This is a genomic window from Kribbella soli (genome assembly GCF_004331345.1).
Classification (GTDB): Bacteria; Actinomycetota; Actinomycetes; order Propionibacteriales; family Kribbellaceae; genus Kribbella; species Kribbella soli.
In genome coordinates, this window is the sequence record NZ_SJJZ01000001.1 from 1,233,273 (window position 1) to 1,289,737 (window position 56,465).

The 56,465-nt window shown below is 66.8% G+C and carries 57 protein-coding genes, 1 tRNA gene and 1 pseudogene (2 of these 59 cut by a window edge); 25 read left to right on the top strand and 34 right to left on the bottom strand.

Annotated elements, in window-relative coordinates:
* The 9 genes from E0H45_RS06210 to E0H45_RS06250 all read right to left on the bottom strand — a co-directional run.
* A protein-coding gene (locus tag E0H45_RS06210) for a potassium channel family protein (RefSeq protein WP_202872208.1) crosses the window boundary here: on the bottom strand, positions 1–351 show its 5' end (the start). It extends 435 nt beyond the left edge of the window; the window shows 351 of its 786 coding nt (coding positions 1–351); its start codon is at positions 349–351; its stop codon lies beyond the left edge, outside the window.
* Positions 352–1,404: 1,053 nt separating this feature from the next.
* Positions 1,405–2,613, bottom strand: a complete 1,209-nt coding sequence (locus E0H45_RS06215) for a DUF5677 domain-containing protein (protein ID WP_131335283.1) — start codon at positions 2,611–2,613, stop codon at positions 1,405–1,407.
* Between the two features lie 175 nt (positions 2,614–2,788).
* On the bottom strand, positions 2,789–4,027 hold the full coding sequence (locus tag E0H45_RS06220) for a ScoMcrA-related endonuclease (protein ID WP_131335284.1): 1,239 nt from the start codon (positions 4,025–4,027) through the stop codon (positions 2,789–2,791).
* A gap of 130 nt (positions 4,028–4,157) precedes the next feature.
* Positions 4,158–5,036 (bottom strand): HNH endonuclease, encoded by an 879-nt coding sequence (locus tag E0H45_RS06225; protein WP_165546359.1) that lies wholly within the window; start codon positions 5,034–5,036, stop codon positions 4,158–4,160.
* A 123-nt stretch (positions 5,037–5,159) separates the two neighbouring features.
* A complete protein-coding gene (locus E0H45_RS06230; RefSeq protein WP_131335286.1) occupies positions 5,160–6,380 on the bottom strand; it encodes a PP_RS20740 family protein in 1,221 nt (406 codons plus the stop codon).
* The gene (locus tag E0H45_RS06235) at positions 6,377–8,362 is read right to left on the bottom strand and encodes an ATP-binding protein (protein ID WP_165546360.1); all 1,986 of its coding nucleotides are present in this window, start codon (positions 8,360–8,362) and stop codon (positions 6,377–6,379) included. The genes E0H45_RS06230 and E0H45_RS06235 overlap by 4 nt, the downstream gene beginning before the upstream one ends.
* Before the next feature lie 141 nt (positions 8,363–8,503).
* Positions 8,504–9,517: a protein NO VEIN domain-containing protein gene (locus E0H45_RS06240; protein WP_131335288.1), complete on the bottom strand. Its 1,014-nt coding sequence runs from the start codon at positions 9,515–9,517 to the stop codon at positions 8,504–8,506.
* Between the two features lie 279 nt (positions 9,518–9,796).
* The gene (locus tag E0H45_RS06245) at positions 9,797–10,471 is read right to left on the bottom strand and encodes an HAD family hydrolase (protein WP_165546361.1); all 675 of its coding nucleotides are present in this window, start codon (positions 10,469–10,471) and stop codon (positions 9,797–9,799) included.
* Positions 10,471–11,325, bottom strand: coding sequence for a GntR family transcriptional regulator (locus E0H45_RS06250; RefSeq protein WP_131335290.1), 855 nt, complete (start codon positions 11,323–11,325; stop codon positions 10,471–10,473). The genes E0H45_RS06245 and E0H45_RS06250 overlap by 1 nt, the downstream gene beginning before the upstream one ends.
* A gap of 196 nt (positions 11,326–11,521) precedes the next feature.
* Here E0H45_RS06250 and E0H45_RS06255 point away from each other — a divergent pair, with 196 nt between their 5' ends.
* The 12 genes from E0H45_RS06255 (at position 11,522) to E0H45_RS43150 (ending at position 21,633) form a co-directional block, all read left to right on the top strand.
* Positions 11,522–11,770, top strand: a complete 249-nt coding sequence (locus E0H45_RS06255) for a DUF6284 family protein (protein WP_131335291.1) — start codon at positions 11,522–11,524, stop codon at positions 11,768–11,770.
* Positions 11,767–12,408 (top strand): Pycsar system effector family protein, encoded by a 642-nt coding sequence (locus tag E0H45_RS06260; RefSeq protein WP_131335292.1) that lies wholly within the window; start codon positions 11,767–11,769, stop codon positions 12,406–12,408. Before E0H45_RS06255 ends, E0H45_RS06260 begins: the two co-directional genes overlap by 4 nt.
* Complete coding sequence (locus E0H45_RS06265; RefSeq protein WP_131335293.1) at positions 12,405–12,641, top strand: hypothetical protein; 237 nt, start codon at positions 12,405–12,407, stop codon at positions 12,639–12,641. Before E0H45_RS06260 ends, E0H45_RS06265 begins: the two co-directional genes overlap by 4 nt.
* Positions 12,638–13,585, top strand: coding sequence for a hypothetical protein (locus E0H45_RS06270; protein WP_131335294.1), 948 nt, complete (start codon positions 12,638–12,640; stop codon positions 13,583–13,585). Before E0H45_RS06265 ends, E0H45_RS06270 begins: the two co-directional genes overlap by 4 nt.
* A gap of 20 nt (positions 13,586–13,605) precedes the next feature.
* A complete protein-coding gene (locus E0H45_RS06275; RefSeq protein ID WP_131335295.1) occupies positions 13,606–15,876 on the top strand; it encodes a cell division protein FtsK in 2,271 nt (756 codons plus the stop codon).
* Positions 15,877–16,122: 246 nt separating this feature from the next.
* Entirely contained in the window at positions 16,123–16,452 is a 330-nt protein-coding gene (locus tag E0H45_RS06280) for a hypothetical protein (protein ID WP_202872209.1), read from the top strand.
* Positions 16,453–16,467: 15 nt separating this feature from the next.
* The gene (locus E0H45_RS06285; RefSeq protein WP_131335296.1) at positions 16,468–17,484 is read left to right on the top strand and encodes a DNA cytosine methyltransferase; all 1,017 of its coding nucleotides are present in this window, start codon (positions 16,468–16,470) and stop codon (positions 17,482–17,484) included.
* The gene (locus E0H45_RS06290) at positions 17,481–17,903 is read left to right on the top strand and encodes an RRQRL motif-containing zinc-binding protein (RefSeq protein ID WP_131335297.1); all 423 of its coding nucleotides are present in this window, start codon (positions 17,481–17,483) and stop codon (positions 17,901–17,903) included. The genes E0H45_RS06285 and E0H45_RS06290 overlap by 4 nt, the downstream gene beginning before the upstream one ends.
* 34 nt (positions 17,904–17,937) lie before the next feature.
* On the top strand, positions 17,938–18,816 hold the full coding sequence (locus E0H45_RS06295; RefSeq protein WP_131335298.1) for a bifunctional DNA primase/polymerase: 879 nt from the start codon (positions 17,938–17,940) through the stop codon (positions 18,814–18,816).
* Positions 18,816–19,904 (top strand): AAA family ATPase, encoded by a 1,089-nt coding sequence (locus E0H45_RS06300; RefSeq protein ID WP_131335299.1) that lies wholly within the window; start codon positions 18,816–18,818, stop codon positions 19,902–19,904. Before E0H45_RS06295 ends, E0H45_RS06300 begins: the two co-directional genes overlap by 1 nt.
* Before the next feature lie 95 nt (positions 19,905–19,999).
* Positions 20,000–20,200, top strand: a complete 201-nt coding sequence (locus E0H45_RS06305; protein ID WP_165546362.1) for a helix-turn-helix transcriptional regulator — start codon at positions 20,000–20,002, stop codon at positions 20,198–20,200.
* Positions 20,197–21,633, top strand: a complete 1,437-nt coding sequence (locus tag E0H45_RS43150; protein WP_238154825.1) for a site-specific integrase — start codon at positions 20,197–20,199, stop codon at positions 21,631–21,633. Before E0H45_RS06305 ends, E0H45_RS43150 begins: the two co-directional genes overlap by 4 nt.
* Before the next feature lie 141 nt (positions 21,634–21,774).
* On the opposite strand, the gene E0H45_RS06315 is transcribed toward E0H45_RS43150, so the two are convergent.
* Positions 21,775–21,860: transfer RNA gene (locus tag E0H45_RS06315), tRNA-Tyr, on the bottom strand.
* An 82-nt stretch (positions 21,861–21,942) separates the two neighbouring features.
* Here E0H45_RS06315 and E0H45_RS06320 point away from each other — a divergent pair.
* On the top strand, positions 21,943–22,434 hold the full coding sequence (locus tag E0H45_RS06320) for a YajQ family cyclic di-GMP-binding protein (RefSeq protein WP_131335301.1): 492 nt from the start codon (positions 21,943–21,945) through the stop codon (positions 22,432–22,434).
* Between the two features lie 29 nt (positions 22,435–22,463).
* Here E0H45_RS06320 and E0H45_RS06325 read toward each other — a convergent pair whose 3' ends face one another.
* Positions 22,464–22,916 carry a DUF6882 domain-containing protein gene (locus tag E0H45_RS06325; protein WP_202872210.1) on the bottom strand — a complete coding sequence of 151 codons (453 nt, stop codon included), beginning with the start codon at positions 22,914–22,916 and terminating at the stop codon, positions 22,464–22,466.
* 79 nt (positions 22,917–22,995) lie between these two features.
* Between E0H45_RS06325 and E0H45_RS06330 the strand changes: the two genes are divergently transcribed.
* Positions 22,996–23,946: a phosphotransferase enzyme family protein gene (locus tag E0H45_RS06330; protein ID WP_165546363.1), complete on the top strand. Its 951-nt coding sequence runs from the start codon at positions 22,996–22,998 to the stop codon at positions 23,944–23,946.
* A 66-nt stretch (positions 23,947–24,012) separates the two neighbouring features.
* Here E0H45_RS06330 and E0H45_RS06335 read toward each other — a convergent pair whose 3' ends face one another.
* Together E0H45_RS06335 and E0H45_RS06340 are read right to left on the bottom strand one after the other, a co-directional pair.
* Entirely contained in the window at positions 24,013–24,744 is a 732-nt protein-coding gene (locus E0H45_RS06335; protein ID WP_131335303.1) for a hypothetical protein, read from the bottom strand.
* Between the two features lie 10 nt (positions 24,745–24,754).
* A complete protein-coding gene (locus E0H45_RS06340) occupies positions 24,755–25,570 on the bottom strand; it encodes an AraC family transcriptional regulator (protein WP_131335304.1) in 816 nt (271 codons plus the stop codon).
* Between the two features lie 101 nt (positions 25,571–25,671).
* Between E0H45_RS06340 and E0H45_RS06345 the strand changes: the two genes are divergently transcribed.
* Together E0H45_RS06345 and E0H45_RS06350 are read left to right on the top strand one after the other, a co-directional pair.
* Positions 25,672–26,538: a phytanoyl-CoA dioxygenase family protein gene (locus E0H45_RS06345; protein ID WP_202872211.1), complete on the top strand. Its 867-nt coding sequence runs from the start codon at positions 25,672–25,674 to the stop codon at positions 26,536–26,538.
* The gene (locus E0H45_RS06350; protein ID WP_131335305.1) at positions 26,535–26,831 is read left to right on the top strand and encodes a hypothetical protein; all 297 of its coding nucleotides are present in this window, start codon (positions 26,535–26,537) and stop codon (positions 26,829–26,831) included. The genes E0H45_RS06345 and E0H45_RS06350 overlap by 4 nt, the downstream gene beginning before the upstream one ends.
* On the opposite strand, the gene E0H45_RS06355 is transcribed toward E0H45_RS06350, so the two are convergent.
* Positions 26,828–27,841: a lactonase family protein gene (locus E0H45_RS06355; protein WP_131335306.1), complete on the bottom strand. Its 1,014-nt coding sequence runs from the start codon at positions 27,839–27,841 to the stop codon at positions 26,828–26,830. The genes E0H45_RS06350 and E0H45_RS06355 overlap by 4 nt on opposite strands.
* A 165-nt stretch (positions 27,842–28,006) precedes the next feature.
* Between E0H45_RS06355 and E0H45_RS06360 the strand changes: the two genes are divergently transcribed.
* A complete protein-coding gene (locus E0H45_RS06360) occupies positions 28,007–28,858 on the top strand; it encodes an arylamine N-acetyltransferase family protein (RefSeq protein WP_131335307.1) in 852 nt (283 codons plus the stop codon).
* On the opposite strand, the gene E0H45_RS06365 is transcribed toward E0H45_RS06360, so the two are convergent.
* From E0H45_RS06365 to E0H45_RS06435, 15 genes and pseudogenes are all read right to left on the bottom strand, one after another.
* On the bottom strand, positions 28,845–29,294 hold the full coding sequence (locus E0H45_RS06365) for a hypothetical protein (protein ID WP_131335308.1): 450 nt from the start codon (positions 29,292–29,294) through the stop codon (positions 28,845–28,847). The two genes, E0H45_RS06360 and E0H45_RS06365, sit on opposite strands and share 14 nt — an antisense overlap.
* 54 nt (positions 29,295–29,348) lie before the next feature.
* Positions 29,349–30,806: an NADH-quinone oxidoreductase subunit N gene (locus E0H45_RS06370; protein ID WP_238154826.1), complete on the bottom strand. Its 1,458-nt coding sequence runs from the start codon at positions 30,804–30,806 to the stop codon at positions 29,349–29,351.
* Complete coding sequence (locus tag E0H45_RS06375; RefSeq protein WP_131335309.1) at positions 30,803–32,305, bottom strand: complex I subunit 4 family protein; 1,503 nt, start codon at positions 32,303–32,305, stop codon at positions 30,803–30,805. Before E0H45_RS06375 ends, E0H45_RS06370 begins: the two co-directional genes overlap by 4 nt.
* A complete protein-coding gene (locus tag E0H45_RS06380; protein ID WP_131335310.1) occupies positions 32,302–34,065 on the bottom strand; it encodes an NADH-quinone oxidoreductase subunit 5 family protein in 1,764 nt (587 codons plus the stop codon). The genes E0H45_RS06375 and E0H45_RS06380 overlap by 4 nt, the downstream gene beginning before the upstream one ends.
* Positions 34,062–34,379 (bottom strand): NADH-quinone oxidoreductase subunit NuoK, encoded by a 318-nt coding sequence (gene nuoK, locus E0H45_RS06385; protein WP_131335311.1) that lies wholly within the window; start codon positions 34,377–34,379, stop codon positions 34,062–34,064. Before nuoK ends, E0H45_RS06380 begins: the two co-directional genes overlap by 4 nt.
* A gap of 2 nt (positions 34,380–34,381) precedes the next feature.
* Entirely contained in the window at positions 34,382–34,894 is a 513-nt protein-coding gene (locus E0H45_RS06390; protein ID WP_131335312.1) for an NADH-quinone oxidoreductase subunit J family protein, read from the bottom strand.
* Positions 34,895–35,058: 164 nt separating this feature from the next.
* Positions 35,059–35,274: pseudogene (locus tag E0H45_RS43155) on the bottom strand (4Fe-4S binding protein); the annotation flags it as partial.
* A gap of 180 nt (positions 35,275–35,454) precedes the next feature.
* The gene (locus E0H45_RS06400) at positions 35,455–36,207 is read right to left on the bottom strand and encodes a methylenetetrahydrofolate reductase (protein WP_131335314.1); all 753 of its coding nucleotides are present in this window, start codon (positions 36,205–36,207) and stop codon (positions 35,455–35,457) included.
* 38 nt (positions 36,208–36,245) lie between these two features.
* On the bottom strand, positions 36,246–37,442 hold the full coding sequence (locus E0H45_RS06405; protein WP_131335315.1) for an RNA polymerase sigma factor: 1,197 nt from the start codon (positions 37,440–37,442) through the stop codon (positions 36,246–36,248).
* Positions 37,439–37,783, bottom strand: coding sequence for a YciI family protein (locus E0H45_RS06410; protein WP_131335316.1), 345 nt, complete (start codon positions 37,781–37,783; stop codon positions 37,439–37,441). The genes E0H45_RS06405 and E0H45_RS06410 overlap by 4 nt, the downstream gene beginning before the upstream one ends.
* A gap of 35 nt (positions 37,784–37,818) precedes the next feature.
* Positions 37,819–38,772, bottom strand: a complete 954-nt coding sequence (locus E0H45_RS06415) for a prenyltransferase/squalene oxidase repeat-containing protein (RefSeq protein WP_131335317.1) — start codon at positions 38,770–38,772, stop codon at positions 37,819–37,821.
* Positions 38,769–43,490, bottom strand: coding sequence for an excinuclease ABC subunit UvrA (locus E0H45_RS06420; RefSeq protein ID WP_165546364.1), 4,722 nt, complete (start codon positions 43,488–43,490; stop codon positions 38,769–38,771). The genes E0H45_RS06415 and E0H45_RS06420 overlap by 4 nt, the downstream gene beginning before the upstream one ends.
* Positions 43,415–44,494 carry a phosphotransferase enzyme family protein gene (locus E0H45_RS06425; protein ID WP_165546365.1) on the bottom strand — a complete coding sequence of 360 codons (1,080 nt, stop codon included), beginning with the start codon at positions 44,492–44,494 and terminating at the stop codon, positions 43,415–43,417. Before E0H45_RS06425 ends, E0H45_RS06420 begins: the two co-directional genes overlap by 76 nt.
* Positions 44,495–44,673: 179 nt before the next feature.
* Entirely contained in the window at positions 44,674–45,882 is a 1,209-nt protein-coding gene (locus E0H45_RS06430; protein WP_238154827.1) for a sensor histidine kinase, read from the bottom strand.
* Positions 45,879–46,535 carry a response regulator transcription factor gene (locus E0H45_RS06435; protein ID WP_130384769.1) on the bottom strand — a complete coding sequence of 219 codons (657 nt, stop codon included), beginning with the start codon at positions 46,533–46,535 and terminating at the stop codon, positions 45,879–45,881. Before E0H45_RS06435 ends, E0H45_RS06430 begins: the two co-directional genes overlap by 4 nt.
* A 105-nt stretch (positions 46,536–46,640) precedes the next feature.
* Here E0H45_RS06435 and E0H45_RS06440 point away from each other — a divergent pair, with 105 nt between their 5' ends.
* From E0H45_RS06440 to E0H45_RS06455, 4 genes are read left to right on the top strand one after another with little or no spacing between them, the layout of a single operon-like run.
* Entirely contained in the window at positions 46,641–47,150 is a 510-nt protein-coding gene (locus E0H45_RS06440; protein ID WP_131335320.1) for a hypothetical protein, read from the top strand.
* Entirely contained in the window at positions 47,150–48,202 is a 1,053-nt protein-coding gene (locus E0H45_RS06445) for a peptidoglycan-binding protein (RefSeq protein ID WP_131335321.1), read from the top strand. The genes E0H45_RS06440 and E0H45_RS06445 overlap by 1 nt, the downstream gene beginning before the upstream one ends.
* The gene (locus E0H45_RS06450; RefSeq protein ID WP_131335322.1) at positions 48,199–48,864 is read left to right on the top strand and encodes an ABC transporter ATP-binding protein; all 666 of its coding nucleotides are present in this window, start codon (positions 48,199–48,201) and stop codon (positions 48,862–48,864) included. The genes E0H45_RS06445 and E0H45_RS06450 overlap by 4 nt, the downstream gene beginning before the upstream one ends.
* The gene (locus tag E0H45_RS06455; RefSeq protein ID WP_131335323.1) at positions 48,861–50,126 is read left to right on the top strand and encodes an ABC transporter permease; all 1,266 of its coding nucleotides are present in this window, start codon (positions 48,861–48,863) and stop codon (positions 50,124–50,126) included. The genes E0H45_RS06450 and E0H45_RS06455 overlap by 4 nt, the downstream gene beginning before the upstream one ends.
* On the opposite strand, the gene E0H45_RS06460 is transcribed toward E0H45_RS06455, so the two are convergent.
* Complete coding sequence (locus E0H45_RS06460; RefSeq protein WP_238154828.1) at positions 50,123–51,070, bottom strand: complex I subunit 1/NuoH family protein; 948 nt, start codon at positions 51,068–51,070, stop codon at positions 50,123–50,125. The two genes, E0H45_RS06455 and E0H45_RS06460, sit on opposite strands and share 4 nt — an antisense overlap.
* Positions 51,071–51,132: 62 nt before the next feature.
* Between E0H45_RS06460 and E0H45_RS06465 the strand changes: the two genes are divergently transcribed.
* The 3 genes from E0H45_RS06465 to E0H45_RS06475 are packed head-to-tail and all read left to right on the top strand — an operon-like array spanning position 51,133 to position 52,998.
* Positions 51,133–52,323, top strand: a complete 1,191-nt coding sequence (locus E0H45_RS06465; protein WP_131335325.1) for an NAD(P)H-binding protein — start codon at positions 51,133–51,135, stop codon at positions 52,321–52,323.
* A gap of 31 nt (positions 52,324–52,354) precedes the next feature.
* Positions 52,355–52,576: a type II toxin-antitoxin system VapB family antitoxin gene (gene vapB, locus E0H45_RS06470; protein ID WP_131335326.1), complete on the top strand. Its 222-nt coding sequence runs from the start codon at positions 52,355–52,357 to the stop codon at positions 52,574–52,576.
* Complete coding sequence (locus tag E0H45_RS06475; RefSeq protein ID WP_131335327.1) at positions 52,573–52,998, top strand: PIN domain nuclease; 426 nt, start codon at positions 52,573–52,575, stop codon at positions 52,996–52,998. The genes vapB and E0H45_RS06475 overlap by 4 nt, the downstream gene beginning before the upstream one ends.
* Here the strand turns inward: E0H45_RS06475 and E0H45_RS06480 are convergent.
* From E0H45_RS06480 to E0H45_RS06495, 4 genes are read right to left on the bottom strand one after another with little or no spacing between them, the layout of a single operon-like run.
* Positions 52,995–53,921 (bottom strand): GNAT family N-acetyltransferase, encoded by a 927-nt coding sequence (locus E0H45_RS06480; protein WP_238154829.1) that lies wholly within the window; start codon positions 53,919–53,921, stop codon positions 52,995–52,997. The genes E0H45_RS06475 and E0H45_RS06480 overlap by 4 nt on opposite strands.
* Positions 53,918–54,706, bottom strand: a complete 789-nt coding sequence (locus E0H45_RS06485) for an NADH-quinone oxidoreductase subunit C (RefSeq protein ID WP_131335328.1) — start codon at positions 54,704–54,706, stop codon at positions 53,918–53,920. Before E0H45_RS06485 ends, E0H45_RS06480 begins: the two co-directional genes overlap by 4 nt.
* Positions 54,703–55,254, bottom strand: coding sequence for an NADH-quinone oxidoreductase subunit B (locus tag E0H45_RS06490; protein ID WP_131335329.1), 552 nt, complete (start codon positions 55,252–55,254; stop codon positions 54,703–54,705). Before E0H45_RS06490 ends, E0H45_RS06485 begins: the two co-directional genes overlap by 4 nt.
* A 4-nt stretch (positions 55,255–55,258) precedes the next feature.
* Positions 55,259–56,104, bottom strand: coding sequence for an alpha/beta fold hydrolase (locus E0H45_RS06495; protein ID WP_131335330.1), 846 nt, complete (start codon positions 56,102–56,104; stop codon positions 55,259–55,261).
* Positions 56,105–56,180: 76 nt separating this feature from the next.
* On the opposite strand from E0H45_RS06495, the gene E0H45_RS06500 reads away from it, so the two are divergent.
* Positions 56,181–56,465, top strand: the beginning of a protein-coding gene (locus tag E0H45_RS06500; protein ID WP_131335331.1) for a purine-cytosine permease family protein. It continues 1,167 nt past the right edge of the window; the window shows 285 of its 1,452 coding nt (coding positions 1–285); the start codon lies at positions 56,181–56,183; its stop codon lies off the right edge, out of view.

Sequence of the window (56,465 nt, forward strand, 5' to 3'; positions counted from 1 at the left end):
CTGGCCGAACGCAGTCACAACCCGCAGCGCCCGCAACGGCCGAAGCAGCGGCAGCGCCAGCACCACCAGATCAACCACATGCTCCCGAAGAAACCGCATCCGCCGCCGAGCAAGCCCCAGCCGAAGAAGAAAGTCGCCGGCAAACACCACCCAGATCACAACCGTCGCGACCGAACAGACCCGCCGCACGGACCCCGCCATCCCAGGCTCGAGAACCGGCCACGAGTAGGCGACCAGAAACAAGACGGCCACTCCCGTCAACGGCCACTCAACGGCCCTCTGGTACCTCTCAGCGAACGCGTCCCTCCCCATCAATCCCCCCACCACCACGAAACACCCCCTGAGCTGCATGTTCGCAGATCAGGAGCTGGTTCGGTGCTGCTGGCGGACAGCCGGACACAACGAAGCAGCCCCTGACTTGCGTTTCCGCAGGTCAGGGGCTGGTTTGCAGCCTGTGGCGGGTGCAGGGTTCGAACCTGCGTAGGCATAAGCCGACAGATTTACAGACACCGTGCACCGCCTCGCTGACCTGCGGAAAGACCAGAGAGCTGACCTAGTTTGGCACAGGGGTGGCACAGGGCACCCGGATACGCCCCGCCCCGCGTGTTTCAGCGGAGTCGACCGCAGCTGAAACACGCGGGCGGTCGGCACCCTGTGGATAACGCCGACGCCGCGTCCCCGACTTTGGTCATGCTGACTTGGGCGACCTCGGGCACGGTCACAAGTCAGGACCCGTCATGTGCGACCTCGGAACAGGCTCCGGGGACCCCGCTTGCAGACCACCCGACGTCGCCTTTTCGTATCCGTGCCCGCCGGCCGACACCCTCTCGAAGGTCCGGACCTCCCCCGGACTCATGGGCAGTAGCTTCGAGCTGTGCGCCCACCGACCTGGGTCCAGTGGGTGCCGCTCAAGGTAGGTGACAAAGCCATGCCAGCCCTGATCACCTTCCCGGGCCCACATGTGCAGGTGAGCTACCTCGGTACGCCCCGGACCGACCGTCAGCTCTACGTAACGCGGCGGATCCACCCACCTGGCCTGACCGGCGGAACGCTCCCCAGTCACGCAGTACCTGAGACTGAGGCACGCCGCGTGCATGCCCGCGTCCGGACCTCGAAGCCCTCGGGCAACCCACTGTTTCGACGTCTGGTCCCACACGCCGTAGTGGAAGGGCGCACTGCCCTCCGGCGCATCTGGGTCCCACCGGTCTAGGTAGCGAAACGGTGAAGACCAACCGCTCATACGTTCGAATCTAGCTTCAGGGTCGCCACGGCAGCAAGGCGACCTCATGCGGGAAACCTGGGACACTCAACGATCCGACCTGTCCCAGGCGTTTGCCCTGATCAGTGCACCCCTGGGACAGCGGGACACCTGGGACAGTTCACCCGCCCCACCCACTCACGTGCTCACCAGAGCCTTGGCCGTGGCAGACCAGAAGCAATCCGCTCCACCCGGGCCCTCGCCTTACCGGCAACGCGGAGCGCTGGCCCAGAGAATCGACCTGAGCCCCTGGCATCCCTGCGCTCTATCCACTCCGCCACCTCAGTTTCCGCCGCTAAGAACGCCTCGTCACACCGCTCAGCCAAGAGCTTGACTGCCGTGCACCCAACGAGATCTCTGGGTGAAAGCGCTTCATCGTTTCCTGACGTCAGGAGAAAGGTCATCGTCTGCACAAGCGAGGTGATGGCCATCGTGCCAGGTTCAGTGAAGCCCTCAATGGTCCGGCCGGTAAGGCGATATAGAGAGCCATCGACCCGTTCAAAAGTATTCAGCGACCAACCCCGGCTACCAGAATGAACCTCATGACTGGCCCACCGGTAGTACCCGCGGAGATGATCCAGACCAGCACGCTCCTCCAGCTGGCGAAAGTTCGGCGCAAAGCCAAATAGGGGTATTGCCCAACCGTAATCTTTCTTGAAATCTGTGCCATACTGCGAAATCAGAGCCTCTCGCTCCGATCTCCAGGCATTCATTTGCTCCTCGGAGAATGGATCCTCGCCGAGCGCAGCCGCATTCGTCTGGTAAACCTCCGCGTCGGCAACCCGCGCAATGACGCGATGGCTAATGAAGCGCTGCGCAAGGTCTGGATACTCCGGCATGCGCCCGAATTCGGCAATGACCACAGCCGTCACAGCAAGTTCGTGCAGTGTCCGGCACCTTGCTAGAGCACCTAATGGAAATCCTTGCGTTAGCAAGGCATACACCTCGCCTGCCGTCCGGATCGCCCGTGCGTGGAGACCGGTCAGAACCTCGAATACGTCATCCCCCGCTTCTCTTGTAGCGGGACTGTTACGTTCATCGAACTCTCTACCGGCCTCTTCTGCACACACGAGGATGCTGTAAAACAAATCGAGCGCCTTACCCCAGTACCGCTGCAGGTGTCGCTCAAATCTGCCGGCGCGGATTCGATGCTCACGCAACATCCGCGGTGAGGTGCGAATCAGTGTCGCTGCGACGGATGGACCCATGCCGTTCAGGACCTCGCCCGAGACCTCTGCTGCAGCATCGATTGCTTCTTCAGGGCTCATGCCCTTTGCAATGAGACGCTCGACCGCGTCCCGCATCGACTCGTAGTAGGACTCATCGAAGTCCAGCGGCTTGGAGCTTTGGCGCATGTAACGAGGCTGGATCACCAGCCGCCGGACGGCAAGGCCTTTAGCTCTGGGGCTGGCATCTGCATCTGCCCCGGTAAGGTGCCTGGGAAGCTGGGACAAGTGGGGCAGTTAGCCCACGTCCTCTCGCCGACCACGGGGGAGAGTCGGCCGGCGATGGGCGGCTCCTCGTCCGGCCTCAGACGCAAGTCCGCTGTTTCGAGGCTAGGCGGAATCTATTGGCTCGGTGCCAGGCGAAGTATGGTTCGCGCCCGCGGTTCCAGGCCGGCGCGATCCGGCCATGGAAGCGGTGAAGATCGACGGACGCGGTGTGATCCGTGAGGAGCTGACCGCCCTCCTGCACGGTCAGGTATCCATACTCGTACAAGGCATCACAGCCAAGCGTGCATGCAGCCATTGCGATGTTCGACATATCCCGACGTTCTTCGTCTGTGCAGTCGCGGCGAGGCTTGATGTGGGCGGCCGCAAGCAGCCGTTCAGGAACAGATAGTCCGCAGATTCCGCATTGATGAACACGGTCAGGATCGCCCGTCCCGATGCCCAGGGCTCCGCGCAGGATCCGTTGTTCACGGCGGTAGGACCGCAAGGTCATACCGTCAGTTTCGCCGGAAAAGGATCCTGTCCACGCGACATAGGGCGACGGGTCTGGCCCTAGCGGCCCTTCCAAATCAGATTCTGGGTCGTCCACTACGAACCCCATGCTGCGCAGTGGGTCAGCGACGGCTCGCCGGTCTCCGCGAAACGGACCGCTCGTATCAAGACCTCTTAAGGCGCGGGCGCCTCGGAGGACAGCCATTGCATCGAACTCATCGGAGCCCACCAGAATGAGGTACTTCTGCGCCTGCCGGCCGCCATACCGCTCGAAGAACGCGTCACGGCCGACCCGCTGCCATTCGGCGAGCGCCGAATTGATGTCCGCCGCCGTTAGACCAGCGGTGATATCCGAGCGCCTGGGAGCATCCGCCTCAACGGCCTGAAGAACCTGCTTGACCTGACCCAGATCTGCTCGGCTTAGGACCGCAAAGGTCATCCGTATCCTCTTCCTCTCGTTACCACCCCTCCCCGTGGATCCGATGTTGCCTTGTGGGCGCGTGAGCGCCTTGCGGAGCACTTCGAAGTCTTCGACCTGCTGCAGCGGAATCGGATACTCCCAAGGTTTCGGCTGAATCCGTCGGTCGCTCCGGGGCAGCGTGCGAGTCCTCTGCGAGTCCACGACGGCATCCTCCAGAAGGGCATCAACCAGCCGCAGCCGCTCCAGCAACGTCTTCAGGACCAGCGGGTAGTCACGATTCCTCGAGCTGGCAGAGCCGCCCGTGCCTCCAGCGCTCTGCAGGACGACGTCCAACCGTTCACCTTCGGCTCCTTCAAGCAAAAATTCGGCTTCGAGCAGCTTGCCGCTATTGCCAATTAGCTTCATCGATGACCTACTCTCTCGGCAAATGGCACAGTCATCTGATATTTCAGCGGCCCGTTAAGGAATCAGCACCGAGGGCTCACCGTTGCAAAAGTGCCTCCACTAGCGAAGGCCGACAGCGCGGCGTGAAACGTCATACCAACCTCAGAGGGTCGTCTCTCGGGAGGCGATCAATTGGATACCAGCGTTCATACACGTCGCCGACTGGGACAGTTCGACCGCCTTTCTGGTTGTTGCAATCCTTGCACAACAACTGCAGATTTGACACGTCGTTCAGTCCGCCCAGAGCGAGGGGGACAATATGATCAAACTGGCTACGGTTGAGCGGACTCTGATCCCCATTTAGATCCCGATTGCAGCTGCAACAGTATCCCCGGTCCCGGAAAAAGACAGCCCGCTTTACCCATTCCGGCGGCCCGACCCTCCTGAGAACATACTGGCCGCCGGCATCCTTGCGAAAGAGTTCTCCGGACGCCAGGTGAGCGTTGTTCAGGCGCATCCAGTCGGCGAGTCGGTCGTGGAACTTCGCAAGGAAGCTACGATTTCCAAACAGAAGGTAGAACAGCTCTTCAGCGATCTGCTCCACAAATAGCCAGTATTGGCGGTCCTCCACCCACTCCTCCCACATATCCTCGATCGGTGGGCACGTCGCCTCATCGACTGGAGGACAGCAGCCTTCTCGTGGTTCAACCCAGTCGGCCAGCTCATGCTGCAATGGTGAGTCGAATCCATGAGCAGCAAACAGATCCACGGCCAATAGATGGGCAGGCCGCGCTTGACACCAAGGCTTGGCGCATTCGCCGCGTCTAGCGTACTTGATACGCAGCGCGCGACTCAGATCCTCAGCAAATGTCACATCCACAAAATGTGAGCTGAAAATATGCAAGGACGTCCATTTCTGGAACGGCATGGCGTAGTAAGCCACTCTACTAGCGAAATATTCGGATAGCTCGCGATTGTTGATCTCCTTTTGAGACATCAGCGCGTCGAGCTGCGCCGCGAAGTAGTACACGCCAGCGAACCGGAGCGAAATTCTCTCACGCGGCAGGGACACAACGAATCGCGAATTGCGTCCAGCCATTAGCAGCTCCTGCTCGCGTTGCGTCTACGGATCAGACCAACTTGCCCGCGCCGACTATAAAGAGGGATAGCCGTGCTTAATCCATTCCTCATAATCATCGCCGTCATATCGCGCCTCCTGCATAAGGAGGGACGCACGTTCAATGCATACCTGCTGCACTTGCGCATCTTCAGCCAGTAGTTTATCAACGTCCACCGTCGCGGCCACGGCCTGCGGGAAATGCGCAGCCTGCTCACACTCACTGACACCGATTCTGCCGATCCCAGACATTCCGCTGCTGTCAGGCTGCGGGTGGGCGATGGGAACGAAACGCAGGACGACTGAGAGCATGTCGACGCAAGGCGCGCTTCCCTCGACCTTGTAAGCAGCCGCACTCGAGACACTTACCACACAGCGCGAAGATCGTCCGACCATTTCGAGAAGCCACTTAAGGATTCCGAGCGTCGCTGTGTCGAAGAACTGTTGGCATCCCCATTGATCAATCGGATCAGCAAGATGCCTCATGCCATCCAGGTAGTCATCGGCAGCTACCCGAAATTCGGCGCAGTCAGATAGGTTTCTATCGACAAACTCGATCAGCTTAGCGAGCGCAGATTCCGAGAACAGGTCCGCTTTGACGCGCGTGGTCAAGAATATCGCCCATGGCTCATCATTTCGAAGTTGCATGTGGGCTAGATTATGCAGCGCCGAATAGATCGAGGAATCAATAGTCACCTCCTCCTCGCCCACACTGCCACACAGGTCAACATTTATGATGTCGTACGGCCCCAATTGACGCGCCTGTCGCCAGGCCACCGAGTCGTAGGTTGCCAGCGTTTGGAAGCGGTCTCCACGAACGTCGGACAGCGGATCCACTAAACGGCCGGAGCCAACCATTTCGTCAAGAGAGACGTTTAACGCGTCGCCTTCCGCTGACCGGCTATGCGCGGCGGTGTCGAATCCCAAGAATCGAAGCTCGCGACCATCAGGATATCTTTCCGACTTTCGGCAGAACGTGTTGTAAAAATGGCGAAGGTCTAAGAGATCCGTGCCTGGCAGTCCAAGGTACCGAAGAGGCTTATCCGGCGATCGATTGCGCAGAAGCCAAGCTATCTCTCGATTCCATTGCAGGTCGCGAATATATTGCTTACGTGGCTTATGCCAAGGCTTGAAACGCCGCTTCTTCGTCCTGGCCGGAAGCTTGTAGTCGGGCAGCGCGAAGATATCTCCGGGATTGAGCTCACCTCGCGCAGCGGTCACGTCACGGACGCTGTCATCGCTATTCTCGTCGGTCACTGGTCGTAAACCTGCAGAATCTGGCGTATCGAACCGAGGAGCCGTTCGATGTCCTGGTTGGGCAGTTGATCAAGCAGTCCGTAGGCGGCAAGCACTTGAGCTATCTGTTCCAGTTCTCGTTCGAGCGCGGCTTGTCGATCTCTCGCAAGTGGACCGGAGAACTCGCCAATCACAGCCTTGCGGTTGAATAGGTACTGATTGTCGTTCGTCTGAGCGGATTCATCATCCGAGAAGACAATGGTGGGCGGGTCCGTTCCACTGTCGTCTGTCCGAGCGTTCCAGACTGCATTCACGATACGTTCCGCAGCATCTTGTGTTCTCGCTGCGGAATCTGCGCGGCGGTCTCGCAAGGCAGCGCTGGCGCGCCGCTTTTGTTCGGCGATTACTCGCTTTAGAGCACCGTGCAGCCATTTCGTGAGGAGCACGACGTGGGGATGAGAGAAATTGAACGACTCTCGGTCAATATTGAGTGCGCCATCAAATCCTTCAACTATGAAGATCTCGCAGCTAATCTGCTGCAACCGCCGCGTCTCTCGAACAGGGAAACGCATGAAGGTTTCATCAAACAATGTGCCGCTAGCATCGTGCACGCGAACAAGCACGCCCTGATGTTCCGTAGGCACGATCTTTGGAGCCCACAGAATGTAGGCTTGGAAGGCAAGCGGACCACCACTTATCTCACGTTGATAGCTTTCGAAGTTCTCACGGAATTCAGCTCCGAATAGAAGCGGCGTCGACATCGCTCCATACGTATGGCCGCGCTGTGTCACGTCGATCGGCCGACGCAACTCGAGATCGTCAATGACCACGACAAAGTCGGAAGGTGACTCGACGGTGTTTCCGAGTTTTCCCTCTATGCGAAGATTCGATCCCTCAATTAGCTCCGTCGGCTGCCCAGTGAGATTGGTGATCTTGAGGACAGTCACATCTCTGCCACAGGTTACATCGAACGGATGGCTCTCGACGTACGGCAAAGGCACCCACAAGCTGAGCTGCCACACCATGTTGAGGTAGTAATCAAAGAGGCTACTTACGCGAGGATTGGGATTTCCTTCCCGCTGAGATTGCCAGACAGCGTCGACAAGTTTCCTGAACGCTGTCAGGGGCTTGTCCTCAGCAGTCCAGGGCAATCGATCGTATGTTTCCTCTGAACCTCTTAATTTATCGCTTGAATCCGCCTGAACGACGCCGACATTGAAGCGAGGTGCCGGAATTCTTGCCACTATGCCGGCTTCTTCTTCATCGTTGTTGTCGGGCGGGTAGACGGCCTCCCATAGAGCCTTACTCCGGAGAGTATCAACGGTCTGCGGCCTAACCGCATCCAGGATTATGGTCGTCCCTTGCGCAGATTCGTCCATCGCTGGCTCACGCCAGAGCCTGACTTGTCCGGCCTCGTATTCCTGCTCTTCATCCTCTTCGGACAAGGGAACATCTGAATACTGCTTCAGCACCACCCTTGCGATCGTTCGATACGGATCGCCCTCGACTTTTGTGATGATCTGGAATGACTGAGTGAGCTGAGCGACCGAGAAGAGCCCGATACCGATCTTGCCGATCAGCGGCCGACCACCAGGGCTGCTATTTGGGTCAGAGCTGCTGGTGATACCGAGCTCAGCCCCCGACGCGGTGCGTTTCGCGCTGCCGCCGATATGATGCAAGAGGTGAGCGAGAGCCTTCGGGCTCATACCCACCCCATCATCTTCGATGCTCATCCGCGCGAACCGGGGCCTGTCGGTCCGGATCATGACCCGGCTGGCGTCGGCGTCGTAAGCGTTAGAGATCAATTCTCGTAGGGCAGATCCCGGCTGACGGTAGATCCCGTCGGTGACCCGGGCTATTACTCGTGCGTCTGTTTTCAGCGTGGTCTCGAGAGGCTCGTCGTCCTCTCCGTAGTCTTCTAGCCGTTCGACCAGCTCGTGCTCATCAAGGGATGCCGGCCCTTTAGCGGCAGGACGGCCGTTCGGACTGCCTGCTGTAGTCACGTGGGCAACGTACCGCGGATACGATTGGACCGTAAAGCCCATCACCCGGCGGTGCTCTCCCAAGGTGACTGAATGCTGATGTCAGCGACAAGGCTTCTGCGGTGAGGCGACTCGCGCTGTCCGACGAACTAGCCCTGTCCCTCAGCTCGGGAGGGAGTAGGCAAACTTCCGCGCTGAAAGACTGTCGTCCCTAGGAGCCCAGTCGCGCCACAAGCGAAGCCGACCACCGGAAGTTTTGATCGATCCGTCCCTCATGCGCTTCCAAGAAATGCCGTCGACGACAGCTAGATCGGTAGGCTGAAAGTCTTCAGCATGCAATACCTCCTTGAGCGTCAGCTCAACCGTATCGATTTCTAAGGAGCTGCCTTTGACCTCAATGTGCCGCTCTACACCATCGAGTGTCAGGGCGAGGTCATATGGCTTGCCGATCTCATCGACATCAACTGCTCCTAGGCTGACGTAATGAGCCTTTGTGACGTCAAGGGACCGTCGCTCAATCGCGGCCCTCAGGACAGGGTCCTGTGCGCGCGCCGCCGCCCCACGTGGCGCTCGTGTTCCGGGCCGTTCTTCGTCCTCGACTAAGTTTGCCTCGCTGACGGCTGCTGACGACGCGGACGCAAGGTTCGGCAGGAGGCCGAACAGTTCTAGCGGAAACTTCACTAGGTAGCCTTGCTGAGCGCGGATCTCGCCGGGCCGATACCTGAAAAACGGAAAATAGACTGGCCTGCCGTACGACTGCTCAAGCCGATCACGAACCGCGAAGAGCTGGTGATCGATTGCTGCCAGATCACGCCCGCGAACCCAAGCATCGAGCTCGTTGAATCCTCCCAGTGCAACGAACCAGCTGGGACCAGTGATCGCGGTTGCTCTTGCACGGCCGCGCGTGCCTCGCGCCTGCCAGGTGATGGTTCCTGTTGAAGGTGGCGTGACGGCCTCGGACCAGCCAATCACGGCGCCGCCGCCGGCCAGATTCGTCTTGTAATGCAGAACACGGTCCCCCGGCTGCACGTGCGAGACCAGGGTGTAGGACCACTGCGGAAGTCCACCACCGTCCAGCTTTGGAGCAAGGAGGTCATACCCAGGCGCTGCGCGAGTCGTGATCTCCATCCAGTACCGCTGTGAGGGATCGTCCGCCCACCAATTGTTGATCGCCACCGCGGCAGTCTCCCGAACCCGGACACGCGGGGCAAGAGCCCCAGTCGTATCGCCAAGTGACGAGACCGTGCGCCGCCATCGCCGCTCACCGTTCTCGGCAAAGTCCCACGCGCATGCGCGCCTGTGGATCGAGCGGCCCGGTTGGTCCGGACGCCGACAACGGCCGGCACCTGGCCCCACTTGCCGTACCAACACTTCGCCAGACCTGCTCACGGCCGGGCGCCCGGCCGCCCCTTACATCCGCTGGATGGCCAGCAAGGCCCATACGGTCGCGTTCGTTCAGTCAATCGCGGCAGCGACTTCGGCCATCGTCGCTATCAAGATCTCGGCGCCGGCGATCGCTAGTGCGTCCGCCTTCCCCGGCTTGTTGGCGTACCCGATCGTCCGCGCTCCAGCCGTGCGACCAGCCTCCATGTCGCTAGTCTGGTCGCCAACGAACACACACACCGACGGAGGGACGCCAAGCGCCCTTGCCGCATTGTCGATCAGGTGTGGGCTCGGCTTCATCAACGTCGGGTCGGTGGGGTCGCGACCCTCCACGTGATCTACGCGGGTCGCCAGGCCAGTGTTGGCGAGGTAATGCGCCACGGCATCGGCGTAGTTGTTGCTCACAATCGCGACCAACTTTCCACTGCTCTGGCATGCGGTGAGCGACTCCGCTGCGCCAGGCGTCGGACGTGCCGTGTCAACCGCTCTCAGCTCCGCGATTTGCAGAGCCCTCTCGAGTACTGCGGCGAGCTGCGGGTCGGCGGCGGCGGCAAGTAATAGGTCGTGAGGACTGTTCGCTTTATGTAAAGCGTCGTCAAGGTCGTGCCGAACCGTTCCCGCCAGCTCACGGAGCTCCCTTGTGATCTGCCGAGCCGGGTAACCGTCGAAGACGGAGCAGATCGGTCCGTCGAAATCGAATAGAACCGCTTCTGCGGAGGCGAGCATTTGCTCGAGTTGGTCAATCATCACAGTTCGCGAACCTGGCCTAGCGTGCCCCAAAGACTCTCGAACCATCGCCGTGCCTGGTCGACGTATTGCGAGCCCGTCGCTTGGTCGTTGTCGCCGGTTGAGTGATGAAAAAGAACTGTATCTTTGCCGACGGCATCGAATATTGGGACAGCTTCACCTCCGATTTCGACCTCGCGCTCCCTGACGGGATAGAAGCCGAAGAAGATCTCTTCGCCGTTCAACGCGTAGAGCTTGAACATCATGGGGAGACCAGCGATGACACGAGCCTCCACCTCAACCTTCGGGACGAGACCCAGCTCGCCCAGCTCACGGATGGATCGAGTGATCTCTCCTGCTGACCGATGGGCAATCGCCGCGACTCGCGCTCGAACGCGCGGGTCGTCCCCAGGCCTATTGCCGGCCCGCGATGGGACTACGATTGGTTGATCGAGGTCGGGCAGAAGCATACGGATACTGATCGACTGGGGAGTCAGTCGACCGCGCCTAATGCGGTCAATAGGTTCCTCAAGCGCACCAAGCAGCGTTTCGCCGGTTAGACCAGCGAAGTCGACGCGTACGGCGTCCTGCTCGAATGCCTTTTCAATGTGCGGACGCAGACCGACCGCCTGGTCTGCCTGCTCGCGGACGTAAACCCCACTCCCAATGCGCGAGACGATCAAGCCCTCATCGCGCAAGATCCGTAGAGCCTGCTGAATTGTCATCCGCGCAACGCCGTACTGCGTCGCCAGCTCGTTCTGAGACGGAAGCTTCTCCCCCGCCTTCACCTTCTTCGTGAGGATCGCCGCCCGGAGTGCGTTGGCAACCTGCTTGAACGGGGGGCGCGGGTCAGACGGATCTAGCTGCGGCTCCATACCGACAAGCCTACTAGCTGACTAGGCAGGCTAGGGCAGTTGCGTCCCAGATACTTGACCTGGCTAGCCAGCCTATGTAGCTTGCTGTCTACACGACCTGGCTAGGCAGGCTAGTCGACTAGCCAGGTGGCGTCTCGGCGGTGGCACCCGCCGAGACGCCTGGGTCGTACTAGTCATCTGAAGAGGAGCACAACCCATGAGCATCATCCACCTGTCGGCCGTCAGCAGCGAGGAGCCGACCGCTGCGGATCTGGCCGGTATCGAGGCGGAATGGCCGCTGATCGCGGCCGAGCTGGACCTGTTGGATGCGCAGATCGCGTTCATCAACGCCGGGCCGCACGCGTCGGAACTGGAGACGCGCCGGATCCGGCGTGCGGAGCGTCGGGTGTTGGAGGTTGGCCGGGAGCTGGCCGCCCGCGGCCCGGAGTCGGAGGGCGCGGCATGACCGGCGCGGCGGGTCTGAAGGTCAACCAGTACGACGCGGCGCTGGATAGCTTGGACGCCGCCGAGCGAGCTTCGTCGGACGCGAGCGACACAGCGCGCCTGCGCCGCGCGCTGGTCGAGGCGACCCTGGCGCAGATCGAGCGCCACGACACTGACTCCGACGATGCCGGACGTCTTGAGTCGTCGTGGCGGGTGCTCCGAGAAATCGCCGAGTCGATTGGAAAGGCCGACGCTAAAGCCGTGTTCGTCGCGGGCCTGAACACCGCCGTCCTGGCCGGTGTGCTCACCCTGGACCGGCTCGGCCCGGCCGCCCGTGTATTCGTCACGATCGGCGCGATTCTCCTGGTGCTAGCGCTCATGTTCGCCGTCGCCGTGGTGCTGCCGATCCTGCGGGCCCGGAAGTCTAAGCACACGAGCGCCGGCTTCCTGGACTTCGGAACCGTCCGGCACCTCACCGCGGCCGCGCTGCTGGTCCGGATCGTCGGCGAGGACACAGCCCACGCGGTCTGTGCACAGGCGGTGCTGTTGGTCCGGTTGAGCTGGCTGAAGCACCGGCTGTTGCAGGTTTCGATGTGGGCCACGCTCGCCGGAACCAACCTGATCGGCTGGGCCCTGCTCCTCGCTTGGGGCGCCCGATGACCGCGCACCTTGTTCCCGAAACGGCCCGTGCGACCGTGCCGGACCTCGTCCAGGTCGATCTGGGTTGGTGGAAGGTCGCGGGCTACGACCTGGTTCAGGTCGTCTCACCTCGCACCGCGCTGGGGACGGCGTGGATCGTCTGGCATGGCGACCACGTCCTGCACACCACCGACACCCTGCCGCACGCCGGCGGCTGGGTCGTCACCCATCTCAGCGGAGGTGAGACGCGATGACCACGACTGAGATGGTTGCAGCTGGCAACGGCAAGGCGACTGGGGTGGACAAGCTTCGGGCGTCCGCGGTCGAGGCTTCGCAGGTGCGCGCCCTGTCCACGCACCCGGATGTGGTGGCGCTGCGGGTGGAGTCGGTACGTACGCAGGTTGACGTGTTGATGTGGGTCGGGATCGTGCTTGGTCTGGCGTTCACGATGGTCAACGTTCAGGACTTCGCTGCGCGCAACGCGGCGGCCTGGTCGCTGCCGTGGGTGGCGGCCTGGCTGCTGGACCCGATGGTGTCGCTGGTGCTGATCGCGGTTCTGCGTGCTGAGCAGATCACTGCTCGGTATCAAGTCCCCAAGATCAGTTGGTGGATCGACGGCACGAAACTGTTCGCGTTCGCAGCCACCTTCGCTATGAACACCTGGCAGTCATGGGCGCATCTGGACGCGGCGGGGATCGTGTTGCACTCGGTCCCGCCGGTGCTGGTGTTCTGCGCGGCCGAAACGGCGCCGGTACTGCGGGATCGGCTGACCGAAGCCGTGCTGGGGGCCGAGCGAGCGGCAGCGCTGGCGGACCCGCAGAAGGCCGCCGAACGGCTCGACGGCCCTGCGGAGACCACGGCAACAGAAAGCCCTGAGGACGCTGGAAAGCCGGATGAGCAGCCGGGCGCTGCCGAGAACGGCTCGGACCGCAAAGAACCGCGGAAGCCACGCAAGAAGGCCGCGGAGAAGACCGGCCGAAAGCTGCTGGCCGACTACGTCACCGATGCTCTGGCGGCGCTCGAGCCGGCGACCGCGGCCGACGAGATCACGCCGGCGTGGGCGCGGCACACGACCGGTTGCTCTACCGGCCTGTCGGCGAAGGTCGCGGCGGCTGTCCGCCATGAGCTGACCACCACCCCTCAGACGAGCACAAACGACACGGACGCGCCGGGCGAGACCGCCGCGCTCGCGGCCTGAATCGATAGGAGCGCTAAGGCATGGACAACGTGCACAAGCTTCACCCCGACAACGACCACGGCGACCGCCCGCAGGACGCGGTACAAGAGGGCGTGCAGAACGATGCGCAGGGCATCGTTCACGAGTCGGCCGAACGGGTCGACACCTCTGTTGACGCAGTTGAGGGCGAGGTTATCGAGGGCGAGATCCTGACCGATGAGCAGTCGGCCGAGCTGGATCAGCGGCTGGCGAATCGTGGCGCACTGGTACGCCGTGCGGTGACGACTACACAGGTCGTGGCGCGGGCGTCGAAGACGGTCGCGACGCACGACAAGACTAAGACCGCCGGCAAGGTGCTGCTGCGGGAGTCGTTCACCGTCGTACAGGGCCTGGAGTCGTGGGCGAAGCGGGCGTGGGACGCGTCCACGATGGGTGTCTACCGGCGCCAGATCAAGGCCGCAGAAGCGGTCGGCGACCGCGAGGAATTGAAGCAGTGGACCGACCGCAAGGAGGCAGCCACCGAACGGCGCCACAAGCGGCTCCTGGACATTCCGAAGCTGCTGTGGGCGCTCCTGCTGATCGTCATCGTCGCCACGGTCGGCGTACCGCTGCTGGTTCTGATCGTCGCGGTCCTGACCAAGATGACCGGGCACGGCTCATTCACCGGCGTGTGGCTGGGGTTCTTCGCACTGATCGGGTTTCTGATCGCGGCCGGCGCCGTCGTCTGGTCCGGCGTATCGATCGCGGCACCGTTCCTGATCGTGCTCGCCGCGTGGCGCGAGGGCAAGCGGCGTGCCGAGCCGCCGGCGTGGCTGGTCACGACTGCCGACACCGAGTGGGACGCGACGATCGATGAAACCACGATCGCGCGGGCGCTGGAGGCGCTGCGCATCCCGGCGATCACGCAGTACCTGAAAGCCGGTCTGAAGCTCCAGTTCATCACCCCGGCCCGCGTGGACGGGCGCGGCACGCATGCCGTGGTGAGGCTGCCTGCCGGTGTCACGGCGGACAAGATCGCCCGGCGCCGTGGCGACCTCGCCACGGGTCTGCACCGGGCGGCGAAGGAGGTGTGGCCGACCACCGGTGCTGAGGCCGGGATCATGGATCTGTGGATCGCTGACAAGGGCGCGCTGGCTGAGGGCGCTGGCGAGTACCCGCTGATCGGCGGCGGTCTGGTGGACGTGTTCAAGGGCGTCCCGGCCGGGAAGACGCTGCGCGGTGACGCGCTGGTCGCCCCGGTGATGGAGCGGAACACGATCACGGGCGGGATGCCGGGTCAGGGCAAGTCGAGCGCGGCGCGGGCGATCATGGTCGGCTGCGCGCTGGACCCGACCGCGGAACTGCGGATCTGGGTGCCGGACGTGAACTACGACTTCGAGGTGTTCAAGCCGCGCTGTTCGAGCTACATCATGGGCGCCGACGACGATTCCATGAAAGCTATCCGCGACCAGCTCGTGAACGTTCATGAAGAGGTCCAGCGGCGCGGCGAACTCCTGCTGCGGTACGAGGTGCCCTCGGTCACTCGTGAACTCGCCAGCGCGAGTGTCGGGCTGCATCCGCTGGTGTGTCTGCTGGAGGAGGCGCACGTGGCGATCCAGCACGGCACCTACGGCAAGGAGATCGCGCAACTGCTCGTGGACATTGTGAAGCTCGGTCGCAAGCGCGGCATTCACATGATCGTGTCCACGCAGGCGCCGACGAAGGACTCCATGCCGCGTGACGTGACCCGCAACTGCTCGAACGGGATCGCGTTCGCGGTCGGAGACCACGTCGCCAACGACGCCTTGTTGGGTCAGGGTGCCTACAGCGCCGGCCACCGGGCGACCGAGCTGATCCCCGGCACCGACAAGGGAACCGCCGTCGTAAAGGGCTTCACCGGGGAGCGGTCGGAGATGCTCCAGTGGTACTACCTCGACGTCGCGAAGGGCCACGACCAGGTCACGCCGCTGATCAAGCGGTCGCTGGACGCGATCGCCAAGCTCGGCAAGACCGTCCCGGACTCCCGCCCAGTGCAGATCGAGACCCGCGATCTGCTCGCCGACCTAGACGAAGTCCTCGGCGACGACCCTCGCCCGATCGCGGACGTGCCCGCGCTGCTCAAGCGGCACGCGCCGACCTGGACGCCGTACCAGGGCCTGACCGGCAAGGCGCTGCGCGAGCTGTTGGAGCGCGAGCACGGCATCAAGGTCCCATCGACCGGGAACCGCTATCCGCTCGACCCGGTCACCATACGTGACGCGATCGTGCGGCGCGAGCAGGCCGCCGACGACGCGGAGGAGAGCGGACACGACGCCGGCGACCTGGCGAGTTAGCCCACTCTCGGGGCCGGAAACTGCCTAGAACCGGCTGTGACCAGCGGTCTCCGGCCCCCGGTTAACTCGGCTCATTCGCTAACTTTCCGCAGGTCACGCCCACATTAGCCCTGCCGGACGGTCGGAGTTAGGAACCTAACCCGATCACCGGCACCTAACCACCCAACCTCACCGAACCAGGCAGACCGGATCACGGCCACTGCCTCGGCTCGCCATACTCTCAACCGACTACAGAAAGTGACGGCAATGTCTGATCCTGTCCACGCGGTACTCATCGGTGGGCCCGGGCTGATCCTCACCCCGACCGCCGCGATCGCCGACGCAGCCGGCAAGGCCGACGCCCTCAGCCGCCCCGAACGGATCGCCGTCCTGGTCGTCGCCGGGCTACTGCTGACCGGGCTGTACCTGCTCGCCTGCGCGGTCTGGCCGTACGCCAACTGCGACCGCTGCGACGGGTCCGGCAAGTCCCGGTCGCCGTCCGGCAAGAAGTTCCGCAACTGCCCCCGCTGCAAGGGTGCCGGACGCCGCGAGCGCCTCGGGCGGCGCCTGCTCAATCACACCAACAAGACCCGCTGACGAGAGGAGGGCACTGTGCCTGCATCCATCGAGCACCCTACCGACGGTCTGCATGTCGTGTCACTTTGCGCCGGGATCGGCGGCATTGACCTCGCGTTCCACCGTGCCGGCATCCCGGCCCGGGCTGCTGTCGAGATCGATCCGTTTGCCCGCGGTGTGCTGGCTGACCGTTTCCCCGAGACCGTGCTGTTTGACGACCTGACGAAGGTGACTGCTGATGACCTCACCGCAGCTGGAGTTGTTCCAAACCGCACCGTCCTCACTGCCGGCTGGCCCTGCAAGGGCAACTCTGTGGCAGGTCGTCGTGGCGGCCTGGGTGATGCACAGTCGGGCCTGTGGGTGCACGTCGCGCGACTGCTGGCTGAGCTACGTCCCCGTTGGTTTGTTGGCGAAAACGTCCCTGGCCTTCTCTCCGTCAACCACGGCCGCGACTTCGCCGTCATCGCCGGGGACCTGGCCGAGCTCGGGATGGAGTTCTGCTGGCGGGTACTGGACGCTTCGTACTTCGGAGTCCCCCAGCGGCGCCGCCGCCTCGTCCTTGCTGGACATCTTGGAGAGCTGCGGGGAGCACCTGCACAAGTACTCCTTGAGCCCGCAAGCAGCCTCAGGGATCCTGCGCCGAGCCGCCCGCCGGCGCCGGACCCTGCCCGGACCGTTAGCGGCAGCGCTGGAACATCTCGCAGCGAGCACGACACAGGACTGAGCTACGTCGCCGAGCAGGCCTCGACGCTGCAGGCTGCCGGTGACGGGCGCGGTGACCGGCTGGACGCCGAAATGGCCGCGGGCGGGCAGCTCATCGTCTACAGCGACGGCACCGTACGCCGTCTGACCCCGATGGAGTGCGAACGGCTGCAAGGGCTGCCGGACGGCTGGACCGCCATCAGCAATGACCGCCGCCAGGCCGACTCGCACCGGTTCCGGCAGCTCGGCAACAGCGTCGCTGTCCCGGTCTTCGAATGGCTCGCCAACCGCATCGCCGCCACCGACACCGCCGGTACCGCGGTCACGTTGACGATGGGAGCGGCGGCATGAGCACGGCACTGGACCGCGTCACGCTGCACCCGGCCGCGGCCCGGTGGATCGAGCTGTGGAACGGGCAGCAGGCGCTCGGCTGGGACTGCCACGGCACGCCGGTGTTCCGCTTCCGGTGGGCTCCCGCGGGGCTCGCCACCCGCCGTCAGTTGCGGGCGATGCAGATGTGTCCGGGCGGGCAGGAGCCGTACGCGCTGTTGGTTTGGCGCAACGGGATGCGGTGGGCGTGGCTGTACCGGCTCGATCTCGCTAGGCAGTCCCGCGTGGCGTCGCCGGCGCAGCTGAACGCGCTGGACAAGGCGATGCGGGCACGCCGGACATGCGGACTCTGCAAGGCCGTCACGAGCTACTGCATCCCGACCTCTGACGGTCGGTGCGTGGACTGCATCGACGCGGCCAACTACCCGCACGCCGCCTGACCCCCGAACGCCTGCACTCGAGAGGAGATCTCCGATGAACGCCCTGCTGACCGCCGCGCTCGCGGCGAGCGAGCGTGGCTGGCACGTGTTTCCGCTCCAACCCAATGGCAAGCACCCCGCGGTCAAGGACTGGGAGAACCGTGCCACCACCAACGCAGGCCGGATACAACGGTGCTGGTCGGCAGGTCCATACGGCGTAGGCATCGCCTGCGGGCCATCCGGCCTTGTGGTGGTCGACCTCGACAAGGCCAAGCCGGGACAAGTAACGCCCGAGGCATGGCGTCAGCCGGGCATTACATCTGGTGCGGATGTGCTCGCATCCCTTGCAGACAAGGCCGGACAGCCCTACCCCTGCACCACCCACACCGTCCGGACCGGCCGCGCGGGCGAACACCTGTACTTCACCGCGCCGGTCGGGACCGAGCTGCGCAACACTCAAGGCCGGTTGGGATGGCTCGTCGACACCAGAGCACACGGCGGGTACGTCGTCGGTGCGGGCTCTCTGGTCGATGGACGCCTCTACACCACCGTCCATAACGCACAAGCCCTAGACCTTCCCCGATGGCTTCTGGCGGCACTGACGCCCGCGCCGCCGCCCCAGCAGCAGGAGTTACCGGTGCAGCTGCACGCTGGCCGCCAGTCCGGCTACCTCGCGGCAGCGATTCGTGCGGAGACGGAGCGGGTGACGACGGCTGTTGAGGGTCAGCGCAACCACGTTCTCTACACAGCAGCCGTCGCGTTGGGTCAGTTGGTTGCAGGTGGCGCGCTGTCGGAGGCCGACGTCCGTGCGGCACTGACCGATGCGGCCGCAAGCCAGATCGCGGCCGGCGCCTACACCCTGTTGGAGGCCGACAAAACCATCAGCTCTGGACTCCGGGGCGGGGCCAAGCGACCGAGGAAGGTGGCTGCCTGATGACCGCGGCCAGCAGCGGCCACCTCGACCGTTTCGGACAGGTGATCTACCCCGAATGGCCACCACCTCTCGAACCCCCGGACGACCCGCGGGCCGAACCGTCGCGGCCGACCCACGTCGACCCGTTCGCGAACGCGTGGACCGCGGATCGGCTCATGGCCGAAGAGTTCGCCCCGCCGCGATGGGCCGTGCCCGGGCTTATCCCTGAAGGGCTCTCACTGCTGGCCGGTGCACCCAAGGCGGGCAAGTCGTGGCTGTCGCTCAACCTCGCCCTGGGCATCGCGGCCGGGACACCTGTTCTCGGGGAGGTGTCGGTTGATCCCGGAGAGGTGCTGTACCTCGCTCTCGAAGACACTCCGCGGCGGCTCCAGAGCCGAATGGGCAAGATCCTGGGCGATCGTCCCGCCCCGGCCGGGCTGACCTTGCTGACCGAGTTCCCCACCCTGCCCGCGGGCGGTGCGAACGCGATTCGCGGTTGGCTCAGTGGCCGGCGCAACGCGCGCATGGTCGTGATCGACGTGTTCGCCAAGATCCGCGGCGCCAGCCCGACAGGGGTCAATCCCTATGACGCCGACTATGCCGCGATGGGCCGGGCCAAGCGGATCGCCGACGACTACGGCATCGCCGTCGTGCTGGTGCACCACCTGCGCAAGATGGGCGCCGACGACTTCACCGCAGAACTGTCCGGCACCAACGGCATCGTGGGCGCGGCCGACACGATCATGGCGCTCAAGCGGCCCCGCGGTGAGGCAGACGGCGTCTTGCACATCACCGGACGCGATGTGGACGAAGCCGAACGCGCGATGCGGTTCGACCCCGACACCGGCACCTGGTCGCTGCTTGCCGGTGCAGCAGTCGACCACACCTTGCACCACAGCCGCGCGGCCATCCTCGCGTACGTCCGGCAGGCTCCCGGAGCCACACCGAAGGCCATCTCCGACGCGCTCGGAGGCGACCGCGAGTCCGTCCGCAAGACGTGCGGGCGTATGGCCGACGACGGCCAACTCAGACGCCGCGACGGCGGCCGGTACTACCCACCCGACACCGCGACTGTCCCAGCTGTCCCAGAGTCCCAGAACCCCGCGTGACCTGCGCATACACCTGGGACAGGCATACGGAGGTCCTGTCCCAGGTGTCCCAGCAATCCGACCAGATCCGCAGTTCCACCGAAGGAGTCGCACCCGTGGCAACGGTCACCCCGATCAAGCGGACGCACCTCACCATCCCCGAGCTGTGCGCCGAGCTGGGCATCGCTCGATCGACCTTCTACGACTGGCGCGCGGCGAAGAAGGCGCCCCGCTGCATCAAGCTCCCCAACGGCGATATTCGCATCCGCCGTACCGACTTCGACAACTGGCTTCAGAGTCTGGAGGACGCCGCGTGACAAGCAGCATCGAAATGAAGCTCTCCTACGACGTCAGGACCTTCAAAACCGAGGTCTACAAGGGCAAGCGGACCACCAGCTACCGAGTGCGCTGGTCGGTGGCAGGAGTCCGTTTCAAGGAGACGTTCGCCACCAAGAAGCTCGCTGAATCGTTCCTGGCCAAGCTGACTACCGCGGCACGGGAGGGAACCGCGTTCGACGTAGCGTCCGGCCTGCCGTTGCCGATGGCCAAGGATCTGCACCGGCGCAGTTGGTACCGGCATGCCTGTGAGTACGTGGACCTGAAGTGGCCGCGCATCTCACCGGGGCATCGGCGGGGGATCTCCGAGACGCTGACTCAGGCCACGTTCGCGCTACTTACCACCGACCGCGGCAGGCCAGCCGACGCCGCGATCCGGGTAGCTCTTCACAGCTGGGCGTTCAGTCGAGCCAACCGAGGTGGCCTGGACATCGCGGACGCAGACCCGCCGGCAGGGATCGCGCCCGTGATTCGTTGGCTCGAATCGAACACCGCGGATCTCTCAGAGTTCGCCGACAGCGCCGTCGTCCGGCGCGTGCTGAACCAGCTCGCCCTTCGGCAGGATGGCAAGGCCACCTCGGCTAGCACGATCGCCCGACGACGAGCGACGTTCCACGGCGCATTGCAGTACGGCGTCGAGCTGAAGTACTTCGTCGTGAACCCAATGGAGTCGATCAGCTGGGCGGCGCCACGCCAAGACGACGAGGTGGACCGCCGCGTCCTGGCCAACCCCACGCAGATCAAGTCGCTGCTCGGAGCAGTGAGGACGATCTACCCGTCGCTCGAAGCGTTCTACGGCGGCATGTACTACGCCGCGATGCGGCCAGCTGAAGTTCGGCACCTCGCAAGGCACCACCTGCACTTGCCCGACGACGAGAGCGAGTGGGGTGAGCTGCTGCTAGACGGCTCAACGCAGCAGACCGGACAAGCCTGGAGCGACACCGGCGCCGTTCGAGAGGACCGCCCACTGAAGCATCGTTCGGAACGCAGCACGCGGGCTGTCCCGATATACCCGGAGTACTGCGCACTGCTGCGCCGGCATCTGGAGCTGTTCGGCACCGGGCCAGATGGGCGGCTGTTCGTGACTCGCACCGGCCCGTTTGGGCACGTGGTGCCGCTGGTGGAGTACAGCAACCCCGTCCACCCGAACACCTCAACGCGCTTCTGGGACAAGGCGCGCAAGAAGGCTCTGAGCGAAGAGCAGTACGCCTCACCGCTGGCACGGCGGCCGTACGACCTGCGGCACGCCGGGGTCAGTCTCTGGCTCAACGCAGGAGTCCCAGCCACGCAGGTAGCGGAGTGGGCCGGGCACAGCGTCAAGGTGCTGCTCCAGGTCTACGCGGGATGCATCGATGGCCAGGACGAGGCGGCGAGGCGACGCATAGCCGCGGCGCTGGCTGGAGACGCCGCCTGAAACTTTGGCACGTATATGGCACAGACAGCCGTAGATCCCCGTAGCTGGCCGGACACAGCCGGACACTGACACCCCCACATGACGATGGCCCCTGGTCTGCGTTTCCGCAGGTCAGGGGCCATTTTCACGCTTACGAGAAGCTGGTGGCGGGTGCAGGGTTCGAACCTGCGTAGGCATACGCCGACAGATTTACAGTCTGCTCCCTTTGGCCGCTCGGGCAACCCGCCAGGGTGCTGCCGGTTCGTGAACCGGCGTGGGAGACGATACAACAGGTAGTGGCCCTGACAGCAAATCGGAAAGGATGTGCCCATGGCTTCGGAGTCCTCCTTCGACATCGTGAACAAGGTGGACCGTCAGGAGGTGGACAACGCCGTGAACCAGGCGGCGAAGGAGATCAGCCAGCGGTTCGACTTCAAGAACGTGGACGCCGGGATCAAGTGGTCCGGTGAGGCGATCGACATGCAGGCGAGCACCGAGGAGCGGGTGAACGCCGTCCTGGACGTGTTCAAGGACAAGCTGGTCAAGCGGCAGATCTCGCTCAAGGGGCTGGAGGCCGACGAGCCGAAGCTGTCCGGGAAGATCTACAAGATCAACGCCACGATCGACGCCGGCATCACCCAGGAGAACGCGAAGAAGCTGTCCAAGCTGATCCGCGACGAGGGCCCGAAGGGTGTCAAGGCCCAGATCCAGGGCGAGGAGCTGCGTGTCTCCAGCAAGAGCCGCGACGATCTGCAGGCGGTCCAGGCGCTGATCAAGGGCCAGGACCTCGACTTCGCCGTCCAGTTCGTCAACTACCGCTGATCCGCTCCTGGTGAGCAGACAACGACCCGTCAGCTGAGGTCGTGGAGCAGGAAGTGCAGCTGGATGCCGCCGGCCTGGTCGGTCCACAGGCCGACGGCGTCCAGTACGGCGGCTGACACCAGCCTGGCCTCTCTCACCAGCCCCGGATGATGGTCGAACGACTCCCACGGCAAGACCGGGAACCCGTGGAGTTCGCCGTACTGGCGCACTGTGTCCATGTCGCCGACCGCGCTGCGCGGTAGCGAGTCGTTGGCCCACGACCAGAGCCAAGTCGACTCGGACAAGCTCACGGTGCCGATCAGGGTGAGCCGCGCACGGCAGAACTCGGCACCCGCCCGCGACCAGGTGATGGCGCCCTGCTCGAGATCCCAGGAGTACTGCGCGTCCTCGCCGAGTCGCCCGATCAGGCGCTCCTGACGCTCGGCGGCACGGTGATGAGCCGCGTCTACGACGGCCTGCCAGTCAGCATGATCGTGTTCCACCCGAGCGATCGTTCCAGCCCGCGAGGGCACCGGCGGTAATCGGTCGCGGGTGGGCTGGTTGGCGGGCATGCTGGCGGGTGTGGGTGAGACGTTGATGCGGAAGTGGTTGCTGGCGGATTTCGGGCTCGAGGTGGTGGAACTCACACCGGTCGTGCACGGCGCGGACGTCGCGGCGCAGGTGTGGCGGGCGACCACGGCGACCAACACGTACGCCGTCAAGTGGAGCGGCGCGGGCACGAACACGGGGCATCAGATCGCGGCGTACCTGGCTGACAGCGGGCTGCCCGGCGTACTGGAGTTGATCCGGACGTCCGAGGGCGGGCTGTGGAGTGTGCACGCGAAGAAGCGGTTGACGATCACGCCGTGGATCGACGGTCCCCGGGCGGCTGAGTCCGGGCTGACGGACGAGCAGTGGTCGGTGTACGGCGTACTGCTGCGGCGGGTGCACGACGCGGAGCCGCCGCCTCGGCTGCGGGACGCGCTGCCGAGACACAGTCATATCGACGCGCGTACGCCGGCGATTGCGGAGGAGGTCCGTACGCGGCTCGAGACCCCCGAGGGCGAGGTCGAGGAGGAGCTCGCGGCGGTGTGGAAGCAGTACGAGCACGTGATCGCAGACCTGCTCACCAACCGGCCGCCCGCGCCGGACGGCCCGCGGGTCGTCTGCCACGGCGACCCGCATCTCGGCAACGTACTGGTCAACGACGGGCTGCATCTGATCGACTGGGACGATGTCATCTACGCGGCCCGTGAGCAGGACCTGATGTTCATGCTCGGCGGCATGGGCGATGTCGGCCCCACGACTCCCGCGCAGCGGGATGCTTTCCTGGCCGGCTACGGACCGCACACGCTCGATCAGGACGCTGTCCACTACTACCGCCACGTCCGGGCGTACGAGGACGTCGTCGGCTGGTCCCATCAGGCCATCACCGGCCCCGACGAGGCCGACGCCCTGCAGGTGACCAAGGGCATCCTCGCCGAGGGGCTAGCAGCGCTAGCAGTTTCCGCTGCCCCTCGAGAGATGCGGTGACGGGTGATCGGCGAGGTCCACCTGCAGTGGCTGAGGCCGACGAATGGCAGGCACGCCGCTGAGGCGTCAGGCGTGGCGGAGCCAGATGTTGGGTTCGACGTAGATGCCGGTGTCGGCGTCGCGATCGATGGCGAGGGTCGTCAGCCCGTCCGGGATCGTGTACGTGCCGGTGGACGGGAAGAGCATCTTGGTCCACTTCTCCCAGTCCTCGACGGTGCCGGTCATGGTTTGCGAAGCGGGAGCGGGCGCGAGGAGGGTGGCGCCCAGGCGGACGTGGGTGCGAAGCCATGGGTCGAGCGGGAGACCGTCCTCACGCGTCCAGGTCATGAACGTCTCGATGGGGGTCAGCGGGTAGCGCGACTTCAGGGTCGGGCGTACGGGGGCGATCACCTGGCCCAGGCCCTTGTCGACCGCGCGGTCGCGGATCGCGGTGATCACCCGGCCGGCGTGCCCACGGCCCTGTTCGTCGGACCGTACGGCGGCTGCCATCAGGACGAACGTGTTGGGTACGACGCCTTCCTCGTACGACGTCACCGCGCGCCCCAGCGAATCGGTGAACCCACCAGGAAGATCGGCCACTGTGCCGTCCCACGCGATCGGTACGCCCCAGCATCCCGCGATCAGCCGATCCTCGGCGACGAGGTAGTACTCCCAGTCGCGGAAGTACTCCACCCGCCGCTCCCGGTACGGCGTCACGCCCTCGTCGTGGAAGATGAACTCCGGCCACTCCTCGATGAACCGCTGCTCGGCCTCTTTGTCGTACTGCGGGCCATCGGCGACCGGGATCAACTCATACATGCGCTGAAACCTAGTCGCCGTGCAACGTTTTCCGCAGCTGCATTTTCCGTGTTCCGGAAACAGTTTCTCCCGCGGCCTGGCGCACCGACCGGGGTGACGCGCCCAGCTCCCGGCGGCAGGTCTTGTTGAACGCCTGCAGGTCGGAGATCCCGACGGAAGCGGCGATCGCGGGAATCGACAGCGTCGACGAGATCAGCAGATGCCGGGCCCGCGCCATCCGGCGCCGGCGGAGGTACGCGATGACGGTTGTCCCGGTCTCCTCCTGGAACAGGCGGGTCAGATGGTTGTGCGAGACGCCGGCCAGCCGGGCCAGGTCGGGTACGACGAGCGGCTGGGCGAGGTTGGCCTCGATGTACGAGATCGCGGCGGCCACCGCCGGATGGCCGGCCTCGGTGGTGGGCGGCGTCAGCTCGGCGATCCGCCACAGTGCCGTCCACACCTCCGCGGTCGTGCGGGCCGAACCGGACGGGGACGACTCGATCGCGGATCGCAGCAGGCCGGACAGCAGCGGTGCGGCCGCGCCGGCATCCTGTACGGCGGGAACGTACGACGGATCGCCCGCGACGACCGGCCGGAAATGCGCGTAAAGGTGCTCGGAACGCCCGCGGTAGTCGAACTGCACCTGGGTCCCCGCCGGCGTCAGCGAGACGTAGCCGGGTGCCACGGAATACGTCGTACCGAGCAGTGTCAGCTCGGCCGAGTAGTTGAAGAGGTGCAGCTGCCAGAGGTCCGGCAGCCGGAACCTGTCCCGTAGCCCGCGGACGCCGTGGATCCCCGCGCCGGCGTTCACCACCTCCGGCGGTTGCGCGAGATGCAACTCGATCATGGTGAGAAATTACCAGCAGTGGTGAACACAACCAACGCGAGGGAACGGCGTTCTTGCCTAGCCTGGTGGAGTAGCAACCACTACCCACCATGGGAGTCTCCATGCCCCATCCGCATCGCAAGCACTTGCTCACCTCGGTACAGATGGCACATTTCGTGGCCACCGGCGCGCTCCGGATGGACGCCGTCGTACCGGACGACATGAACCAGCAGGCGATCGAGGTCCTGAAAGCCGGCATTCCGGGCGTTCCGTACGGCACCCCGCTGTCGGAGGCGTTCGTGGACAGCGAGTTCGTCGAGCGGCTGGTGCAGCTGCCCGAGGTGGCCGGCGCGATCCACAGCCTGGTCGGCCCGGAGCCGACCGTCGACCACCACGCGGTCCACATCCGCAAGGCCCACGAGGGCGAGGCGCAGAACCTGCACGGTGACGCGATCATCGACGTCCGTACCGACGCCTTCGACGTGCAGCTCATGTACTACCCGCAGGACGTGACGCTCGAGATGGGCGGCACGCTCAGCGTTCCCGGCAGCCACCTGCGCCGGACCAACGAGTCCGACACCGGGCGGTACCAGAACCTGCGCGGTCAGACCCGTCTGGTCTGCCCGGCCGGCACCGTCCAGCTCCTGCACCACGGCATCTGGCACGGCGGCCGCAAGAACGACAGCGATCTCGACCGCTACATGTTCAAGATCCGGTTCAACCCGACCGTCCGCCAGGTGCGGCTCTGGAACACCGACGACCTGTACGACGACGCGGTCGCGGCCGAACTGGAGCAGAACTTCCCCTGGTACGAGAACGCCACCGGCAGGTTGGAGAAGTACAACCGCATCATGCTGTGGCGCGCGATCAGCGGCGACGACACCTACGACCCGAACTACTGGGTCACCCGGGTCTCGAACCGTCCGCAGCGCGTGGTGACCGACCGCGCCAACAACCCGCACACCAAGGTCAAGAGGGAGATGGTATGACCGCCACCGCAGAGACCCCGCTGCAGACAGGACTTCGCCAGCAGGTGCTGGTCCTCTACCTGGCCTCCTCGGCGCTGGACGCGCGCGTGGTCGGCTGGTCGACGTACGACGGCACAGGCGAGACGCACCCCACGACGGGTGACAGCGATGTGCCGCCGTACGAGACCGGGCTGGACGCGCTCAAGGACGGGTGGCGCCTCTTCCAGGCGTCCCAGCTGAACCCGCCGTACCCGGGTCACGAGTACGACGTGTCCTTCCTCAAGCACGAGTTCTTCTTCGAGAAGATCGTCTAGACCGGCAGGACGCACACCGGCTTCGGCCAACCGGCCGGCTCGCCCACCTGGGTGAGCCGGCCGTCGGCGATGGTGAACGTCGCGATCTGGTCGGAGCGCTCGTTCGCGGCGTACAGCGTTTTCCCGTCGTTGCCGAAGGCAAGGTGCCGCGGCCAGTCCCCGCCGGAGGAGATGGTCTGCACCAGTTCGACCGACAGCCCGTCGGCGGCGGTCTCGAACACCGCGACGGTGTTGTCGCCACGGTTCGATCCGTACAGGAACCGGCCGTCGGCGGAGATCAGCAGCTCGGCCGGGAAGTTCTCGCCGGGCGAGTCGGCCGGACGGGTCGAGGCGGTCTGCACGACCTGCAGCTTCCCATCGGAGTAGCTGCAGACGGTGAGCGTCGAGTCGAGCTCGTTGATCACGTACGCCGCGTCCGCCGTCGGGTGGAACACCATGTGCCGCGGACCGGCGCCGGGGTGGATGCGCAGCTGGTCGACCTCGTGCAGCACACCGTCCTCGCCCAGCATCGACGAGTAGACCGTGTCGGAGCCGAGGTCGATGTCGAACACGTACGCACCAGCCGGGTCGAACGCGATCTGGTGCGCGTGCGGCCCCTCCTGACGCTCCGCGTTCGGTCCGGTCCCGGAGCGCTGCACGAAGTACGCGCGCTCGCCCAGCGAACCGTCCTCCTTCAGAGGGTGGACGGCAACGGACCCGGATGTGTAGTTCGCCGACAGCAGGTACCGGCCGGACGGGTCGATGTCCACGTGGCACGGGTGTACACCGCCGGTCGGCTGCTGGTTGAGCAGCTCGAGCCCGCCGTCCGGCTGGACGGCGAACGCCGCGACGCTGCCGTTGTCCAGCTCGTCGGTGGAGTAGAGGAACCGCCCGTCCGCGGAAATGACCAGGAACGACGGGTCGGCGATCGTTGCCACCGTCGCGATTCCGTCCAGCGGACCGAACGCGATCCCGTCCCCGCCACCGGCCTGACTGGTGTAGCTCCCGACATAGATCCGCTCAGAAGTCATGGCCCATACCCTGCCAGGTCAGGAGCCTACGGGCACACCCCTGTCCAGACCGTAGAGCGCCGAGCCCCAGCCGAGGTCGGCGACGAGGAGCTGCCATCCCAACCGTCGGTACAGGCGCGGTGCCGGACGGTCGTCGGCTACGTCACCTCGCCTAGCCTAAGGCGCATGGACACGAAGGGGCTGCTGCAGCGAATCGGGATCGACAGGTACGACGGTCCGCCGCGGCTGGAGGCGTTGACGCAGCTGCACGCGGCGTTCGTGGACCAAGTGCCGTACGAGACCGTGCAGTACCAGCTCACACCGGGTGGTCCGCTGGAACCGGAGGACGTGGCGAAGCGGATCATCGCGCGGGAGACCGGCGGGTACTGCTTTCAGCTGAACGGGACTTTGGCGCTGCTGCTGACCGAGCTCGGGTACCGCGTCGAGATGCACCGTGGCGGCGTACAGACCGTCAATCGCCCCGGCGACATCGACGGCAGCCACCTGGTGCTGACTGTCAGCGGGCTGGCCGAGGACCCCGAGCGCCTCTGGCTCGTCGACGCCGGCCTCGGCGACGGTCTGCGCTACCCGATGCCGCTGGAGACCGGCGAGATGGAGCAGTACCCGTTCACGTTGCGGCTCCGCCCGTCCGAGAAGACCGACGGCTGGCGGCTCGACCACGATCCGCGCGCGAGCCTGATCGGCATGGACTTCGAGTCGGCCCCGGTCACCCTCGATGCGTTCGCAGCCCAGCATGCGGCGCTTTCCGCCGACCCCGCGTCCCCGTTCGTACGGTTGGCGTCCGCGTTCCGCCGGACGCCGGAAAGCGTTGTCGTACTGCGTTCCGTCGGCCTGAGCGAAACGTTTTCCGACCGCGTCGACAGCACGCTGATCGAGAACCCCACGGACTACTTCACCGCGCTCGCGGACGTTTTCCGGCTGCCGCTCCCGCACTACTCCGCCGCCGACCGCGACACCCTGTGGCGCCGCGTCTGGTCGCAGTACGAGGACTTCCAGGCGCGGGCTACTTCGTCGTGAGGCTCACGATGACGGCGTCGCCTTCGGCGTACGTCAAGGTGGCGATGTGCAGTGGGCCGCCCTGCTCGCTCCAGCTGACCGCGGCGAGGCCGCCGGCCACACCCCCGGCACTGCCGCCACCGCTGCGGCTGACGTCGCTACCGTTCCTGCTCAAGGAGATGTACCCCTTCGAGTCGGTGAGCTTGAGCGTGCCGTCCGCCACCGTCGCCGTGAACTTGGCCCCCTTGAGGTTGATGACGGCCTTCTTGCGGATCATCACCTCACAGAGGCCGTCGACACAGGCCTGGTAGTTCTGCCCGTCCTTGGCCGCGGGCACCGCGGCGCTGCTCGGCGTACCGGCGGGCGCACCAGGCGTCGGTGTCCCGCTCTTGCCGGACCCGCCGCAGGCGACCAAGGCGAACAACAGCACCAGCCCGGCGATTCCTCGTGTGATCACCCGTCAGACGCTACCGAGCGAAGCGACGACCGCTTCGGCTGTGACCGGAACCTGTCAGGTCGCGAGCGCGAACATGATGCTCGGGAGGACCGAGAGTACGGCGGCCACCGCGGTGCAGAGGGAGATCATCGTGACGGCCGGGGTCTCGATGTCCACCGAGAACGGATCGTCGGCGGGCAGGCGGAAGAGTTCCGCGACCCAGCGGAGGTAGACGGCGAGGCCGATCATGACGTTCACGGCCATGACAATCGCGAGCCAGCCGAGGTGCGCGTCGATGACGGCCTGGAAGGCGGCGAACTTGGTGAACAGGCCCGCGAGACCCGGCGGCAGGCCGGCCAGGACCACCAGGAAGAAGATGAGGGCCGCGGCCAGACCGGGTTCGGAGCGGACCATGCCGCGGTAGTCGGTCAGGAGTCCGCCCGGGCGATGCCGCTGGACGACGGCGACCGCTCCGAAAGCGCCGAGCGTGACCACGACGTACGCCGCCAGGTATCCGACGACGGCCTGCGCGTCCCCCGCGGCCAACGGTGCGAGCAGGAACCCGACCTGCCCGATCGACGACCAGGCGAGCAGCCGGACCGCCTCGACCTGACGCAGCGCGGCCAAGTTCCCGACCGTCATCGTCACAGCCGCAAGGATCGCGACCGCCGTACGCAACTGTGAACCGGTCGGCGCGATCCCGGACGTCACCAGCACGAGCAACCCGGCCACACCAGCGGACTTCGACACCACCGCGAGGAACGTGGTCACCTCGATCGGCGCACCGACGTACGTGTCCGGCAACCACGCGTGGAACGGCACCGCCGCGATCTTGAACGCGAAGCCGACGATCACGAACAGCCCGGCCGCGAACGCCACCCGCGCGAGATCCGGATCCAGTCCGGTCAGCCGGTTCGCGATCGTGGACAGGTACAGCGACCCGGTCACGCCGTACAGGTAGGAAACCCCGAACAGCATCACGGCCGTCGACAGCACCGACACGAGGAACGCCTTCATCGCGCCCTCGGACCCACGCCGGTCCCGCCGCAGCGCGACCATCGCGAAGCTCGGCAGCGACACCACCTCGAGGGCGATCACCAGCGTCGCCAGATCCCGCGCACCGGCCAGCACGGTCGCACCGGTCAACGCGCTCAGCAGCAGGAAGTGGTACTCCCCGATCGGCACGTCCGCCGCCAGCAAGCGGTACGCCGAGAGTCCGACGACGCCGAGCCCGCCGATCAGAAGCACCGCCCACAACCCGGCCGTCAACGGTTCGAAGACCAGGCTGCACTGCGCCGGTCCCTCGACCGCGGGCCGGCAGAACGCGGGCTTGAAGTCGTCCCGATGCGCCCACACGAACACGAGCCCGAACAGGATCACCACACTGGTCAGCAGAGTGACGACGGTGTGCCGAAGCTCGGCCGAGGCACTCTTCCAGAAGCTGTCGACCAGCAGTACGGCGACCGCGCCGATCGCCAGCACCAGCGGTACTGCGATCGCCTGCCAATCGGTCCAGGTCAGGGTCAGGGTCATAGAGCACCCCATTGCTGCAGGAGGAGACCGGGCCAGACGCCGAGCAGCACGGTCAACGTGATCAGCGGGGCCCAGGTGACCAGCTCGATGCGGCTGAGATCGACCGCGAACGCGGCCGGCGGGTTCTCGGCCGGATCGCCCTGGCACAGGTTGCGGACCAGCCGCAGGAAATACGCGGCGGTCAGCACCGTTCCGAGTCCGGCGATCACCATGAACACCAGGAACGTTGTCCGCGGCAACCACGGCGCCGGGTGGTACGCGCCGAGCAGGACCAGCATCTCGCCCCAGAACCCGGCCAGCCCCGGCAGCCCGAGCGACGCGAGACACGCGAACGTCAGCAGCGCGGCGATCCGCGGCAGCCGGGCGTACAGCGCCCGCCCGATCGTCCGCAGGTCGCTGGTGTCGTGACGGTCCTTGATCGCACCGGCCAGGAAGAACAGCAGCCCGGTGATCAGCCCGTGCGCGATGTTCGCGAACAGCGCGCCGCGCAGACCGGCCGGCGAGAGCGTCGAGATCCCGAGCCCGATGAACCCCATGTGCCCGACGCTCGAATACGCGATCAGCCGCTTCACGTCGGTCTGCGCGAGGCAGGCCAGCGAGCCCGCGACGATCGCGACCGTCGAGAACGCCCCGAGGTACGGCGCGATCGTCGCCGTCGCGTCCGGCAGCACCGGCACCAGGATCCGGATCATGCCGTACGTCCCCAGCTTCAGCAGTACGCCGGCCAGCAGCACCGAACCGACCGTCGGCGCCTTCGCGTGCGCGTCCGGCAACCAGATGTGCAGCGGCCAGAGCGGCACCTTCACCGCCAGCCCGATCGCGATCAGCAGCGCCGCGGCCAACGGGATCCCGTGTCCGCCGGCGACCGGCGAACTGGTCAGCTCGACGATGTCGAGCGTGCCCGCCACCCGCTGCACCAGCAGAAATCCGAGCAGCATCAGCGCGGACCCGAACACGGTCATCAGTACGAAAGTGTTCGCGGCGCGTTTCCGCCCGGCCGGGTCGTGGTGGTCGCCCCAGATGTCGATGACCAGCCACATCGGGATCAGCACGATCTCGAAGCAGACGAAGAACAGCACCAGGTCCAGCGCCGAGAACGTCCCGATCACGCCGGCCTCGATGACCAGCAGCAGCGCGATCAGGGAACGGGTCCGGCCGATCCGCGGTGTGATCTTCAGCGAGTACAGGCAGCACAGGAAGGTCAGTAGCGCGGTGAGCACGATCAGCGGCACCGAGATCGAGTCGACGCCGAGGTGGAACCGGACGCCGAGCGAAGGGATCCACGCGACGTCGATCTCGGTCGCGGGTGCGTCCTGCGGCCCGTACGCGAACCAGCCGCCGTTCTGCGGCCAGAGCAGCACCGACCCGACCAGCACGAGCCCGGAAATCACCGATCCGTACGCCGCCGCCAACCGGTCCCCGATCGCCGCGGGGATCGACCACAGCGCGCCCGCGGCCAGGAGCGGCAACACGAGGATCGCCAGCAGGATTGCGTTCACGAGCCGATCACCCCCGCCAGCACGGCCAGCGCGACCACGCCGATGACGGCCGCGGTGAGATAGGTCTGAACGTTCCCGGTCTGCAGCCGCCGGAGCCCTTGCGACGCGAGCATCCCAGTCCGGCCGACCGCGCGTACATAAGCCCCGATGACATCGCGATCGCCCGCCACCGTCAGCTTCGCCAGCCACTTCACGGGCACGACGACCAGACCGTGGTACGCCGGATCGACGCCGAACTCACGCTCCAGCAGGATCGGCCGCGGATCTGCCCCACGCCGCCACAGCGAGTACGCCGGGAGCGCGCCGAGCAGCACGAGCGCGGTCGAGATCAGCCCGATCGCCCAGTTGAGATGCACGCCGTCGGCGTACCCGAGCGCGATCGCGGCGACCGCGAGGAGAACGAGCGGCGCCAGCATCACCCAGGGCGCGTCGCGGAGCTTGGAGCTGTCGGGATCGTCGAGGTCGGCCGCCGCGTCGCCGTCCTCGAACGCGCCGATGCCGCCGGCGAGCGCCGGCGTACGGAAGAAGGTCCACAGCCACAACCGCAGGCAGTAGAACGCCGTCAACGCAGCCGTCAGGCAGACCGAGACCAGCACCACCCAGCCGACGCCCGACCCGTCGTGAGCCTTCTCCCAGGCGGCTTCGATCACCGTGTCCTTGGAGAAGAACCCGGCGAACCCGGGCACGCCGGCCAACGCCGCGAGACCGACCGTCATCGTCAGGAACGTGACCTGCAGTGCTTTCCGCAACTTTCCGCGGCGCGTGTACCGACGCAGTACGACGAGGGCCGCGCTGCCGACCTGGTGCAGGAGCACGCCGGCGCAGAGGAACAGCAGGCCCTTGAACGCGGCATGCGTGACGAGGTGGAAGAGCGCCGCGTGCCGGCCGTCCGCCGTACCGAGGGACAACGCGGAGAACATGATCGCGAGCTGGCTCACCGTCGACCAGGCGAGGACCCGTTTCACCTCGACCGCCGCGGACGCGCAGAGAGCGGCGAACAGCATCGTCACGCAGGCAATGATCGCCAGCACCGTCAGCGTCGTCTCCGCGGCGGAGAAAACGTTGTACATCCGCGCGATCAGGAAGACGCCGGCGGCAACCATCGTGGCCGCGTGGATCAGGGCGCTGACCGGGCTCGGACCGGGCATCGCGTCCGGGAGCCAGGTCTGCAGCGGAACCTGCGCCGACTTCCCGACGACCCCGACGAGGAGCAGCAGCGTCCCGGTCGTGAGCACGCCGGGGGAAATCCGCGCCGGATCGAGTTCGGAAATCCGGAAAGTGTGCGCACCGAGACCGAGCACGAAGATTCCGAACAAGAACCCGACGTCGGCGAACCGCGTCATCAGGAACGCCTTGACCGCACCCGAGCGCGCGTCGCGGCGTTCCCAGTAGTGGCCGATCAGGAGGTACGAGCAGGCGCCCATCACTTCCCAGCCGATCAGCAGGAAGAACAGGCTGTCCGAGATCACCACGGTCACCATCGCCGCGGTGAACAACGTGACGAGAGCGTGGTACGACGCCGCGCGCTGGTGCAGGTACCCGAGTGAGTAGACCTGGACGCACGTCGCGATCACACCCACGACGACGAGCAGCAGGACAGTCAGGTCGTCGTTGCGGACCGCGAAGCCGATGGTGAGGTCGCCGACCTGCGAGTTCAGGAACGCGTACTGATCCGGGGTGGCACCGTGCAGGAGCGCGGCGAACAGGAGGATCAGCAGCGAGAAGCCGACACCGGCCACCCGCCAGACGGTGGCGATCACGACGCCTCCTCGTGCTCGAGAAGGTCGCGGGCCGCATCGGCGTCGACGTGGCCGTGACCGCGGAACAGCAGCAGGACGATCGCCAGGCCGAGTCCGATCTCGGCAGCGGCCAGCGTGATCACGAAGATCGCGAGCGTCTGGCCGGTGGCCTCGTCGACCCGCCACGCGTCGAAGGCGACCAGGTTCAGGTTCACGGCATTCAGCATCAGCTCGAACGACATCAGCATCGTGATCACGTTCCGGCGCGCGAGAACGCCGTACACGCCGATGCAGAACAGGACGACCGCCAGCAGCAGCGGCAGGACCAACGGCATCGTCAGTCCTCCTTCTTCCGCTGGGCCGATTCGGTCCGCTGAGACAGGGCGATCGCGCCGATCAGGGCCGCCAGCAGCAGGACCGAGAGAACCTCGAACGGGAGCACCCAGTTCTTGAAGACCTGAGTACCCACCGCCGTGGCCGATCCGTCGGTCACCGGCTTGATCTTCTCGTTGCCGAAGGCAAGAACCACCCCGGCGCCGAGGATCAGCGCGAGCACCGCGGCGACGGCGGCCGCGAACGGGGCGCGGCCGGAAGTGATCTCGGGCAGCGGGTTGGTCGGCGCCTTGGTGAGCATCAGCGCGAACAGCACGAGGACGACGATCGCGCCGACGTACACCAGGATCTGGACCAGCGCGACGAACTCGGCGTGCAGCGCGCCGAAGCAGCCGGCGACCGCGCCGAGCGCGAGCACCAGCCAGAGCGCGGCGTGCACAATCCGGCGGGACACCACCACGACAACGGCGGCCACCACCGCCACCGCACCGGCGACGGAGAACAGAGCAGTGGTCACGCTTCGTCCTCGGAGGCCTCGGATGCCTCGGATGCCTCGGATGCCTCGGATGCTGGACCGGGGTCGATGGGCTGCGGCGCCGGGACCGTCCACATCCAGTCGCGGAGCCGGTCCTTCTCGTGGGTCAGGTTCCGGATGTCGGTTTCGGCGTACTCGAACTCCGGCGACCAGAACAGCGCGTCGAACGGGCAGGCCTCGATGCAGATCCCGCAGTACATGCAGAGGCTGAAGTCGATCGCGAACCGGTCCAGCACGTTCCGGCTGCGTTCCCGGGCCTGCTCACCGACCGACGGCGCGGTCTCGGTGTGCGAGTCGATGTAGATGCACCAGCTCGGGCACTCGCGGGCGCACAGCATGCAGGAGGTGCAGTTCTCCTCCATCAGCGCGATGACGCCGCGGCTGCGCGGCGGCAACTCCGGCTGGACGTCCGGGTACTGCTCGGTGACGGAACGACGGGCCAGGGTCTTCGCGGTGACCTTCAACCCCTCGACCAGGCCCTTGCCAGGCAGTCCCACGCTCCACCTCCCGTCTCTTAGCAGGACATTAGCCGATCTGCCGCCTCACAAGTCGCGTTCGAGGCGGGCCGCGACCTGGCGGTACCGGCTGACCGGTATCAGGTGAACGCCCTCGAAGGCCCCGGAGTCACGGATCTTCAGGATCTGCTCACAGGCGTGGTCCACCCCGGCGTCCCGGTCCCGCTCCACCGCCTCGATCAGATCGGCCGGGATCTGGAGCTGGGGCAGCTTGGCAAGGTTGTGGGCCATCTGCGCGGAGGCGAGCACCATCACCCCGGCGTACACCGGGATGTCGAGCTCGACCGACTCGCGCCAGCGGAGCAGCTCGTCGAGGTCGTAGCTGACCTGGACGTACAGGAAGTCGGCCTCGGCCTTCCATTTCGGCACCGGCCGGAGCCGGGTGGCGGCCCCGACCTTGAACGGGTCACAGCCCGGGTACGTCGTCTCGCGGGTCTGCTCGATCATCCGCCGTACCGTCAACTGACTCGTGCGGGCGCCCTCCGCCGGGTCGTCGCCGTGCACGAACAGAAAACGTTCTACTCCGTACGCCGCCGCGGTCAGCAGGTCCCGGCGGAAACCGAGCAGATTCCGGTCCCGCGAGTTGAGGCACGCGATCCCCCGCGCGCCCATCAACTGCACTTCGTTGGCCACCGCAACACTCGAAACGGTCGCCCGTCCGATGTGGTTGTCCGGGATCAGGAACCCGTCCGCGATCGGACTCATCACCCCGATCTGATGCCGCACCTTCTTCAGATCCGGCCGCGTCGGCGGCTCCACCTCACAGATCAGCTCGAACACCCTCCGGACCCTACAGAAGGTCGGCGGGCTGGGCCGGGCTATCTCATCCGTGTTCGGAGGAAGTCCTGCTCGGCCTGGTTCGGGGTTCGGGCCAGGGCGGACTGGTAGGCGGCCTGGGCTTCGGAGGTGCGGTCCAGCCGGGTCAGCAGGTCGGCTCGGATGGCGTGGACGAGGTAGTAGGAGTCGAGCGGCAGGGCGTCGACGAGGGCGAGGGCGGCGGCGGGTCCCTCGACCTCGGCGACGGCGACGGCTCGGTTGAGGGCTACGACCGGCGTGGGATCCAGCGTGAGGAGGTGGTCGTAGAGCTGGAGGATCTGGCGCCAGTCGGTGGCGTCGGGAGTCGCGGCGTCGGCGTGGACAGCGTTGATGGCGGCCTGGAGTTGATACGGGCCAGGCTGGTTGCGGCGCAGGCATCGGCGGACGAGCGCCTGGCCTTCCTGCAGCAACGCGCGGTCCCACAAGTCGCGGTTCTGGTCGCCGAGACGGATCAGCGTGCCGTCGGGCGCGACGCGGGCCGGGCGGCGGGAGTGCTGGAGCAACATCAAGGCGAGCAGGCCGACGGCTTCAGGTTCGTCGGGCATCAACTCGACCAACAGCCGGCCTAGCCGGAGAGCCTCGGCGGCGAGCTCGTCGCGGACCAGGGTTTCGCCGGACGAGGCGGCGTACCCCTCGTTGAAGATCAGGTAGACGACGGCGAGTACGCCGCGGACGCGCTCGGGCAGATCCGCCTCGTACGGGACGCGGTACGGGATGCCCGCGGTGCGGATCTTGGCCTTGGCGCGGACCAGGCGTTGCGCCATCGTCGGCTCCGGGACGAGAAACGCGCGCGCGATCTCCGCCGTGGTCAGCCCGCCGAGCATCCGCAGGGTGAGCGCGACCCGGACGTTCAGCGCCAGCGCCGGATGGCAACACGTGAAGATCAGCCGGAGACGGTCGTCCTGCACGACGCCCTCCTCCACTGGCTCGTCCTGCGCATGCAACAGCGCCGCCTCGGCCTGCTTGTCCGGCCGTGCCGACTCCCGCCGCAGGCGGTCGATCGCCCGGTTCCGAGCGGTCGTGATGATCCATCCGGCCGGGCTCGGCGGTACGCCGCTGTCCGGCCACTTCTCCACCGCCGCGGCGAACGCGTCCTGGACGGCGTCCTCGGCGATCTCCAGGTCGCCGAACACACGCGTCAGCACAGCGACCGCCCGCCCGTGCTCGGCCCGGAAGATCGCAGTGAGGTCAGGTGTCACGACTGCGAGGGCCTGACCTCGATCGACAAAGGCTTGAGGACCGCGGCCAACCGCCGCGCCCACCCCAGCGCCGCATCAAGATCTTCCACCTCGATCACCGTGAACCCGCCGAGGTGCTCCTTGCCTTCGGTGAACGGCCCGTCCGTCACCAGCACGTCGTCGCCCTGTGCCTTCAGCACGGTGGCGGTCTCCGGCGGGTGCATGCCGGCAGCGAACACCCAGACGCCCGCAGCCTGCATCTCGGCGTTCAGGGCCTCCAGGTCACGCATGATGGGGTCCAGGATCTCCGGCTCGGGGACCGGACCGTCGGGTTGGTAGATGCTGAGGATGTACTGGTTCATCGTTTGCCTCCTTCTCGCCCTCTACACGAACAGCCTCAGCCCGGATCGACAGGCAGCGACACCCCGCGCATTCGACGGAGGGAGGATTCCAGGTCGAAAGTCAGCCAGCGAGACAGTTGGGGGTGGGTGGGGTGTTGCCAGAGGCCGTAGGGGCCTCGGCGGGATTCGAGCCAGGTGACCAGGGCATGTACTCGGCGGTCGTCGGTGGCGGCGCCGCAGCGGGAGGCGAGGTCCAGTAGGAAGGCGGGATCGACGGCCACGTAGAACGTGATCTGCCCCATCGCGCGTTCGAGGCCTACGAGGCGGGAGACTTCCCAACCGAGGGTCGACTCGTCGCGGATCTCGCGGTCGAGGAGATGGCCGACACCGATGCGGGCTGCGTCCGATCGGTTGCGCTGGGGGTGCAGTGCGAGGCAGGCCACCGCGCCGGTGGTCGCCGAACGGCAACCGTCACCGCGGGTGAGTCGCCGGTACTGCTTCTCCGGCGGCGGAGGCCGACCCGGACCACCGAGGTCGGCTTTGGGTCCGGAGGGCCAGGAGCCGTCGTGGAGTCGTTCGCGCAGCAGCCATTCGTACCCGCGTTCAGCGCGAGGATCGGTGGCGAACCCGGCCGTGGCGATGCCCCGCAACGGTACGACGGTCTGCATCGTGATGAACCGCGGTCCGTCCGATGGCTTGCCTGCGGGCCTGTCGTCGAGCCGCAGCGGCCACGAGCCGTCCGGCTGCTGATGGGAGAAGATCGCCTCGACGGCAGTGGCAAGCTCGGGGCCGCGGTAGCCGAGGTACGCGAGCTGGCAGAGCAGGTAGCCGGCGTCCTGAGGCCGCTCAGCCCCCGCGAGCCGCCCGAGGAGCGACTGGACGGCGGGGCTCGCTGCGATCTCACCCTGCCAGGCCATGACGTCGTCATCGTCGTTGGCGGCGCCCTCGAGCTCGACGGCCGCGCGCCACCGCAGCGACGCCGACGGGTCTCCGAGCAGGAGCGTGTTCATGACGATGCCGCCAGTACGAACGGCGCCGTGGCCGTGTCGGCCTTGCCCAGCTCTTCGGGTGGGCCCTCGAAGACGATCTTTCCGCCGTGCGGTCCGCCACCCGGGCCGAGTTCGATGATCCAGTCGCAGGTGGCGAGGACCATCGGGTCGTGCTCGACCACCAAGACGGTGTTGCCTGCGTCGACGATCGCGTCGAGCGCCCGCAGAAGCACGCTGACGTCGGTGGCCTGCAGGCCGACGGTGGGCTCGTCGAGTACGTAAAGGGTGCCTTCCTTGGTCGGACGGGCGAGCTCCTTGGCGAGTTTGAGTCGCTGCGCCTCACCACCAGAGAGGCTCCAACCAGGTTGGCGGACGACGAGGTAGCCGAGGCCGAGCGCGAGGGCTGCGTCGCCGACGCGCCGTACGGCGTCGATGTCACCCCACTCGTCGACGAGCTCACCGATCGTCAGGGCTTCGATGTCGAGGAGCGTCCGGTCTCGCTCGCGGAGGGCGGCGACCTCGCGGCGGTAGCCGGAACCGCCGCAGGCCTCGCAGGCCTGGGTCACCGACGGCAGGAACGACATGCCCTGTTGCCACGTTCCTCTCCCGCCGCAGGCGTCGCAGCCGTAGGTCAGGTCCTTCATCGTGATGCCCTGCTCGCGGGCCACTTCACTCGCGGCGAACGACTTGCGGACAGCGTTGATGAGCCCGAGGAAGGTACCCGGTGACGCGATCTCCGCGCGGCCCTGGTCGGCGACGACTGTACGAGCAGGAGCGCCCGAAATGACCTGGTGCACCCCAGGTTCGACGCGGATGATGCCGCCGCCGGAGATGTTGGTCGCCGGTCGCGCCAGCCCGAGCGCGATCGTGTCGACGACGAGCGAGGACTTCCCCGACCCGGACACACCGCACACGCCGACTCGCACGCCGAGCGGGACGCGTACGTCGAGGCCGCACAGGTTGTTCTCCCGCGCTCCCGTGACGTGCATCCACTCGGTTGGCACGCGGCGGTCGCGATGCGGGATCGCGATGCGCCCGTCGCGCACGGCTCGGGTGACCGACTCGGCGCTGTCGAGATCGACGAGCCGGCCGCCCGCTCGCCCGGGACCGGGGCCGATCTCGATCAGGTCGTCGGCGGCACGAATGAGGGTGGCGTCATGTTCGACGGCGATGACGGTGTTGCCGGCGTCGCGCAGCTCGCTCAGGGTGCCGGCGAGCGCGTCCACCTCGGACGGATGCAGACCTCGGGACGGCTCGTCGAGGAGGACCGTCATACCGATGAGGCCGCCGCCGAGTACCGACGCCAGCTTGATCCGTTGTGCCTCACCCGCGGACAGCGTCCAGGTCGTCCGGTTCATCGTGAGGTAGCCGAGCCCGACACGGCGCAGGAATCCGAGCCGGTACGACGCAACGGTACGGGCGTGCGCCGCGTGCGGATCGTCCGGCTCGTCCATCGACGCCAGTACGTCGTCGAGCTCGGCAAACGTGGCCGAGAACAGGTCGTTGCGGTCGCGACCCTCGATGCGAATCGCCATGTACGGGGCACGCAGCCGCTTGCCGCCGCACTCCCGGCACGGGAACGCCGTGGTCTCCAGGCCGCCCAGGTCGAGCCGGGCCCAGTGGTTCAGCCCGACCCAGGTCGAATCGCCGTACATGACCGCGTGCCGGACTTCGTCGCTCAGCTCCGACCACGGCGTGGTGTTCGGGTCGAACTCGTACCGCTCCGCGAAGGTCCGCATCACGTCATTGCTGCCGACCACCTCAGGACGGAACCACGCCAGGCCCCCGCCGAAGCAGCGGGCGAGTGGTGCGTCGGGTCGGACGATCGCGGCGAAGTCGAACTCCCGCTCAACGCCGACTCCCAGGCACTGCGGACAGACAGACGCGGGCGACCCCATCAGATGACGCGGCTCGATCGGCACCGCGCTCGTCGCGCAGTCACCGCAGACCCACACTGCTTCCGACGTCGGTGCGGACCGGTGAACGTTGTCGCCACCGCACTCAAGGCATGAACGCACACCGGCGCGCGCCAGGACGAGGGAGATGAGACGGTCGAGGTCGCTCGACCGCCCGACGGTCGTCTGGGCGGCATCCCAGCGCCCGGGCCCACCCGGTGGGAAGGTCGTGCCCGAAGCATCGATGCTGATCGTCGGGCCCAACCCGGTGAGCGAGTCGACCGGAGCTTCCGGCCCTTCCCGCACCGATTGTCTCTCGTAGACCGACAGACACTCGAGCAGCCGCCGGTCGGCCTCCGCCGCGAGTACGTCGCCGACCAATGACGACTTGCCCGAGCCCGAGACGCCGGTCACGACCGTGAACCGGTCTTTCGCGAACTGGACGTCGATCCCTTGCAAGTTGTGGGCCCGGGCGCCCCGCACCCGGATGACCTCGCTCGAACGCCGGTCGGCGCGCGGCTTGGCGCGGGGCGTCACCCTCGGCCGCTGCTCGGCAACGGCGGGGCCGCAGTGCTGCAGGCGTCCGCCATCGGGGCCACCACCCGGGCCGAGCTCGATGCGCCAGTCGGCGGCAGCGATCACGTCCGCCTGGTGTTCGACGACGACCACAGTGCAACCGTCGGCCGTCAGTTTGTCGAGCACAGTGAGGAGTCGGTCCAGGTCGCCAGGGTGAAGCCCGGTGGTGGGCTCGTCGAGCAGCACGAGATTGCCGGCCTTCGCCTTCGTCACCTCGCGGGCGAGACGAACGCGTTGCGCTTCACCACCGGAGAGACTGGGCGACGGTTGCCCAAGCGTGACGTAGCCGAGCCCGACCTCCTGCAGGGTCCGAAGGATGCGCGTCACCGCTGGGTGCTCGGCGAACAACGCGTCGGCCTCGTCAACGCTCAACTCCAACACGTCAGCGATCGACCTGCCTTCCCAGGTCGCCTCGAGGACTTCGGGCCGGTACCGGCGGCCTTCGCAGATCTCGCACGGCACCCAGATCGGCGCCCACTCCCTGAGGCTGATGGCGACCGCACCCATCCCCTCGCACTCCGGGCACGCGCCTTCGCCACGGTTGAACGTGAACTCGGACGCGGACCGCCCGGTCTCCTGCGCGAACACGTCGCGGATCCGATCGAACGCCTTCGTGTACGTCGCCGGGTTCGACCGCGGGTTGTTGCCCAGCGGTTTCTGATCGACGGCGATCGCGCGCAGCGCAGGCGCGTCGACGGTCGAGCAACCAACCGGCGCGCCGGCTCGGATCGACGCCAGCAACACGTCGCGAGCCAGCGTGGTCTTGCCTGCTCCCGACGGGCCGGTGATGACGCTCAGCGCCCCGAGCGGGATCTCGCAGTCGACGTCGCGCAGGTTGCGCAGGCCGGCGCCGGTGATGCCGATCCGCCGATCACCGATCTCACGGCCCGCGCGCCGGACCCGGGTCGGCGCCGAGAAGCCGCGACCGGAGGCGGTGCCGGCGCGCCACAGGTCGGCGGGTGTCCCTTGGAAGACGAGTTCGCCACCGCCGCGACCGCCGGCCGGGCCGATCTCGACGACATCGTCCGCCAGCGCGATCGCCGTACGGTCGTGCTCCACCATCAGCACCGGGCCCGGCAACGATGCCATTGCCTCGAGCAACGGTTTGAGATCGGTGTGATGCAGCCCGATGGTCGGCTCGTCGAGGACGTGCAGCAGATCCTCGAGCCGGCCGCCGAGTACGACCGCGAGCCGGGTCCGTTGCGCCTCACCCCGCGACAGCGTCGGCATCGGTCGGTCGAGGGTGAGATGACCGAGCCCGAGCGTGACCAGCGGCCGCAGTCGCCGCAGCAACTCGTCCTGAACGCGTACGGCGCGGGGGCCGATCGCCAACTGGTCGACGAACTCGAGGACCTCGCGTACCGAGCGGGCGAGTAACTCGGTGAGGGCGACCCCGGCGATGCGATGCGACGACGTGTCGATCGCAGCGTCGCGGAACGCCGACGGCTCCAACGGCCGGACCCAGTCCGAGCAGCGCGGACAGATCGGCGCCCGCAACACCGGCGTACCACCGAGACGAACCTCGTGGGAGCCCAACGCGTCGGCACGCTCGAGGATGCCTCGAACCTCCGCCGCGGACGCGCCCGCCCGCACAGTGGCGACGCGTACGACGACATCGTGCGGGATCATCGGGTCGAGCCGAGGCACGCTGCTCTTCGCGGCCCACGGACGCCCATCGATCGTGACCGTGGCGAACTGGCCACGCAGGCCGGCGAGGAGTCGCGCGTGACTTCCGTTGAGTTGGCGGACGACCGCCACTTCCACCGGAAGGTGACCCTCGGCGGCGAGCAGGTCCAGAGCAATCGCGAGTCGTTCTTCGCGCGACACCGCGCGTACCGGCACCTGGCACCGCGGGCAGGCGACATCTGCGAATCGCGCGTACAGAATGCGGAGGAACGGGTGCAGGCCGACAGACGTCGCGACTGTCGAGGCGGGGTTGACGTTCAGTACGTTCTGAGCGATCGCCACCGCCGGACCCAGGCCGTCGATGCTCCGCACCTGCGCGGCCGGCACGCGGGTCCCCGGACGTCCCAGTCCCAGCGACTCGACGAACCGGCGCCGCGCCTCGGTGTAGACCACGTCGAACGCGAGCGACGATTTCCCCGAGCCGGACACACCGACGATTGCGGTCAGGCCGGGTCCGAACGTGACATCGACGTCCCGCAGGTTGTGCTCCGCGGCACCGCGAACCCTCATGACCGGCGGAACGCGGCTCGGGTCGCGGCCGCGGTGGAGCGGTAGTACTCCGGTGGCTCGATGAAGCTCCATTCGTCGAACGTCACGCCGTTGGTGAGCGCGCGCCGGTAGCTGAAGCAGACGAGGTACAGCGTCCGGACGTACATGACTGCCTCGAGTCGATCGAGCTCCTCGTCGGTCGGCTCGACATGGCGGCGGTACGCGTTGACGGCCGCGTCGACGCACTCCTCGTTGGTGAGTCTCGTCGGAGACCAGTCCCCGGTTCCCCAGATGAGGTAGGCGAAGTCGGCGAGGCGCGGTCCGCGTCCGGACGCCTTCCAGTTGATTGCCACCGGCCCCTGATCGCCGATCAGCGCATGATCGGGGGCGTGCAGGAGGTTGCCGTGGAGCAGACCCTCGGGAAGGCCGTGACCGTCGTCGGCCGAACGCACCTGGTCCCGGAGGCGCTCGAATCGCTCGCGATCGGCCGCGGCAACCTTCGTGTCGACTGCGTCGAGAAAGGCCAGGCCGGCCAGCAGGTCTTGCCGCGGCGCGCCTTCGCGGCTGGGATCCTCACCACTCGCCCCACCGGCGCGGCTGACGGACTCGTCGAGCGGTAGTGCGTGCAGCCGTCCGAGCAGATCACCCATGATCGCGAACTTCTCGGCACCACCGGGAAGGTGGTCGCCTTCGACGAACCGGGTCACGAGGACCGTGCTCCCGTCGAAGTCGGACACCGCGTCGTCGACCGCGAGACGCTCCGCCGGGAAGTCGTGCCGCTCCAGGAATCGCAGGATCGCGGCATCGCCCTCGACGCTGGCCCGCGGACGGGCCGGAGGGAACGCCCGCGCGATCCACGGGTCGCCGTCGTTCCGGTCGATGCGGAACACGTAGGTCTTGTGCACACTGACCTTCGTCGCCGCGACCGGATCGATGCCGTAGCGGTCCCGAAGATGGGCGAGGAGCCGCTCGGCCACGGGCTCGTGGTGCATGCGGGAACCGAGCCCCTCGAGATCGGTCAGCGCCTCGGTGTAGCGCTGCCCCGTCGCCGCGGCGTGACGCCGTACGACCTTCTTGAAGTTGCTGTCCCTGGTCATGACAAGCCTCCTCCGACACCCTCGTCCCCAGCGACGCGGTGTTGAGAGATGGCCTGCAGACATCGACGACCGAGAGGGCAAATCCCCTTCGCCACTGGAACTCCGGCTGGGCGGACGTTCCACAGCTCGGCGACCGGTCGACGCCGTCCCGCCAATCTCCCCGACCACCAACACCGTTGTCAAGCAGGGTCGAGGGGGAGGGTGACGGTGACCTGGAGGCCGCCGCCTTCTCGGGGCAGGGCGGTTACGGTGCCGGCGTGGGCCTCGGTGACCGAGCGGACGATGGACAGCCCCAGGCCGGCGCCTTTGGCGCTGACCAGGCGTTCCGCGCCCAGGCGGTAGAAGGGTTTGAAGAGAGACTCGACTTCGTACGGCGGGATTTCCGGGCCGGTGTTCGTGACCACGATCTGCACACAATCGTCGGCTGTTTTGCTGATCACCCGGACCCACCGCTCACCTGACGGCAGGTTGTGGCGGATGCCGTTCTCGACCAGGTTGTGCACCAGGCGTTCCAGCAACAACGCGTCGCCGCGGGTGGGTGCCTCGCCGGGGCCGCGGATCAGCTCGACGCCGACCGCAGCGGCTTCCGTGGCGAGCTGGGCAGTCACGTGGGCCACCACGTCCGCGAGGTTCACCGGGTAGACCGCCGTCAGCTGTTTCTCCGAGTCGGCCAGGATCAACAGCCCTTCGATCAGCTGCTCGTGCCGCGTGTTGATCGTCAGCAGGCTCTCGCCCAGTTCCTTCACATCCGCGGACGCCGTACGTCGATGCATCGCGACTTCGACCAACGCTCGGCCGAGCGTCAACGGCGTACGCAGCTCGTGGGAGGCGTTGGCGACGAATCGGCGTTGGCCGTCGAAGGAATGGTCCAGGCGCTCGACCATCGTGTCGAACGCGTCCGCCAGGTTCTTCACCTCGTCGTCGGGACCCTTCAACGCGATCCGCTCGTGCAACGCGGACGGTGTCAGAGCGATCCGCCTCGCCGTGTCGGTGACGCGATGCAGGGGCGCCAGCACCCGTCCCGCCACCAACCACCCGAACCCCGCCGCCAACCCACCCACCAGGACCAGCGCGACGCTCCCTTGCGTCAGCAGCGACTTGATCGCGGCTTGCCGGACCTGCTCGCGCTGCTCGTCCATCACCCGTTCCGCGTCTGAGCCCGTCAGCAGAGCACCGTCCTTGTTCAGCACGTACGCCTGGTCAGGTCGCGGCGGCGTACTGGCAGTGCCTGACGGACTCAGGTACGTCCCCTTCACGATCACCTGGTACTTCTGACCCAGGTTCGCGGTGAACAAGGCATACGTCACCCCGAGCAGCACCACGCCGGCGACCATGAACAGGCCGCCGTACAGCAGCGTCAGCCGTCCTCGTAGCGTCAGCCGCCTCACGGGATGCGGTATCCAACGCCGGTGACGGTCTCGACCAGTCCCGGCTCGCCCAGTTTCCGGCGCAGTTTCAGGATCGTCAGCCGGACCGCTCCGGTGAACGGGTCCACGTGCTCGTCCCATGCCTTCTCCAGCAGTTGTTCGGCCGACACGGTCGCGCCGTCGGCTCGCAGCAGCTCCACGAGTACGGCGAATTCCTTCTTCGACAACGGCACGTACCGGCCGTCGCGGAAAACCTCGTGCCGCGCCGGGTCCAGCGTGACGCCGGCGCGTCGCAGTACGGGCGGATCGGCCGGCCGGCTGCGTCGCCCCAGCGCCAGTACTCGCGCGGCCAGTTCGGCGAACGCGAACGGCTTGGTCAGGTAGTCGTCCGCGCCTAGTCCGAGGCCCTCGACGCGGTCGGTCACGGCAGCTGCCGCGGTCAGCATCAGCACCCGCGTGGCAGATCCGGAAGCCACCAACTGGCGGCACACCTCGTCCCCGTGGACGACCGGAATGTCGCGATCCAGCACGAGTACGTCGTACGCGTTCACCGACAACCGTTCCAGCGCCGCGCCGCCGTCACCGGCCACGTCGACGGCATGTGAGTCGTCGCGCAGCCATTCCGCGATCGCTGCCGCCAGCAACGGCTCGTCCTCGACCACCAGTACCCGCACGCACCCCATGATCCCCGACGTTCCTGTTTCCGCCGCGTTTCCGCACTCGGAAACGGTCCGGAAACGGCCGACCGAGAAAGGTTTCCGGAAACGAGAGGAGCACCGATGCGCAACACCATCCTGGCCGTTTCCGTTCTGGTCGCCGGCCTGATTTTGACCGGCTGCGGAGCCGACGAGCCCGATGCCCAGGTCGCCTCCGGGAGCGGAGGACCGCAGTCCACGGCGCCGAGCAGTGCGCCGGCCAGCCTCAGCCAGGACGAGATGGCGGTCAAGTTCACCCAGTGCTTGCGGGAGAACGGCCTGAACGTCCCGGACCCGGAACCCGGCAAGGGGCCGATGCTGAAGTTCGACAAGAGCTCCGGAGTCACGCAGGAGCAGGTCCAGAAGGCCATGGAGGCGTGCCAGCAGTACAACCCGCAGGCCCAGGGCAGCGCCAACCCGCAGCAGGCGGAAAACGGCAGAAAGTACGCCGAGTGCATGCGGAAAAACGGCGTCGAGAAGTTTCCGGACCCGAAGCCGGACCAGCGCGGCATCATGATCGGCCCCGGCGTCGCGGACGATCCTGACTTCAAGAAAGCGCAGGACGCCTGCCAGAGCATTCTGGCGGCACGCTGATGCGAAAGGCACTGACGGCTGTCGTCGTCCTGGCTGCTGGGGGCGCCGCGAGCGCGTTCCTGGTCAGCCGGGGCGACACCAGCCAGGCCACGAATCAGGCCGCACAGGCCGTACCGATCAACACGACCAAGGTCACGCAGCAGACCTTGAAGGACACCGAGACCCAGGACGGCACACTCGGCTTCGGTACGTCGTCCTCCGCGGTCAACCGGGTCGCCGGCACAGTCACCGCCGTACCGGACAGCGGGCAGGAGCTGCGCCGCGGAAACACCGTGTACAGCATCGACAACAAGCCGACCACATTGCTGTACGGCGCGCTCCCGGCGTACCGCAAGCTCGCGATCGGGACCGAGGGCACCGACGTCCTGCAGCTCGAGCAGAACCTGAAGGCGATGGGCTACACCGGGTTCACCGTGGACGACGAGTACACCGACGCGACCGCTGCTGCGGTCGAGGAGTGGCAGGAGGATCTCGGTCTGGACGAGACGGGCGTCGTCGAACTCGGCAGCGTCCTGTTCGCGCCCGGTCATCTGCGGGTGGACAGCGTGCAGGCCGAGGAGGGTTCACCGCTCGGCCCGAACCAGCCTGTACTCAGCTACACCGGCACCACCCGGGCCGTCACCGTCCAGCTCGACGCGGCGGACCAGCGGCTGGCCACGCTCAACGCGGCGGTCACGGTCGCACTCCCGGACGGAAAGTCGGTTCCCGGACAGATCCAGAAAGTTTCCACGGTGATCATTCCGGCGGAAGGCCCGGACAAGGATCCGGAAACCAAGGTCGAGGTGATCGTTGCCATCGCCAACCAAAAGGCGGTGACCGCGTGGTCGTCCGCGGCCGTCGACGTCACCTTCACGGCCTCCGAACGCAAGAACGTGCTGACCGTTCCGGTCGCGGCCCTGGTCGCGCTCCGGGAGGGCGGCTTCGGCGTCGAGGTCACGGACGGTACGACGTCGCGGTACGTGCCGGTGAAGACCGGCCTGTTCGCAAGCGGCCAGGTCGAGATCAGCGGCACCGGCATCACGGCCGGCACCACCGTGGGGATTCCGAAGTGATCGAGCTGACCGAGGTGACCAAGGTGTACGCGGGCGGCGTGAACGCGCTCGGCGGTGTCAGCCTGCGGATCGACTCCGGCGAGCTGGTTGCGATCGTGGGCCCGTCGGGATCCGGCAAGTCCACGATGCTGAACGTCCTCGGCACCCTCGACCGCCCGACCTCCGGCACGGTCCGGATCGACCGGTACGACGTGGCACGGCTGTCCGACGCGGGACTGTCGGCGTTGCGCGCGACCCGGATCGGATTCGTGTTCCAGCAGTTCCACCTGGCATCCGGCGTACGGGCAGTCGACAACGTCGCCGACGGCCTGCTCTACTCCGGCCTCCGCCTGTCGGTACGCCGGAAGCGCGCGGCGGCTGCCCTGGAACGGGTCGGCCTCGCGCACCGCCTCGATCACGAGCCGCACGAGTTGTCCGGCGGCGAGCGGCAACGTGTAGCCGTTGCGCGGGCAGTCGCCGGCGAACCCGCCGTACTGCTGGCCGACGAGCCGACCGGGGCTCTGGATTCCGCATCGGGCGCAGGCGTGATGCAACTCCTCCGAGACCTGCACGCCGCCGGTACGACGGTCGTCGTGATCACGCACGACCGCGACATCGCAGCCGCCCTCCCCCGCCAGATCCGCATGCGCGACGGCGTCATCGTCGAGGAGGTACACACATGAGCGGCGACTTTGTGCACCGCGTCCGTACGACAAGCGACGAAAAGCACGGACGTCGTGCACAAAGTGCCCGGGAACTCAAACCCGCGGCGTTGGGTGTGCGCGACGTCGTACGCGTGGGGGCGGTTGGGTTACGGACTCGGCCTCTGCGGGCGTTCCTGTCCGCGTTGGGGATCGCGATCGGGATCGCCGCGATGGTCGCGGTGGTCGGCATCTCGTCGTCCTCACGGGCCGAGCTCGACGGCCAACTCGATGCCCTGGGCACCAACCTGTTGACCGTCACCCCCGGCACCCGGCTGACCGGCGAACAGGCCCAACTCCCGCTCGCCGCGGAATCCATGGTCCGCCGGATCCCACCGGTGCGCGCCGAGTCCGCGATCGGGAAGGTCGACGACGCGTCGGTCTACCGAACCAACAAGATCCCGGACGTCCAGACCAACGGCATCATCGCGTACGCCGCCCGCACCAACCTGCTCGACACCATCGGCGCGACGATCCGCAGCGGTAAGTGGATCGACGCCGCGACCGGCTCGTACCCGGCGACTGTCCTCGGTTCGGCAGCCGCCGAGCGACTCGGGATCACCAACGCCGGCCCGGACACCCAGGTGCTGATCGGCAACACCTGGTTCACCGTGCTCGGCATCCTCGAACCGGCCGCGCTCGCACCCGAGCTGGACAGCGCCGCACTGATGGGCTGGCCGGCAGCGAGCGACCTCGCCTTCGACGGGCACCCGACCACGATCTACACCCGCTCGGACGACACCCAGGTCCCGGCGGTCCGATCGGTGCTCGGCGCAACGGCCAACCCAGAGGCACCGAACGAGGTCGAGGTGTCCCGGCCCTCCGACGCACTCGCCGCGAAGCAAGCCGCCGGTCAGGCCTTCACCGGGCTGCTGCTCGGCCTCGGAGCGGTCGCGCTGCTGGTCGGAGGCGTCGGGGTCGCGAACATCATGGTGATCTCGGTACTCGAACGCCGCGCCGAGATCGGTCTGCGCCGATCGCTCGGGGCGACCCGCGGCCAGATCCGCACCCAGTTCCTGACCGAGTCACTGCTGCTGTCCGCGCTCGGCGGGGTCGGTGGCGCCGTCCTGGGATCCGCGGTCACTGCGGCGTATGCGTCGTACCAGAACTGGTTGACCGTGATCCCGGTCTGGGCACTGGCCGGCGGGGTCGCGGCGACGCTGGTGATCGGTGGTCTGGCCGGTCTCTACCCGGCCGTCCGGGCGTCCCGGCTTTCACCAACGGAGGCTCTGGCTACTCCTTAAAAGACGACGACGCCGATGCCGGTGAGCGCGAGCTGGACCAGCGCCACCGGCACCAGGCCCTGCCACGCCAGCTTCTGCAGCTGGTCGGCGCGCATCCGCGGGAACGAGACGCGCACCCAGATCACCACGACCGAAACGAAGGCGACCTTCACCAGAGTCCAGATCCAGCCGATCGACTCGGGCCCGGGGCCGCTCCAGCCGCCGAGGAACAGGACCGTGGTGAGGCCCGCGAGTACGACGATCCCGGCGTACTCGGCGAGCAGGAACATCGCGAACCGGAGCCCGGTGTACTCGGTGTACGGCCCGAAGATCACCTCGGAGTCCGCGACCGGCATGTCGAACGGCGGCCGCTGCAGCTCGGCCAGACCGGCGATGAAGAACACGATCATGCCGGGGAGCTGCCAGAGCAACCACCACGGGTTCCACGCGTGCGCGATGCCGGTCAGGCTCAACGATCCGGCCGCGACCGCGACACTCGCTGCTGACAGTACGAACGGCAGCTCGTAGCTCATCAGCTGCGCCGCGACCCGGAGCCCGCCGAGCAGGCTGTACTTGTTCCCGCTGCCCCAACCGGCCATCAGCGAGCCGAGGACACCGATGCTCATCACCGCGAGCACGAAGAACAGGCCCGAGTCCAGGTCGGCGCCGACGATCCCCGGTGCCAGCGGGATCGCGGCCAGCGCGGCCATGTACGGCAGGATCGCGACGATCGGGGCCCACTCGAATACCCGCTTGTCGGCGGCGGCCGGGACCACGCTCTCCTTCTGGACGAACTTCACCCCGTCCGCGACCAGCTGCGCCCAGCCGTGGAATCCGCCGGCGTACATCGGCCCGAGCCGTGACTGCATGTGCGCCATCACCTTGTGCTCGGCCTGACCGACCAGCAAGGGCGCCACCAGGAAGGCGACCAGAACGCCCACCACCCGCACCACGAACTCCAGCATGACCGCCAGCCTAGTGGCTTCGGCTTGACCTCAACCAACGTTCAGGTCACAGGCTGGCTCGCATGACCACGATTCTTGTCACCGGAGCCACCGGCCGTGTCGGCCGCCACGTCGTCGACGGGCTGCGCGCCGCGGGCGTGACCGTCCGAGCCCTCGTCCGTACGCCGGACCTCGCCGGCCTCCCGCCGGACGTCGAACTGATCAAGGGCGATATCTACGACCCCACCGCCGTACGCCGGGCCGCGGCCGACGTCGACGCTGCCTTCCTGCTCTGGCCGTCGTTCAGCGCCGACGGAGCCGCCGACGTGGTGGCCGAACTGCCGCGGCGGGTCGTCTACCTGTCCGCGTTGAGCGCGTCGTCCGGCGGGGTCTGGGCCGACGTGGAAGAGCTGCTGCGGGACGTCGGCAAGGAATGGACGTTCGTGCGGCCGGGCGGGTTCGCGGTCAACGCGCAGGGCTGGGCGACCGAGTTCCGCACCGGCGACGTCGTCCGGGTCGCGTCACCCGAGGCCGGCCGGTCGTTGATCCACGAACGGGACATCGCAGCGGTCGCCGTACTCGCGCTCCTGAACGACCAGCACATCGGCCAGGTCTACGACCTCACCGGACCCGCCGTCCTGACGCAGGCCGAGCAGATCCGGACCATCGCGCGGGCGATCGGCAACGAGATGCGTGTCGAGGCGCTGTCCGACGCGGAGGCGCGGCAGGCGATGCTCGACCTCGGCGCCGACCCGATCCTCGCCGAGAGCTCGGTCGCCTACTGGGCCTCGCTCGTCGACAACCCCGAGCCGGTCACCACCACCGTCACCGAACTCACCGGCCGCCCCGCGCTCACGTTCGCCGAGTGGGCGGACGAACACGCCGCCGAGTTCCGCGTCCTGTCCGCGGCCGAGGTCGCGGACCGGTACGTCGACGCGCTGTCCACCGGCCGCCTCGACCAGGCACTCGCCCTCACGGCGCCCGAGGTCGTCCGCGTCGCACCGCTCGAGACCGGCGGCGAGGAGATCGAGGTCAAAGGCGCCGACGCCATCCTCGAGAACGCCCGCCGGCTGAGCGCCGATATCGAGTATCTCGGCGTCGACATCGTCGGCCCGCTCCTCCTCGACAACCACTTCGCCGTCCGCTTCACCTTCGACCAGTTGGACGTCCGCACCGGCACCCGCTCCCACACCACCAAACTCTCCCTCTGCACAGTCGAGTCCGGCCAAGTAACCCGCGAAGAAGTCTTCTACTACACGCCACCGAAGCCTTGATATCATCAGATATCGAGTAGGAGGTGACGCCATGAGCGACGTACTGATTCGCGATGTCCCGGACGAGGTGCTCGCCGTGATCGACCGCCGAGCGGCCGGCCTGGGACTGTCCAGGAGCGAGTATCTCCGCCGGCAACTGAGCCAAGAGGCCGGACGCTCGGAGGTTGCCGTGACCGTTGCCGATCTAGAGCGATTTTCGTACCTCGCCCGCGATCTGGATGACCCTGAGGTCATGGACCAGGCCTGGTCATGACGCCGGCAGTCGACTCCCGGCGCTGGCTGATCGACAAGTCGGCTCTGGTTCGCCTGAGCGCGGCTCCCGATCGGGACGAATGGGCGAACCGCATCGACCGCGGGCTGGTGCACATCACCACCGTGACGTTGCTCGAGGTCGGGTTCTCGGCCCGATCCGCGGACGAGCATCGATCTCTCCTCCAGCAGCCACCCGTCGCAGCAATGCCGGTGGAGAACGTGACCCCCGCGACCGAGCGTCGTGCCGTCGTCGTGCAGTCGCAACTCGCATCCGCCGGCCAGCATCGAGCGCCTTCGGTGGCGGACCTGCTGATCGCCGCAACCGCGGAGCAGACCGGCCTTGTCCTTCTTCATCTGGACAAGGACTTCGAACTCATCGCCAACCTGACCGGTCAGCCGACTGAGCGACTCGCTCAGGCTTAACCGAGCGGCAGTTGAAGCCAGCCGCCGATGTCTTGGCGGCCGGATTTGAGGGCGGCGGTTCGGGCGCCGTGGTTGGCTTCGTGGATGGTGCCGATGAGGATGCGGGTGGGGTCGGGGAGGGCCTGGGCGAGGAGCGCGCTGAGGTGCGGGCCGTAGCCGTGGCCGCGGTGTTCCGGGGCCAGGATCAGCTCGCGGACGACGTACGCGGGGAGGCCGAGGGCGTCGTACGGCTTGATGATGGCGGCGGCGTACCCGGCCCATTCGTCGTTCACCGTGACGTCGAACAGCAGGCCCTCGTCGGCTGCCTCCTGGAGGTCCTCGCGGTCCTGGATCGTCGCTTCTTCGGGGTGGTGCGGGTGGTCGGCGTCGACCGCGGCGTACGCGCGGCGGGCCTCGTCGTAGTGGTCGACGGTCTTCGCCGGGCGGAGCGCGAGGCCGGGCGGTACGTCGTACGCACGGAGCTCACGGATCGGGGCGGCGAGGAAGCGGCGGTCGGGGGCGGTGCCGGCGATGCCTGCATCGGCGGTCCAAAGGCGGACGTAGAGCGGGTGGTGGACGCCGTAGTGCTCCTGCGCGGCTTCGGCCAGGGCGGGTAGGTCGGACGGCTTCGGCGAGCGACTCATCGGGGTTGCGTCGACGAACGGCCTTGCGGGGTTCAGGTTTTCGAAGCGCATGCTGAACATCGCGTGCAGGTCGTTGCCTATGGCAAGCCAGCGGTTGAGCATGGCCTCGGGCGGCTTCCCCGGCGCAAGGCGTTCGGTGCGCTGGGTGGCGATCTCCAGGTCCTCGGCCAGCAGGATGTCCAGCGCCGCATGCTCCTCGGCGAGCGTTGCCAGCCGTCGCGCGTCGTCCACCCAGGTCCGCGTGATCGGATGCTGCCGCTCCAGGGTGTACCGCGCCAGCTCCTCCGCAGCCGGAATCACGACGACTCATCCGACGGCGCATCACCCGTCGGCGGATCAGCGGGCGGCGCGGCAGCCGGCTCGGTCGGCGGTGCGGCAGGCGGGGCTGTCGCGGGGTCGGCGGGCGTTGACTGGCGGCGGGTGCGGCGTTCACCTCCGGCGCCCGCGCGGCGGGGCCGGGCTGGGGTTGCCGCGGCCTCAGCCGGGGCCAAAGGATCGGGGTCGGGTGAGCCGGGTGGGCGTGGGCCCCAGGTCTCTGGGTCGGGTACGCCGGGTGGGAGGGTGCGGCGGCGGCTCGGGGCGCCCGACGGGGCGTGGTCCGACTCGCCCGGCTCCTTCGCGCCCGGCCACGGCTTCGCGACCCGCGACGCGAGCACGAACTCCTTCCGCAGCGGATGCCCCTCGAACTCGTCCGGCAGCAGCAACGTCGTCAGGTTCGGATGCCCGTCAAAGGCGATCCCGAACATCTCGTGCGTCTCCCGCTCATGCCAGTTCGCGCCGGCGTACAACTCCGACAACGTCGCCAGTACGGCGTGGTCGCGCGGCACCAACGTCCGCACGAGCACGTGGTCGACATGCGATCCGCCCCAGAAGTCCGCCAGATGCGACACCACCCGGAACCCGTCCTTGAGCTCGTCGGACGCGCTCAGGAAGTCGAAGAACGTGAGACCGACCGCATCCCGTAGCACCTCGTGCGCCGCGACCCACGACTCCGGCGGTACGTCGAGCGCGGTCGGCCCGAAGCTGTCCGTCGACGTCGCGGCGATCCCGGCGCTCGTCAGCGCCTCGAGTGCGTCGGTGCTCAAGGCTGCACCAGCCCCCGGGTGAGGGCGGCCGCGGACGGCTCGTCGTACCGGCTCGCCAGTGTCTCGCCGGCGATCTTCTCCTGCAGCTTGAGGATGCCCTGCAGCAACGCCTCCGGCCGCGGCGGGCAACCGGGCACGTACACGTCGACGGGGATGATCTGGTCGACGCCCTTCGTCACGCAGTACGAGTCCCAGTACGGGCCGCCGGAGTTCGAGCAGGAGCCGAACGAGATCACGTACTTCGGCTCCGGCATCTGGTCGTACAGCCGCTTGATCGCCGGCGCCATCTTGTCGGTCACGGTGCCCGACACCACCATCAGGTCGGCCTGCCGCGGTCCGGGCGCGAACGGGATCACGCCGAGCCGGATGAAGTCGTGCCGGCCCATCGACGCCGCGATGAACTCGATCGCGCAACAGGCGAGGCCGAAGTTGAACACCCAGAGCGAGTACTTCCGCCCCCAGTTCAGCAGGTACCGAACCGGCTGCGGCGCAAGCCTCGCCAGCGCGCCAACTTCCGGTCGCACTGTCGGCATCCCCAGCTCGGTCATGTCGTCAGCCTAGTCCGACAATCTCTTCCGCGAGGATCTCCGGGTACTCGAGTGGCGCGTAGTGACCGACGCCGTCGACGTACCGCAACCGGACGTCGCTGAAGAAGTCGTCCACCCGGTCGGACCAGGCCCGCGGGAACAGCGGGTCGAACTCCGGCCACAGCACCACGGTCGGTACGGCGATCCGGTCGTACGACGGTGGCACCTTCTCTGCCGCTGACGTCGCGACCGACCCCGCTCCCGCCCGGTACCACTGGAGCGACGCCGTGAACGCACCCGGCGCCGAGTAGGCCTCGACCAGATGATCCAGCTCCGGCTCGAAGTCGGGCCCGGACCAGTGCGTCCAGAAATGCCGCAGGTACGAACGGACCGCGTCGGGGTTGCCGTCGATCAACTCCTCGATCACCGGCAGCCGGTGGAACGCCTGGTACCAGAACTCCGCCTGCGCCTGCTCGGAGAACACCCGCTTCCCGATCCCCGGCAAGGGCGGCGCGATCACCAGCCCCTCGATCAGTTCCGGCCGCGAACGCGCGATCCCCTGCGCGGTCCGGCTCCCGATGTCGTACCCGGCGAGCACGGGACGCTCCAGCCCGAGCTCCTCGATCAGACCGGCCACGCTCCGCCCCTGCGCGGCCACGCCGTACTGGGTCGGATCCATGGACTGACTGTCCGACCCGCCGAACCCGCGCAGATCCGGCACGACCACCTCGAACCCGCGGTCGGCCAGCATCGGCGCCAGCAGCCGGTAGTCGGTGCGATCGCCCGGCCATCCGTGCAGCAACACCACCGAAGGTCCCTCGCCGATCCGGTCGTACGCGAGCCGGAACCCGTCCACCGCGTCACTCAGCATGGATTCATTGTTGACCACCTCGTTGGGCAGGCCTACCTTGTTGAACAGGACTGAACAGGTTCATTGAGGAGCCGACATGACCGACCAGGTCGAGGGGCAGCAGACCCGTGCGCTCGCGGTGGAGAGCAACGGGCTGAACGTGATCGCGGACGCGGACCGGAAGGGCCGCCCGAACCAGCTGTTCTGGCCGTGGTTCGGCGCCAACGTGTCCGTGCTCGGGCTGAGCTACGGCGCGTTCGCGCTCGGGTTCGGGATCTCGTTCTGGCAGGCGGTGATCGCCGGGCTGATCGGGGTCGTGTTCTCGTTCCTGCTCTGCGGGCTGATCGCGCTCGCCGGCAAGCGCGGGTCGGCGCCGACGATG

Bases quoted from the DNA above. Each gene is read 5' to 3' on its own strand.
- E0H45_RS06220 (WP_131335284.1), bottom strand. From the start codon at position 4,027: ATGAAGCTAATTGGCAATAGCGGCAAGCTGCTCGAAGCCGAATTTTTG.
- E0H45_RS06420 (WP_165546364.1), bottom strand. From the start codon at position 43,490: ATGGAGCTTCATCGAGCCACCGGAGTACTACCGCTCCACCGCGGCCGC.
- E0H45_RS06370 (WP_238154826.1), bottom strand. From the start codon at position 30,806: ATGACCCTGACCCTGACCTGGACCGATTGGCAGGCGATCGCAGTACCG.
- E0H45_RS06495 (WP_131335330.1), bottom strand. From the start codon at position 56,104: ATGCTGAGTGACGCGGTGGACGGGTTCCGGCTCGCGTACGACCGGATC.
- E0H45_RS06475 (WP_131335327.1), top strand. From the start codon at position 52,573: ATGACGCCGGCAGTCGACTCCCGGCGCTGGCTGATCGACAAGTCGGCT.
- E0H45_RS06250 (WP_131335290.1), bottom strand. From the start codon at position 11,325: ATGGAGCCGCAGCTAGATCCGTCTGACCCGCGCCCCCCGTTCAAGCAG.
- E0H45_RS06340 (WP_131335304.1), bottom strand. From the start codon at position 25,570: ATGATCGAGTTGCATCTCGCGCAACCGCCGGAGGTGGTGAACGCCGGC.
- E0H45_RS06490 (WP_131335329.1), bottom strand. From the start codon at position 55,254: ATGACCGAGCTGGGGATGCCGACAGTGCGACCGGAAGTTGGCGCGCTG.
- E0H45_RS06320 (WP_131335301.1), top strand. From the start codon at position 21,943: ATGGCTTCGGAGTCCTCCTTCGACATCGTGAACAAGGTGGACCGTCAG.
- E0H45_RS06460 (WP_238154828.1), bottom strand. From the start codon at position 51,070: ATGCTGGAGTTCGTGGTGCGGGTGGTGGGCGTTCTGGTCGCCTTCCTG.
- E0H45_RS06355 (WP_131335306.1), bottom strand. From the start codon at position 27,841: ATGACTTCTGAGCGGATCTATGTCGGGAGCTACACCAGTCAGGCCGGT.
- E0H45_RS06415 (WP_131335317.1), bottom strand. From the start codon at position 38,772: ATGAACACGCTCCTGCTCGGAGACCCGTCGGCGTCGCTGCGGTGGCGC.
- E0H45_RS06425 (WP_165546365.1), bottom strand. From the start codon at position 44,494: ATGACCAGGGACAGCAACTTCAAGAAGGTCGTACGGCGTCACGCCGCG.
- E0H45_RS06345 (WP_202872211.1), top strand. From the start codon at position 25,672: ATGCCCCATCCGCATCGCAAGCACTTGCTCACCTCGGTACAGATGGCA.
- E0H45_RS06350 (WP_131335305.1), top strand. From the start codon at position 26,535: ATGACCGCCACCGCAGAGACCCCGCTGCAGACAGGACTTCGCCAGCAG.
- E0H45_RS06465 (WP_131335325.1), top strand. From the start codon at position 51,133: ATGACCACGATTCTTGTCACCGGAGCCACCGGCCGTGTCGGCCGCCAC.
- E0H45_RS06455 (WP_131335323.1), top strand. From the start codon at position 48,861: ATGAGCGGCGACTTTGTGCACCGCGTCCGTACGACAAGCGACGAAAAG.
- E0H45_RS06295 (WP_131335298.1), top strand. From the start codon at position 17,938: ATGAACGCCCTGCTGACCGCCGCGCTCGCGGCGAGCGAGCGTGGCTGG.
- E0H45_RS06245 (WP_165546361.1), bottom strand. From the start codon at position 10,471: ATGATTGACCAACTCGAGCAAATGCTCGCCTCCGCAGAAGCGGTTCTA.
- nuoK (WP_131335311.1), bottom strand. From the start codon at position 34,379: ATGCCGTTGGTCCTGCCGCTGCTGCTGGCGGTCGTCCTGTTCTGCATC.
- E0H45_RS06440 (WP_131335320.1), top strand. From the start codon at position 46,641: ATGCGCAACACCATCCTGGCCGTTTCCGTTCTGGTCGCCGGCCTGATT.
- E0H45_RS06280 (WP_202872209.1), top strand. From the start codon at position 16,123: ATGTCTGATCCTGTCCACGCGGTACTCATCGGTGGGCCCGGGCTGATC.
- E0H45_RS06255 (WP_131335291.1), top strand. From the start codon at position 11,522: ATGAGCATCATCCACCTGTCGGCCGTCAGCAGCGAGGAGCCGACCGCT.
- E0H45_RS06360 (WP_131335307.1), top strand. From the start codon at position 28,007: ATGGACACGAAGGGGCTGCTGCAGCGAATCGGGATCGACAGGTACGAC.
- E0H45_RS06335 (WP_131335303.1), bottom strand. From the start codon at position 24,744: ATGTATGAGTTGATCCCGGTCGCCGATGGCCCGCAGTACGACAAAGAG.
- E0H45_RS06410 (WP_131335316.1), bottom strand. From the start codon at position 37,783: ATGAACCAGTACATCCTCAGCATCTACCAACCCGACGGTCCGGTCCCC.
- E0H45_RS06215 (WP_131335283.1), bottom strand. From the start codon at position 2,613: ATGCGCCAAAGCTCCAAGCCGCTGGACTTCGATGAGTCCTACTACGAG.
- E0H45_RS06290 (WP_131335297.1), top strand. From the start codon at position 17,481: ATGAGCACGGCACTGGACCGCGTCACGCTGCACCCGGCCGCGGCCCGG.
- vapB (WP_131335326.1), top strand. From the start codon at position 52,355: ATGAGCGACGTACTGATTCGCGATGTCCCGGACGAGGTGCTCGCCGTG.
- E0H45_RS06300 (WP_131335299.1), top strand. From the start codon at position 18,816: ATGACCGCGGCCAGCAGCGGCCACCTCGACCGTTTCGGACAGGTGATC.
- E0H45_RS06260 (WP_131335292.1), top strand. From the start codon at position 11,767: ATGACCGGCGCGGCGGGTCTGAAGGTCAACCAGTACGACGCGGCGCTG.
- E0H45_RS06275 (WP_131335295.1), top strand. From the start codon at position 13,606: ATGGACAACGTGCACAAGCTTCACCCCGACAACGACCACGGCGACCGC.
- E0H45_RS06265 (WP_131335293.1), top strand. From the start codon at position 12,405: ATGACCGCGCACCTTGTTCCCGAAACGGCCCGTGCGACCGTGCCGGAC.
- E0H45_RS06445 (WP_131335321.1), top strand. From the start codon at position 47,150: ATGCGAAAGGCACTGACGGCTGTCGTCGTCCTGGCTGCTGGGGGCGCC.
- E0H45_RS06270 (WP_131335294.1), top strand. From the start codon at position 12,638: ATGACCACGACTGAGATGGTTGCAGCTGGCAACGGCAAGGCGACTGGG.